A 57574-nucleotide genomic window follows, 5' to 3' on the forward strand; every position below is an offset into this window, starting at 1 on the left:
TCAAGGCGTTGCATAGGTCGGGTCTCAGTCCAGGGCATAGCGAGTCTCCTCTTCTATGCCAGTTATAACTGTTACCCATGTATCCGGTCTAAAGTGTTACCCATGTTTCCGGTTCATACCGAAGCGCCACCGGGCAACGACGCGTCTTATACATCATTCCGCGACAGCCCCACGTCCTTGAGCTGCGCGTCGCTCATCTGACTCAGGATGCGGCGGGTGCGGTTGATGCGATACCAGTTGCAGATCGTTTTGCCGATCCAGACAAACGCGACGAACGGACGTTTTGAACGGTTCTCATAGAATTCCATGATGCTCTCCTCACTGTGCCAGTGGGGTTATCATCCTGGAAATCGGTCTGTGCAATACAGATACAAAAACAACTTTTGTTTAACATACAGATCCGCTAAAACAGTATCTGCATGGCAATTATTGCCGCAATCTGTACTGGTTTTATAATCTGTATGGTGAAAACAAAGGATACAGCATGACGCGCTATCAACATCTGGCCAACCTTCTGGCAGAACGCATTGAACAAGGGCTGTATCGCAGCGGCGAACGTCTGCCGTCGGTACGCGCGCTGAGCCAGGAGCACGGCGTGAGCATCAGCACCATACAGCAGGCCTATCAGATCCTCGAAAACCTCCAGCTCATCACCCCTCAGCCGCGCTCCGGCTATTTTGTTTCGCAGCGTAAGGCCCAGCCGCCCGTTCCGGCCATGACCCGTCCGGTGCAGCGCCCGGTGGACGTTACCCAGTGGGATGAGGTGATGATGCTGCTGGACGCCCGCGCCGACAAAGAGATGATCTCCTTTGGCGGCGGCTCGCCGGATATAAACCAGCCGAGCCTGAAGCCCCTGTGGCGCGAGATGAGCCGCATCGCGCAGCATAATCCGGGTGAGATGCTGAGCTATGACGTGCTCGACGGGCGCCTGGAGCTGCGCGAGCAGATCGCCCGCCTGATGCTGGACGGCGGCTCTACCGTGGCGGCGAACGAGATTGTGATCACTAACGGCTGCCACGGCGCGCTGTCGATAGCCCTGCTCTCGGTGTGTAAACCGGGGGATATCGTGGCGGTGGAGTCGCCGTCGTTTCACGGCACCATGCAGATGCTGCGCGGCTTCGACATCAAGGCGATTGAAATTCCCACCGACCCGGAAACCGGGATCAGCATCGAGGCGCTGGAGCTGGCGCTGGAGCAGTGGCCGATCAAGGCGGTGATCCTGGTGCCCAACTGCAATAACCCGCTCGGCTTTATCATGCCGGAAGCGCGGAAAAAGCAGGTGCTGGCCCTCGCCCAGCGGCACGATATCGTGATTGTCGAGGACGATATTTACGGCGAGCTGGCGGCGGAGTACCCGCGCCCGCGCACCATTCATTCAATGGACATCGACGGCCGCGTGATCCTCTGCAGCTCGTTTACCAAAACCGTGGCACCGGGCCTGCGCGTCGGCTGGATTGTGCCGGGGCGCTACTACGACCGGGTGATGCACATGAAATATGCCGCCGGCGGGTTTAACGTGCCGGGCACGCAGATGGCGGTGGCGGCGTTTATTCGCGACGGTCATTACCATCGCCACGTCCGCCGTATGCGCCAGATTTATCAGCAGAATATGGAAACCTACACCTGCTGGGTGCGGCAGTATTTTCCGGCAGAGATTTGCGTCACGCGCCCGCAGGGGAGCTTCCTGCTGTGGATTGAGCTGCCGGAGAAGGTGGATATGGTGTGCGTCAGCAAGCAGCTGTGTCGGCTGAAGATCCAGGCCGCGGCCGGGTCGCTGTTTTCCGCCTCCGGGAAGTACCGCAACTGCCTGCGCATCAACGTGGCGCTGCCGCCGACGGAGAAACATCGCGAGGCGTTGAAGAAGTTGGGGGAAGCGATTGTGATTGCGATGGAGGAGTAGTTTTTTGCCGGGTGGCGGCTTCGCCTTACCCGGCCTACGCTCTTGCCGCTGTAGGCCCGGTAAGCGCAGCGCCACCGGGCAACAGGCCGCGCTACTCGTCGAAGTACCAGTATCCCTGGTTAATCAGCCCGGTGAGCTCTTCAACAAACGCCGGGTTGTTCAGCGCATCGCCCAGCTCGGCCTGGCCGATTTCGGTGTAGCGGCACAGCGCATCCGCCGCCTTCGCGTCTACCGTCTCCAGCTGCTCGCTGTTGATGAAGAAGCTGCCGTTGACGTTCAGCACGCGCAGGCCGCTCAGGCGAGAGAGCGTTTCGCCGCCCTGCAGCGCGTCCAGCACCTCTTCCGGCGCGTAAGGCGGCTCGGCGGCGGCGATATCCAGCTCGTGGCGCGGAGTGGAGACAAAGCTGCCGAACCATTTTGTGAAATCATCCGGCTTGCTAATCATCTCGACCATCATCTGACGAACGCGATCGAGCTCGTACTGCTCAACGCGGCCCGGGTGTTCGCGACAGGTCAGATCCGGATCGCTGTAGTGCTCCCCGCCCAGATCGTTTTCCAGCGCGTAGTCGGCGAAGCTGCTGATCAGATCGCGGCCGTTCGGCCCGCGGAAGCCGACGGAATAGTTAAGCGCCGTTTCATGGGTAAAGCCGTCGTGCGGGAATCCAGGCGGGATGTAGAGAATATCGCCCGGCTCAAGAACTTCGTCGATGACCGGCTCGAACGGGTCGACGTGCAGCAGCGCCGGATGCGGGCAGAACTGGCGCATCGGCAGCTTGTCGCCCACGCGCCAGCGGCGGCTGCCCATCCCCTGGATGATAAACACGTCGTACTGATCGATATGCGGCCCCACGCCGCCGCCCGGCACGGAGAAGGAGATCATCAGGTCGTCCAGACGCCAGTCCGGCAGGACGCGGAACGGGCGCACCAGCTCCGCCGCAGGCATATGCCAGTGGTTTACCGCCTGCGCCAGCAGCGACCAGCCGGTTTCGCCCAGGCCATCAAAGTGTTCAAACGGACCATTGCTGGCCTGCCATTTGCCGTTGAAATGGCTCACCAGACGGCTATCGACTTCCGGCTCCATCGCCAGGCCTGCCAGCTCGTCCGGGGTAATCGGGTCGACAAAATTCGGGAAGGCATTTTTCAGCACGACGGGTTGTTTTTGCCAGTATTTCTCAAGAAATTCCGGCCAGTTCAGGTTCAGTTGATACGCCATGGGTAGCACCAGTGAGAAGGGAAACAGGCGCGATTATAGGCAAGAAGGCAGAGGGGGAACTTGTCATGGGTCAAACCAGCACGCGTACGTGTTGGGTAAGGCGAAGCCGCCACCCGACACGTACGCGGTGCGAAAACTTAGTCCAGCTTCAGCTCGTCATAGTGGGTAATCAGTTTGCCCACGATGCCGTAGTCCAGCGCTTCTGCCGGAGACATCCAGAAGTTGCGGTCGGTGTCTTTTTTCACTTTTTCCAGCGGCTGGCCGGTCGCGTCGGCGATCAGCTTATTCACGCGATCCAGCATGCGGATGATCTCGCGCGCTTCGATCTCAATGTCCGTTGCCTGACCGCGCACGCCGCCCAGCGGCTGATGGATCATAAAGCGGGTGTTTGGCAGCGAGTAGCGGTGCTCTTTTTTCGCCGCCAGGAAGATGGTGATCCCGGCGCTCGCCACCCAGCCGGTGCCGATAACGTGCACTTCCGGGCGGATGAATTTGATGAAGTCGTGGATGGTATCGCCCGCTTCCACGTGGCCGCCCTGGCTGTTGATGTACAGCTTGATCGGATCGTTGCTCACGCTTTGCAGCAGGATCATCTGGGTGATGACTTTCTGCGCCAACTCCTGGTTGATCTCACCGGAGATCACAATCGAACGGGACTCCAGCAGTTTTTGCTGCAGAGCGCCCGCGCCGTTTGACCCTTCCGCCTTTTCCTTGTCGCTCTCTTTCAGTGTGTAGTGCATTGTTATTTCCCTCAGCTTGTCGCGCTCAAAACCAGAGTGTAGCCTGTTTTACGGGTTAAAGTCCTCAGAGACAGATAGCGAAACCTGCGCAGGCAAACGGCACGCCAGTCGATAACCGTTCGCTATACTTCATCTTCATAGGATTATCATATTGTTAAATGATAATTATGAGTGATGTGTTAAGATGAAAGTCAGCAGAAACAGTCTCTTACGTCAGGGGACGTGTTTATTTTCTCGACAGTTAACTCAGCACCGGGGCGGTGAATGGAACACATTGTGTACGTGGTTGACGACGACGACGCGGTCAGGCAGTCCGTTCTCGGCCTGCTGGAATCCGCGGAGATAGACGCCATGGGCTTTTCATCGGCAGAGGCGTTTCTTCAGCACCGCTTTGAGGATCTGCCGTCGTGCGTGATCCTCGATATGCAAATGCCCGCCATCTCGGGCTTCGAGGTAGCCGACGCGCTTAAGGACAGCGGACGCGAGATCCCGATTATTTTTCTTACCGGCCACGGCACCATCCCGATGTCGGTGCGCGCCATCAAAGGCGGCGCCTATGAATTTCTCACCAAGCCCGTGGAATCCGCCGCGCTGATCGACGCTATTCAGTCCGCGCTTCAGCTGGCGGAGAGCAACGCCGAGCGCAACAAAGAGCACTACGCCCTGAAGCAGCGCCACATGTCCCTCACGCCGCGCGAGCACGAGGTGCTGACGCTGGCGATAAGCGGCATGCTGAACAAGCAGATTGCCGCCGAGCTGGGCGTTAGCGAGATCACGGTTAAGGTGCACCGCCGCCGCGTGATGGAAAAAATGCAGGTGCGCTCCGTGGCGGAGCTGGTCAGGGCCGTTGAGCGCCTGACCCACAGCCAGCCTGCGGAGTAAGGTTTATCCCTCCTGCGCGGCCAGCGGCAGCGCAAAGGCAAACACGGTGCCGTACGGCTCCCGGCGGCGCGCGCTCAGCTTCCCGCAGTGGCGCTCAATAATGCTGGCGCTGATGGTCAGCCCCATGCCCATCCCCTGCGCCTTGGTGGAGTAGAACGAGTCAAAAATCTGCTCCAGCCGCTCGGGCTCAATGCCGCTCCCGGTATCGGCAATCTCCACGATAACTTTTCCGTCCGCGTTGGCGGTGCTGAGGGTGATGGTGCAGGCGCGATCCTTCACCTCGGCCATCGCCTCTACCGCGTTCATCACCAGGTTGAGCAGCACCTGCTGGATCTGCACGCTGTCGCCGGTGATAAAGCTGTCCTGCGCCTTTAAAAGATAATCCACGCTAATGTGTCTCTGCTCCAGCTCGCTGCGGGAGAGCGCGATGATATGGTGGATCAGGTAGTGCAGATCGATGCGCGCGAAGGTCGGATCCTGCTTGCGCGTCAGGGACTGGATGCTGCGAATGATCTCCCCCGCCCGCGCGCCCTCCGCGGCGATCTCCTCCAGCCCTTCCCGCACTTTATCCAGCCGGGCGGGCTCGCGGTTGAGCCAGCGCAGGCTCGCCCCGGCGTTCGAGACGATCGACATCAGCGGCTGGTTGATCTCGTGGGCGATAGAGGAGGTCAGCTGCCCGACGGTGGTGGCGCGCGACACCCGCGCCAGATCCGCCTGCGCCACACGCATGGCATCCTCCGCGGCGCGCTGGCTGGTGATATCGGTGATGATGCCGTAGTACTCGTTTACCTCGCTGCCCACGCCCACCGGATCGCCAATCCCGAGGATATAGCGCGTCGAGCCGTCGGTACGCTTAATGCGAAACTCCGCGCGCATGGAGAGCCCCTCGCGCACGCTCTGGGTGACGATGGCGCTGATGCGGGCGTAGTCATCCTCATGGACGAAGGTCAAAAACTCCGCCATGGAGATCATCTTTTGCTGCTCGGGCAGGCCGAGAATGCGGGCGTACTCTTCGGACATGAACATCAGATCCTGCTGCAGCTCCCAGCGCCAGCTGCCGGTGTGGCTGATCTGCTCGCCCAGCATCAGCGAGGTCTGGCTGGCGCGCAGCTCTTTCTCCACCCGTCGGCGCTGAATGTTCTCCGCCAGCAGCTCGGCGTACAGCCGCGCCGTCTCCAGGGATACCGCCGCCTGCGCTCCCAGCAGGCTCACCACGCGCGAGTGCTCGGCGGTAAAGACCTCCGGCATCAGGCGGTTTTCCAGGTAAAGCACGCCCACCAGCCGCGCCTGCTTGAACATCGGGACGCACATCACCGCCGCGCCCGAGGTCACCAGATAGGGATCCTGGCTGAAGGGATGGAACTCCTCCGGCTTGCCGGTGCGGATCTCCTGCCCGGTACGGATCACCGCCGCCAGCACCGACAGCGGCAGGTCGGTCGCCGTCGGCACGTCTTTCAGGATCCGCACCCGCACGCCCTCGGTGCTGGTCCAGGCGCTGGCCTCGATCTCCGGGATCAGGTTATCGCTCACGCGAAGCAGCAGCCCGCGCTGCGCCCCGGCGCGTTCGAGGAGGATCGTCATCAGGTTTTCGATTAAGCGCTCAAGGTTGATCTCTTCCGACAGCGCGCGGGAGGCTTTGATCACGCTCTGCAGATCGCGGATCGTCTCATTCTGGGCGAACGCCACGGTGTCATAGGCGCTGGCCTGCCCGGAGGCCAGCAGGTGCGGGAAATCCTGCTCCAGCTGGCGCACCTTGGCCTGCGCCCCGGCGCGGCCCCAGGCGGCAATCGCACCGCGGAAGTGCGCGTCCGAGGCGGTCGGGTAGCCGCAGGCCAGCGAAAAGCGCCCCGCCAGCTCGTGGGCCAGGGCGTTGATCGGGTTAAACCCGCCCTCCCGTGACAGCCGGACCGCCCTCTCATACTGCTCCAGCGCAATGCTGTTCATCCCGTCAAGACGCACGATTTCGGCGTAGATCAGCGCTTCTTTGTCCGCGAACGTGCCGGGATTAACGCGCGCCCAGAGGGCGATTTTGTCGTAGTGGGCGTGAATGCTGCGCCGGTGATTCGCCGAGAAGGTCTCCGGCGTCAGCTGGCGGGAGAGCGCCAGCGCGCTGTAGAGGTGGTAATCCAGCAGGTGGATATGCCCCGGCGCGGACCACGCGTACCAGCCCGCCATCTCGAGATCCGCCTGCGCATGGGCAAATTCGCCGCAGGTAAAGTGCGCCATGCCGCGATAGAGCCAGTACCAGAACAGCATGGTCGACGTTTGCTCAGGCGCCTGCTCCGGCGACGCGGGAAGCAGCGCCTCCGGCAGGACCTGCGAGGCGGTCCAGGTGCCGATAACCGGCGTGCGCAGAAACTCTACGTAGCCGCGCTGCACCATCAAAATAGCTTCCACGTCCTGGAAGTGGGTCTTCCGCACAAACGCCAGGCCGCGATCGATGCTGGTCAGCACGCCGTCCAGATGATCGCCCCGCGAGAGGAAGTTGATGACCTGATGACAGGCCGCAAAGCAGGCCATCGTCATATCCCCGTGCGTCACCGCCGAGGTGAAGCAGGCCTTTGCGCACTCGATGGTGAACGACAGCGGCTGGGTCCAGACGCTGAGCTGATCCAGCGGCAGCAGGGTTTTGGCTTCAAACGTATCGTACCCGTGGCGGCTCACCAGCTCGCGGGCCAGGGTGCCGTACTGGAACCCGAGGCGGTACTCGGCGTAGCGGTGGCCCATCAGCACGCCAAACCAGGCCATCGCCGTGGTGGACGCGCCGGTGATGCCGTGGTCGAGGGTCAGGTGCATCATGCGGCAGAGCAGCAAAAAGTGCAGGCGCGGGCAGATGAAGCTGGCGCAAATGCTGGCGCTGTAGAGCAGGTTCATCACCGCTTCGGTTTCCGGGTTATCCATCCGCGAGAGCGGGACAAACAGGGCCTGCGGCGCGTCGCCCGCGCGGCGGCAAAAGTGGTCCCAGGCCTCGTCACAGTCGGCATCTTCCGGATAGCGGCCGATCTGGATGCCAAAAATCCCCAGCCAGCAGAGCGCCGCCTCGAGCGCCAGACGGCTGTCCGACTGGCGAATGTAGACCTCCACCAGCAGGTTGGCCGCCAGCGCTTTTTCGGTCAGCCCGCCGGGGCAGCCGAGGATCGCGTCGCACAGCTCGCGGGTACGCTCCAGATTTCCCAGCGCAAACTCGCAGCCCGCCTCTTCGATATCAAGCATAAAGTCTGACACCGCTCCGGCGTTGCCCAGCGCTCTGGCCGTCTGGATATAGCCGAGCGCCGAAAGGTAATCCCCCGAGCGCTTCGCGCGGCGCGCGGCCAGCAGGCTCAGCTCGCGGAACCTCTGGCGCTGCGGCGCGGGCTGGATGCTGTCCAGCGCGGCCGTGACGTGGTGAACGGCGCGGAACAGCAGCTCGTTCCCCGCCGCCTGACGCGCGGCGTCGGCCAGCAGGCTGGCGGTGGTCAGGTGAAGATGGCTTTTCTCATGCCGATCCAGCAGCGCGAAGGCGGCCTCCTGAACCCGGTCGTGGGTGAAGGAGTACGCTTTTCCCGTCAGCACGATCAGCTGCGCCATCACCGCCGGGTGCAGCGCGTAGCGCATTTCCGCCATCGACATGCCGACCACGCGGCAGATCATCTCCATCTCGCCGGTGCCGCCAAGACAGGCGAGGCTGCCCAGCAGGCGGCGCGTCTCGTCGGGCAGCTCTTCAAGCTGCTCCAGCACCAGGGTGACGACGTTTTCGGTATAGTGCCGGGCGCGGATCGCCTGCAGATCGTAGTGCCACCTGTCCTGATATTTGTTGTGTACTACCAGGCCGTCGTCGACGATGCGGCGGAAAAACTCGTGCACAAAGAGCGGGTTGCCGCCCGTCTTCTCGTGGATCAGCGTCGCGAGATCGGTCGTCGCCGCGCTGCGGGTGCGAAATACCGTCGCCAGCCAGCGCGCCACCGCTCTCACCGAGAGCGCCTGCGGGACGATCTCGCTCGCGTTCTGCGCCGCCTCCGGCAGGCCCGCCAGCTGCCCCCGCAGGGCTTCGTCGGCCACGGAGCCAATATCCCGGTGCGCCACAACCACCAGCAGCGGCACCGCGCCGCAGTTCATCAGCACAGCGTTGAGCGTGTGCAGGCTGGCGGCGTCGCTCCACTGGAGATCGTCGAGCACCAGCACCAGCGGGCAGCCCTGCGAGGCAAAGGTTTTCACCAGCGCCAGCACCATATGGCTGAAGCGCGCCCGGGCATCAATGGAAAAGGTATCCGCCGAGAAGCGCGGCCTGCTCTCAAGCAGCAGGCCCAGCTCGGGCACCAGGCTGACGGCCAGCGCTTCATACCCTTCCAGCGCGCGCGACAGGCGGATTTTCCACTTCGCCACGTCGTCCGCGGGCAGCCCCAGCAGGTGCAGCGTCAGGCTGCGGAACGCGGAGCTGAGTACGCCGTAGGGCAGCGACGGCGAAAACTGATCGACTTTGCCCACCGCCAGCAGCACCGTCCGCTGCTGCAGCGTTTTAAGCGCCGTCGCGATGATCGAGGATTTGCCGATCCCCGACGGCCCGCCGATCGTCACCAGCTCCGGCACCCGGTTCTGCCTCACCCGCTCAAACGCGGCTATCACGTCATTCGCCTGCGGATGCGTGGCGAACAGGGAGTCCGCCAGATGGATCGCCGGAGTGCGGTCCTGCTGGCCGGGGGTAAAGGGAAGGATCTCGCCCTCGCAGGTCAGCGTCGCCTGGCAGCGGCGGAGGTCGGCAATCAGCCCGTCGACCGTCTGGTAGCGGTTATCGGGATGCTTCTCCAGCAGCTTCAGGATGATGGTCGACAGCATGCCCGGCACGTCCGGGCGGATCGCGTCCGGAGCCAGCGGCGCCGAGGCAATATGGTAGTGCGCCCAGTTGTCCCGATCGTCCTCTCCCAGCTCAAACGGCAGGCGTCCGGTCAGGAGTTCATACAGCACCATGCCGAGGCTGTAGAGATCGCTGCGGCAGTCAACGGCGCGCCGGGTGCGGGTAGTGTGCTCCGGCGACATATACGCGGGCGTTCCGCCCTGCACGGCAAGGCGGGTCTGGGAGAAGGCTTCGGAGAGGCTGCAGGAGAGGCCAAAGCTGCCCAGGCGGCAGGTGGCATCGTGATGAACAAAAATCGAGCCGGGTTTGATATCGCCGTGGATCAGGTTTTGCAGGTGCATCTGGCGCAGGGGAGCACAGATCTGGATCGCCATCTCGATAAAGCGCGTGATGCCCGAGATCGCCCTGCCCGCGCGCCGCGCCAGCAGCTCAAACGCAAACGGGGCGTACACCAGCGCGAAGCGTCCCCGGTACTGGGTGGAGGCGACGGCGCGGATGGCCCAGCCGTCCTGCAGCACGTCACGCAGCGCAAACTCGTTTTTAAGCAGCCGGGTGGCCCGCTCTTCCTCTTCGTCGCTCACCGCGGTGGCAATAATGAACGAGCCGCCGGAATGCGGATGCCGCGCGTGCATCCAGGCGATACCGCCCTCCTGCGCCAGCACGGTAAAAATCACATCCTCTTTAAGGACAAAAACCCGCCCCTGGTGAAGATTCACCTGGGCGGGCCAGAATGCAGGCTGCTCGTGTTCGTTCATCCGCGATCCTTATTGTCGGCGGGCCAGCTCCCGCTGAATATGATCCAGCAGAATATCGATGTTAATGGGCTTACGCAAAAATGCAGCGGCGCCCAGGCTGAGGGCGTACCGCTGCATATTTTCATCAGCATGACCGGAGATAAAGATCACGGGCGGCGGCGGAACGGCGAGCAGCCGCAGCTTATCAAACAGCTCCAGGCCGCTCATGCCCCGCAGCTTGAGATCGGCGATCACCAGCGCCGCGCCGGACAGGGCGAGCGGATGGCTCAGAAACACCTCTGCCGAATCAAACGTATCGGTCGAATAGCCTTCCGACTCCAGGAGATTACTCAGCCCGCTGCGGACGGAACGTTCGTCATCAATGATGGCAATGCGCCACGGCAGCGTCATGCTGTCTTTCCTCTCACAAATCATTAAGCGTCGCGATCGTCCTTCGCGGGCGCCGGGGGCGCCGTGCCGCTGATTTTCGGTACGCATTCGTGACGAAACCAGGCGAGGGTAAGCGGTTCGCGACTCAGTAAACGCCGTCCCACCGGGATGAGCTGTTCGCCCACCAGCATGCCAAACAGGCCAAGCAGGGCAACAACCGGCGGCGCCGGGGAACGGACGTCGAGCAGGGCGTAAATTACCCCAGCTGCCACGCCGCACACCAGCGAAATTATCCACGCTTTCATGACGATGCTCCCGTCTGCGAAGTGCCCTGCGGAGCGGTCACCTGAGGCGGCGGCGCGCCGTCGCGGGATAACAGATGCCGCGTCGCCTGTTCACCCGCCAGCATCCCCAGCAGGCCAATCAGCGCCAGCGCGGGCGGCGCGGGGGATCGCACCTTCAGCACGGCATACATCAGGCCAATCAACACGCCTGCGGCAAGGGATATCAGCCCAGTACTCATTGTGAACTCCAGAGAAAGAGGCAGCGGCGAGCCGGATGAGGGACCAGCCCGCCGACAAGGCTTAGCGAGCCGGAACCGGCGCTAAGGTGCGGTGCTCGCTCTTCTGGCGAGACGGCGCTTTGTGCACCATGGTGTAGGCGTAATCGACGCCCATGCCGTAGGCGCCGGAGTGCTCGCGCACGATGTCCATCACCGCGGTGTAGGTCTCTTTACGCGCCCAGTCGCGCTGCCACTCCAGCATCACCTGCTGCCAGGTCACCGGGATCACGCCCGCCTGGATCATGCGCTGCATCGCGTAGTCGTGGGCTTCTTTGGAGGTACCGCCGGACGCGTCCGCCACCATGTAAATTTCGTAGTCGCCTTCCAGCATCGCGCACAGGGCAAAGCTGTTATTGCACACTTCGGTCCACAGGCCGGCAACCACCACCTTCTTCTTGCCGTTGGCCTTCAGCGCGTCGCGCACCTTCTGGTCGTCCCATGAGTTCATGGAGGTACGCTCCAGAATGTCCTGACCCGGGAAGACGTCCAGCAGCTCAGGATAGGTATTGCCGGAGAAGCTTTCGGTCTCTACGGTGGTGATGATGGTCGGGATGTTGAACACCTTAGCCGCTTTCGCCAGCGCCACGGTGTTGTTTTTCAGCACCTGGCGGTCAATAGACTGCACGCCAAACGCCATCTGAGGCTGGTGATCGATAAAGATGATCTGACAGTTCGCAGGGGTTAACACTTCAAGCTTTGAAGAGGTCATAGCATTTTCCAGTGGTTAAGGGGAGAAATCGCCGGGATCGCCACGGCGATAAAGTCACCCTCATCCTGCGGTTTATCGCCCCCGGGCGTAATTATCTCTTCGTATAGTTAACCTTAGGTATAGTTATACTTTGGTATACCTATCCTATTGTATAACTGGATCTTTGCCGAAACCGGTTCCCATAATCCTGACCATTCCCCTCTCAGTCAGGAGCAGTTATGGTTACCCTCGGTAAAGCCGATCTCATTCTGGTTAACGGCCAGTTTCATACCGTCGATCGCGAGAACCCCATCGCGGAAGCCGTTGCCGTGCGCGATGGAAAATTTCTGGAAGTGGGTACCGTTGCCGAGATGATGCAACACCACGGCGACGGTACGAAAGTGGTCGATTTGAAAGGCCACACCGCCATCCCCGGGCTGAACGACTCGCACCTGCACCTGATCCGCGGCGGGCTGAACTACAACCTCGAGCTGCGCTGGGAAGGCGTACCGTCGCTGGCCGACGCCCTGCGGATGCTGAAAGAGCAGGCTCTGCGCACGCCGTCGCCCCAGTGGGTACGGGTGGTTGGCGGCTGGAGCGAGTTCCAGTTCGCCGAGCGCCGCATGCCGACGCTGGACGAGATCAACGCCGCCGCGCCGGACACCCCGGTCTTCATCCTGCACCTCTACGACCGCGCCCTGCTCAACCGCGCCGCGTTGAAGGTAGTGGGCTACACCAAAGACACGCCGAACCCGCCGGGCGGCGAGATCCAGCGCGACGCCAACGGCAACCCGACCGGGATGCTGATTGCCCGCCCTAACGCCATGATCCTCTACGCCACGCTGGCCAAAGGGCCGAAGCTGCCGCTGGAGCAGCAGGTCAACTCCACCCGCCAGTTCATGCGCGAGCTGAACCGCCTGGGGCTGACCAGCGCTATCGACGCGGGCGGCGGCTTCCAGAACTACCCGGAAGATTACGAGGTGATCGCCGAGCTGCACCAGAAAAAGCAGATGACCATCCGCATCGCCTACAACCTGTTTACCCAGCGTCCGGGCCACGAGCTGGAGGACTTTGAAAAATGGACCGACATGCTCACGCCGGGCCAGGGCAGCGACTTCTTCCGCCACAACGGCGCGGGCGAGATGCTGGTCTTCTCCGCCGCCGATTTTGAAGACTTCCTCGAGCCGCGCCCGGATCTCGCCCCGGGCATGGAGGACGAGCTGGAGCGCGTGGTGCGCCATCTGGTGGAGCACCGCTGGCCGTTCCGCCTGCACGCCACCTACAACGAGTCCATCAGCCGCATGCTGGACGTTTTCGAGAAGGTGAACCGCGACATTCCGTTCAACGGCCTGCACTGGTTCTTCGACCACGCGGAGACCATTACCCAGGCCAACATCGACCGCATCAAGGCGCTCGGCGGCGGCATTGCCGTGCAGCACCGTATGGCCTTCCAGGGGGAGTACTTTGCCGAGCGCTACGGCATCGACGCCACCCGCCACACGCCGCCGGTGGCGAAAATGCTCGAGACCGGCGTGCCGGTGGGCTTAGGCACCGACGCCACCCGCGTGGCGAGCTATAACCCGTGGACCGCGCTCTACTGGCTGGTCTCCGGCCGCACCGTCGGCGGGATGCAGATGTACGACCACAGCGCCCGTCTGGACCGCGATACGGCCCTGATGCTCTGGACCCAGGGCAGCGCGTGGTTCTCCAGCGAGCAGAATCAGAAGGGGCAGATTAAAGTCGGCCAGCTCGCCGACCTGGCGGTGCTCAGCAAAGACTACTTCCGCGTGCCGGAAGAGGAGATTAAGGGCATCGAGTCCGTCCTGACGGTGGTCAACGGCGACATCGTCTACGCCGCGGGCAGCTTTGGCCCGCTCGCGCCGCCGGCGATTCCGGTTCTGCCCGAGTGGTCCCCGGTGGTGAAGGTGCCGGGCCACTACCGCAGCGCGCCGCCGCAGGCCGCACGCGTGGGCATGAGCGCCGTCCACCACTGCAGCGGCCCGTGCGGGGTTCACCGCCACCAGCATGATTTTGCCCGCACGTCAGAGATGCCGGTGTCCGACGATAACGCTTTCTGGGGGGCGCTGGGCTGCAGCTGCTTTGCATTCTGATGAAAAACACCACTATGCCGCCCCGGATCGACCTGGGGCTGTTGTTCCTGCGCCTGACGGGTAGCCTGCTGTTGCTGTACGTGCACGGCCTGCCGAAGGTGCTGCACTTCAGTGAAGAGCTGACGCGCATTGAGGATCCGTTCGGCTTCGGGCCTTATGCCAGCCTGATCCCGGCCATCGTAGCCGAGGTGGTTTGCCCGCTGTTTATCATTGCGGGCGTCTACACCCGCCTGGCGTGCCTGCCGATTATCGCCGTGCTGCTGGTGGCGATGCTGGCGGTCCACCCGAACTGGTCGATTGCCGAAGGGCAGTTTGGCTGGCTGCTGCTGATTATCTTCACCACCCTTGCCCTCACCGGGCCGGGCCAGTGGCGGCTGCCGCGTAAGGCAGCGGAGAGGTTTGCATGACCCAGGTTAACGACGTTCGCGACGCACACGTCGAGACGACGCCCGCATCAACGGTTTCGCCCTGGCAGCCGCTGAGCCAGCCGGTGTTCAGGATGCTGTGGATCGCCACGGTGGTCTCTAACGTCGGCTCATGGATGAGCGACGTCGGCATCAACTGGAGCATGCTGACCCTGAGCGCCGACCCGCTGGACATCGCGCTGGTGCAGGCGGCCAGCAGCCTGCCGATGTTTCTCTTTGCCCTGCCGTCCGGGGTGATGGCGGACATCGTCGACCGACGTAAATACCTGCTTTTCTCCCAGCTGTGGGTGTTCATCGCCGCCGCCGGACTGACGGTGCTCTCCTTCACCGGACACGTCACCCCCGCCGTGCTGCTGGTGGCGACGTTTCTGCTGAGCGTGGGCGCGGCGATGAGCTCGCCGCCGTTCCAGGCGGTGGTGCCCGATCTGGTGAGCAAGCCGGAGCTGGGTGCCGCCGTGGCGCTGAACTCGCTCGGGGTGAACATCAGCCGGGCAATCGGCCCCGCGCTGGGCGGCTTTCTGCTGTCGCTCGCCGGGCCGTGGATGGTGTTTGCCCTGAACGCGCTGTCCGTGGTCGGCGTGGCGTGGGTGCTGTGGCGCTGGCGTCCGGCGCCGTCGGTGCAGCGCCTGCCGCCGGAGCACTTCTTCTCGGCGGTGCGATCCGGCATCCGCTACGTGCACGCCGCGCCGGTGCTGCGCAACGTGCTGGTGCGCACCGTGGCCTTCTTCGTTTTCGGCAGCGCGGGCTGGGCGCTGCTGCCGCTGGTGGCGCGCCGCGAGCTGGGCTTAGGCCCGGCGGGCTACGGCGTGATGCTGGCGTGCATTGGCCTGGGTGCCATTGCCGGAGCCATTCTGCTGCCGCGCCTGCGCCAGCGGCTGAACGCCGACCGGCTGATGGTGGCCGCCAGCCTGACCTTTGCCCTGACCATGCTGGCGCTGGCGTTTGTGCGCCACGTCTGGCTGCTCAACCTGTTTGAGTTCTTCACCGGCTTCGCGTGGATTGCGGTGCTCTCCACCCTCAACCTCGGGGCGCAGCGCAGCGCCGCCCGCTGGGTGAAGGCCCGGGCGCTGGCGGTCTACCTGACGGTGTTCTTCGGCTCGATGACCGCGGGCAGCGCCCTCTGGGGGCAGATCGCCTCCCGGTTCGGCACCCCGACCTCGCTGGTGGTCGCCACGCTGGGGATGGTGCTGGCGAGCGCGACGGTGTTCCGCTGGAAGCTGGAGAAAGACCCGGATTTAAACCTCGACCTGAGCGGCCAGCCGCTGGACGGCGTGGAGATTGACCTGCCGAACGAGCGCGGCCCGGTGCTGGTGTCGCACGAGTACCTCATTGACCCGCAGAACGCGAAGGCCTTCCTGGAGACGGTACACGAGCTGCGCCGGGTGCGCCGCCGCGCCGGGGCGATGAGCTGGGCGGTGTACGAGGATATCGAGCGTCCCGGCCTGTTTATCGAGACCTTCCTGATGGGCTCGTGGATTGAGCATCTGCGCCAGCAGGAGCGCCACACCATGAATGACCTCCTGCTGCAGAGCCGCGTTCTGGCTTTTCATCAGGGCACAACCTCACCGGCCATTCGCTACCTGGTCGCGCCGGTATAACCATAACCATCACCTGTACAGGAACACACTATGGCAACGTTTAAGGCAAAAGACGGCACGCAGATTTACTACAAAGAAGGCGGCGCGGGCAAACCGGTTCTCTTCAGCCACGGCTGGCCGCTGGACGGCGACATGTGGGACAGCCAGCTGAACTACCTGGCCGAGCGCGGCTTCCGCGCCATCGCCTTTGACCGCCGCGGCTTTGGCCGCTCGGATCAGCCGTGGAACGGCTACGACTACGACACCTTTGCGTCAGACATCAACGACCTGATCACTACCCTGGACCTGCAGGACGTGACGCTGGTGGGCTTCTCCATGGGCGGCGGCGACGTGACCCGCTACATCAACAACTACGGCAGCGCGCGCGTCGCCGGTCTGGCGCTGCTGGGCGCGGTGACGCCAATCTTTGGTAAATCTGAGACCTTCCCGCAGGGTGTGGATCAGAGCGTGTTCGACGGCATTCGCGACGGGCTGCGTAAAGATCGCGCCCAGTTCATCAGCGACTTCGCGACGCCGTTCTACGGCACCAACGCCGGGCAGACCGTCTCTGCCGGAGCCCTGACCCAGACGCTGTACATCGCCCTGCTCGCGTCCCTGAAGGGCACCATCGACTGCGTGACCGCCTTCGGCGAAACCGACTTCCGCCCGGATATGGCGAAAATCGACGTGCCGACGCTGGTGATCCACGGCAGCAACGACCAGATCGTGCCGTTTGAAAGCACCGGCAAGCTGGCGGCAGAGATGATCAAAAACGCCACGCTGAAGGTGTACGACAACGCGCCGCACGGCTTCGCGCTGACCCACCAGGACCAGCTCAACGAAGATCTGCTGGCATTTGTGAAGTCGCTGTAAGTTCCCGGGGCTGACGCCAGAAGGCGTCAGCCTGAATATGCACTTCCGGACATACCAAATTTAAGCGTAGAACTCCCTCTCCCTTGTGACTAGTATTCCTTCATTTCAAAGGGAGACTACATAAGATGAATATACAGTTTCATAAGCGGCTAACTCGAAAGTTTATCATCGCTATTTTAACATCCTCTTCATTTGTCACAGCCTGTACATTTAGCGTTATATGGTTCTATCTTGCGAATATTGACCGGCTTGATATTTTATATGATGCGTTGAGCGTGAGTAGCGCAGTAGGAATAATATTTGGGTTTACCCTTGTCTCACTACTTGGCTTCAGCCTTGTCATTTTTATCTCATCTTTCCTTGCTTACTTAATTTACACCGCACATGAGAAAGAGTTTGTTAAATACGAAGGATTGACACATAGCTTTACCTCAGTCTGTTTTGGTAATAGCGTTGTGATGTGCGTTGTGCTTATCGGAGCGTTCTGCTTACAATTTTTTCTGCATGTAAATGGTTTTATCGTTCTTGCCTTAGCGATAGCAATAATACTGACCGCATCGTATGGCTTATGCTACAAGCTTATGTTCAACGTTCAGTCATATAAGGATGTTGATGATACGCGTGATGTAAAATATTTGCAGAAAAACGCCGTCAGGAACTGGCTGCCTCTGTTATTGATTGCCCCTGCTTTTACACAAATCTTCCCACTCATTTTTATCGCGGGTCAGCTAGATTTTAACGAAGAAAGTAATACGTTCTTACAGGTTATCATTTTCCTTGCACTCTCGGTCGCGATGATTATTGTGGGTATATTCCCAGGAATGATCCTGATAAACGAAAAGAAAAATAAAAATTTATTGCAAATAATCATTTATACACTAATCATTATTCCTGTCAGCATGCTTGTCCTGACAATGATTTTCCGCCCCACCCCTAATATGATCATTAACATGACCATGAACCTTTCCGGCATTAGCGACTGGCGCACACATCAATATTACATAGATACTCACACTCACCCGACAGCGATGTTTGATGGTTTAACATGGAACACACGTTACTATAAAGATATCCCTTCGAGATTCTTTATCACCGGCGTAAACATTTTCTCGCTTGGAAACATTCAGCTTATTTGCCCTACGCAAATCAATCATGCCAGATCGCTGAGCCTGAAAACTACGCCCGACAACTTTGACGAATATGACCTTCGCATAAAACGGTTAAAAAACACCGCTATGAAATGTATCCCGTTTAAGAAGGATGAGATACACCAATGGGATTCGCCTATAGCTGAACCTGTTTATTTTCAGAAAATTAAATCTACCGATGATAGCCTTTTATTAAAGTTGCTTCATGATATCAAGTAGCTTTTTAAGAAACGCCCGCAGCGCGGGCGCTACTTAATCAATTCACCGTAAGCGGAGGATCATGCTTCTGCCCGGGCTCACCGCGTTATGGCCAAATTCGATGTGCCGACGCTGGTGATCCACGGCAGCAACGACCAGATCGTGCCGTTTGAAAGCACCGGCAAGCTGGCGGCAGAGATGATCAAAAACGCCACGCTGAAGGTGTACGACAACGCGCCGCACGGCTTCGCGCTGACCCACCAGGACCAGCTTAACGAAGATCTGCTGGCGTTTGTGAAGTCGCTGTAAGTCTTAAAAAGCGAAGCCTGATGGCGCTTCGCTTATCAGGCCTACAAGGGCTGATCCTGTAGGCCGGGTAAGGCGCAGCCACCACCCGACGCTTTCGCAGACGCGTTCCGCTCCGCCAGAAGCCGACAAATCTCCGCGTGCTTCTCCTCGGTAAAGGTAAAGCGCGACATAAAGCCCATGCGGATCAGCGACCCTATCGCCGGCAGCAGGCAAATCCCGAAGAACAGCCCCGACAGCACACTCTCGCTCTGGATTTGCGCCTGCGGCACATAGCCGATCATCGTCAGGAACACGCCGATAAGCCCGCCGCCTACCGCTACCGACATCTTGCCGGTGAAGGTCTGCCCGGAGAAGGTAATCGCCGCGCAGCGCTTATGAGTGTGGTACTCCGCGTACTCGATGGTGTCGGCAATCATCGACGAGGTGAGGATGTTGGTCATCATCACGAACAGCGTGCTCAGGCCGAGCAGAATAAACAGCATCGTCACCTGCTGATAGCCGACAAACCACATCACCACGCGCACCGCCACGTCCAGCCCGCAGAGGATCATAAACAGCTTCCGCTTCTGCATCCGGCGCGTCAGCATCGGGGCGACCAGACACAGCACCGCCGCCACAATCCCCATCACGCCAATCGCCATCTGCAGGCTGCCGTCGCCCAAGTTGTTGATAAAGAAGTAGATATACAGCCCGCCCGCCACGTTGTGAAACACGCAGAAGAAGAACGACAGCAGGACGATAAACAGCGGCTTGTTCTGACGCAGGTTGTGGAAGGTGTCGCGGATGGTCACCTTTTCCGGGCTCGGCGGCACGCGTTCTTTGATCTGCATAAAGCCGTTGAGCATCAGCGGCAGGCCCACCAGCATCATCACCAGCACCGCCATAAAGTAGCCTTTATCGTTGCTGTACTGGGCGAAATAGGCCGCCAGCTTCGGGAAGAAGATGTTGGCGCAGGCAATCCCGGCGTTCACCCCGAGCATCGCCGCCGTCACCGCGCGGGTGCGCTGCCCGGAGTCGTTGGTCATCACCGACGACATCGACCAGAACGGGATATCGGAGATGGCGTACAGCGTCCCCCACAGGATGTACGTCACCCCGGCGTAGAGGATTTTGGTGGTCATGTCCGCTTCGATTTTATAGAACGACAGCAGCGTGACGCCGGTGATCAGCAGCGGGGCGATCAGCAAAAAGTGGCGGAACTTGCCGAACCGGCTGTTAATGGTGTCCATGATGCTGGCAAACAGCGGATCGTGAACCGCATCCCACGCGCGGGCAATCAGGAAGATGGTGCTCGCCGCCAGCGCCGAGATCCCCAGCACGTCGGTGTAAAAATAGTTAATAAACGAACCCACTAAACCAAAGCTAAAACACTGACCTAAACCATAACCAAAATAAGACCACAGCTCGCGAGACGGTATTTTCATTGTCGTTGCCATTGTTATATGCCTGCCTGGTTGCCCGGCGGTGGACCGCCGGGTCGATATTATTAGTCCTGCGCCTGCGGGGCGATCTTGCGCAGCTGCTGCATCAGGGCGATTTCACGGCGCGAGAACGGAATGCCGTTCTCCTCAAACACGTCGTGGAACCAGAGACGGCAGTAGTCCGTGGACTCCTTCATCACCACCGGCCACGGCAGCCACGTCTGGGTTTTGCCGCGCACCAGCCCCCACTGGTACGGCGCTACCTTCGCCGCGTACATCAGCGGGAGCTGCTCTTCGATGGTGCTGCCCACGTGGCGCGCCAGCCATTCGGTACAGAACAGTGGGCGACCGAGCGCCTGCAGCTGTTGAATAATCGCCGTCATGCGCCCGGTGTGGGTGTAGGCGTGGAAGCTCACCACGTCCGAGAGCGCCAGCGCGGTCTGGTCCAGCGGATGCTGGAAGAACGTCTCGCCCTCCTCTTCCGGCGGCAGGCGCCAGGCGCAGACGGTGAGCGGCTGGGTTGGATCTTCTTCACGCACCCACTGGAACGCCAGCTTCATCAGCGCGTGGGCGCAGGTCTCCAGCTTCGCGTCGTACTGCACCTCCTGCGTGCCCGTCGCGAAAATGCCGCGGTTGCCCGGCTCGTTGTAAAGATCCCACAACAGCACGCGCTTATCCTCGCGGAACTGGCGGACAACGTCGCGGATATAGCGTTCAATGTCTGCCCAGCAGTCCAGATCGCACACCTTGTCACGCCCCGGGCTCGCCGCCGCCTGGCTGTTGTGTTTGCCCGGCACCGGCGGCTTTTGCGGACCGAGGTACGGCTCGTCGCCGGAGAAGCCGCAGTCGTCCATCAGGGTCAGCATGGTGCTGAACCCGTGGCCGTCAGCAATCGTCAAAAAGCGGTCGATGCGCGCCATCAGCCCGTCGCGGTCGTGCTCCCAGACGATAAACGGCAGGTTGATGCGCAGGGTGTTGTAGCCCGCCTCCGCCGCCCAGCCCAGCTCGCGGTCAATCGTCCCGGCGTCGAAGGTCTCCGCCTGCCAGATATCGGTCCAGTTCACCGCCGTCGACGGCAGATAGTTAAACCCGCACAGCCAGCCCTTCTGCTGATACCACGCCTGTGCCTGCTCCCTGCTCCACTGCTCTTTCATTACGCGTCCTCTTGCTGATAATATTTAGCTAATAAATATTAGTTGCGGGATAAATGCGCAATTTCTCGCACGAAGAAAAGCGATGCCCCTCACAAAGTTCGCGCTTCGATGAATGAGAAACGTGATCGACGGTGCGTAAGCGTGCGGTTAAGGTATGATGCGAATTCGCGAAAGGGAGAGGACGGATGAAGCGAAAAACGAAAGTGACGATGAACGATATTGCGCGGGCGGCAGGGGTGTCGCAGGCGACGGTATCGCTGGTGCTTAACCAGTCCCGCAATATCAAGCTCAGCGACGACACCCGCCAGCGGGTGATTAACGTCGCTACCGAGCTCGGCTACGACCGCCTCCCCGCCGTTCACGCTCCGCGCAACCAGGAAGAGATCGCCCTGCTGGTCAGCTCGCTGCAGAGCTTCGACCCGTTTATCGACGCCATCAGCCAGGCGCGGGAAGCGGCGTGGCGCAACGAGACCCTGCTCACCGTCTACGACTACGGCGACGATATCGAGCTGGCGCTGAACATCATCCGCCAGCTGGAGAAGCGCAACTGCATCGGGATTATTCTCGCCTCTCCGGTCACCACGCTGGTGGACATGACGGCGTTTCAGGACTGCACCCGCATCCCGCTGGTGCTGCTCAACCAGCGCGACCCCGGCTCGCCGCTGCTGCCGTCGTTTATCCCGGACGACTACGCCAACGCCTTCCAGGTGACTAAACACCTCATCGCCTGCGGGGCCACGCGCATCGCCCACATCACCGGAGAGAGCTGGATGGAGGCCTCGCGCCAGCGTCTGGCGGGCTACCAGGCCGCGCTGCAGCAGGCCGGATTAACCTGCGACGATAGCCTGGTGCGCCAGACCAACTGGCAGTTCAGCGAGTCCTTTACCGCCACCACCTCTCTGCTGGAACTGGCCGAGCGCCCGGACGCCATCTTCTGCGCCAGCGACTGGCTGGCGATCGGCTGCTATCAGGCGCTGGCGGTGAACGGCGTGCGCATCCCGCAGGACATGCTGCTGGCGGGCTACGACGACCAGAAGATTTCCGAGCAGCTCACCCCGCCGCTGACCAGTATTCAGCTGCCCTACAGCGAACTGGGACGGCTGGCGGTGGAGTACCTGTGCAATCAGGAAGATGCCGCCACCCACGTGACGCTGGCGGGCAGGCTGAAGGTGCGTGCCTCAAGCCTTGTCTGAGGTAAACACCATGCCCGCATAGGGCTTTTCGCGACACGCCGCCAGCCGTGCGGCGAGGCTGCCCACGTGCAGCTCCAGCTTGTGCCCGTCCGGGTCGAGAAAATAGAACGACGCCCCCTCGCTTTTGTTCTGCTTCCAGACGGTGACGCCCGCCTGCTCCAGCCTGTGCGAGAACGGTTCAAAATCCGCTTCCGCCACGGTAAACGCGTAGTGGGTGTAGTCGCTCTCCTGCGGCGGCACATACTGGCGCGCCTCGTCGTAGGACAGGCAGACCCACAGATCGCCGCAGGTGAGATAGGCCCCGGTATTCCAGCGGGCGTGCAGCGTCAGGCCCAGCAGCTCGTGCCAGAAGGTGACGCTTTTTTGCAGGTCGCTGACCGCGAGGGTCAGATGGTTGAGAGATTGCAGCATGACGTGCCCTTTTGTTTTTCGCGCCGGACGTGATACGGTAAAGAGATGAACATAAACCACGCCGTCCTCACCGTAAACCGCTGGTGGCTGCCTACTTAAAGGCGGCACGGAGTAGTTTTCCCCATTTTCAGATAGCCGCCGAAAGGCGGCTTTCACATTTCTAAGACCCCTTTCGGCAACTGCCCATTAAGGAGTCTTTATGAACGCGCCCACCATCCTCACCGGCGACCGCCCAACCGGCCCGCTGCACCTTGGCCACTTCGTCGGATCGCTGCGCCAGCGCGTGGCGCTCCAGCAGACGCACAGCCAGTTTGTGCTGATTGCCGACCTGCAGGGGCTGACCGACAACGGCAGCAACCCGCAAAAAATCCGCGACAATATCCCCGAAGTGCTGGCCGACTACCTCGCCGCGGGCATCGACCCGAACCTGACCACGATCTGCCTGCAGTCCGCCCTGCCCGCTCTCGCCGAGCTGACGATGCTGTATATGAACATCGTCACCGTCGCCCGCGTGGAGCGTAACCCGACGGTGAAAAACGAGATTGCGCAGAAGGGCTTCGCCCGCTCGCTGCCGGTCGGGTTTATGGCCTACCCCATCAGCCAGGCGGCGGACATCACCGCGTTTAAGGCCGAGTGCGTGCCCGTCGGCGACGACCAGCTGCCGATGATTGAGCAGACCAACGAGATTGTGCACAAGATGAACAGCCTGCTGCCCGCCCCGGTGCTGCGCCACTGTAAAGCGATGCTGAGCGACACCAGCCGCCTGCCCGGCATCGACGGCAGCGCCAAGATGTCGAAATCGCTCGGCAACACGCTGCACCTTTCGGCCAGCGAAGAGACGATCCACCGTGCGGTCAGCGCCATGTACACCGACCCAAACCACCTGAAGGTGAGCGACCCGGGGCAGATTGAGGGGAACGTGGTGTTTACGTACCTCGACGCGTTTCATCCGGACAAGGACAAAGTGGCGGCGATGAAGGCGCACTATCAGGCGGGCGGGCTGGGTGACCGGGCGTGCAAGAACGAGCTTGAGGGGTGTTTGCAGGAGCTGATTGCGCCGATGCGGGAGCGCAGGGTGATGTATATGCGTGATAAGGGGGAATTGATGGCGATGCTGAAGCGCGGGACCGAACGGGCGCAGGGGGTGACGCAGGGGACGTTGAGGGAGGTGAAAGTTGGGCTGGGGGTGCCGGTGTTTTGAAAGCGGTATAAATAATAATCCCGGCGCAGGGCCGGGATATTTATCAAGCGTTGCGCTTAATCACCGGAATATCGCCGGTGTCGTTTAACGCGCCCGGAAATGTTTTTAACCACTGCGCGACTTTCTGCTTATTAATATTCACCACGCTCATACCTTCCAGGCATCCCCATAATTCTCATGTATGCTGCGGCGTAATCACAATGCAGTCTTTCATGGCGCGGATTTTTACGGGCATGCCGTCGATAAAGCCCGCACGGGTTAACCACTCGCCGCCCAGAAGAAGGTATTTCATGTCTATGCGGGAATAAAGTTCGCAGCAAGCGGCACTGTCCTGCGGCGTCTCCGCGCGGGGATGGATGGGGGCCGCGTTGGGCTGGTTGCCGTGAAGTCGACGGGCACTGTTTTTGCGCACCAGCTCGCGGTTTTCAATCATGCCGGTGAAAGCGTCTGATTCTGTTTTGCAAACAGTAAACTCTGGCTTAAAATTCGTCGCAGCCATATACAACTCCTTACTAGTTGGTTGTGGTTAGCGGTATGGGGGTGTTGCAGCACCTTCATATCGCGAATTCTCTCTTCAAATATTCTTCAATATTTCCTTTGCCGTTCAGCGTAATTTCTGGTGCCTATTATACAAGGCTGAATATAAATACAGCGGTTTGGTGTGGGGTAAATTTGGAATTTGCGAGGAGGATTCAGGAAATAGGGTTCTTTGCGGTAAGGTCATGTTTTTGTTGATTGCGGGTTGATTGGTCTGGGTTTTGCGAGCATCATCGCAATTATTTACTTTCTTCCGTAACGCGATGGCTTCCAGCAAAACTCTCGAACAGGCAATTGCCGACATCACCATCTGGCGCAAAGGCGAACAGCGTGCGCCGCATAAGCCTTTATTGCTTCTGTACGTGCTGGCGAACTATCAGCAGGGGCATGCGCGACTGTTTGATTACGGAACTGAGGTCCACGAGCAGCTGCTTAGCCTGTTAGAACGCTTTGGCCCACAGAGGAAGGCGCATTACCCAAATATGCCTTTCTGGCGGCTCAAGGGGGACGGGTTTTGGGATCTGAAGAATACAGAGTTCTGTTCGACCACTGGCAGTAAGCAACCGCCTGTTAAAGAACTCGTAGAACATAACGTCGCAGGCGGGTTTGATGAAGAACACTTTGCGCTGCTGAGTAAGAACAAAAACCTGATCGGCTCGCTGGCGCAGCAGATCCTTGAAGCGCATTTTCCTGAAAGCATTCAGGAAGAGCTCGCGGATGAGATGGGTTTTGATATTCAACAGATCCGTAAGGTTCGCGATCCGCTGTTCCGGCAGCAGGTGCTACGTGCTTATAACTATGAGTGCGCAATCTGCGGGTTTAACATGCGACATGATAACGCCTCTGTTGGTCTTGAAGCCGCGCATATCAAGTGGAAGCAGTTTGGTGGACCGTGTGAGATCCCAAACGGGCTGGCGCTGTGTGCGATTCATCATAAGGCGTTTGATAAGGGATCGATTGGACTAGATGAGAGTATGCGGGTGCTGGTGTCCGAGGCTGTGAATGGGAGTGGGATTGTTGGGCGGTTGTTCTGGGATTTTGCTGGGAAGCAGATTGCGTTGCCGATGGTGAAAGGGAATTATCCAGGAGAGGGGTTCGTGGAGTGGCATCGGAGAGAGGTGTTTAGAGGATGAGTGCGAAGGCCGGACTCGAAGTACACACCTAATAGACTGATATCAATGTTGTTTATAAACAGGAGTAAATAGTTATACCCGCACTTGTACCCACAAGTTAAGATCCGTACAAAAATAGACAGAATTAGTGGGTATAAAGCCATATCAGTAGAACACTTACATAGCTTTGAATGCAAGATCCAGGTAGGAAGAGCTGCTTTCTTCAAGGGCAACAACTGAACATAATCACCTGAGAGGTAGTTGGTGAGCTATGACCTAAAATGGAGTCATTAGCTAGGCCATATGTCAAACTTGGATGGATACTAGAATATGGGAAATAACAGAATAAACAAACGCTTTATAAAAATGCGTGCTTGGTTTTTAACAATTCTTACACCTGCGTTCGCGTCAACTTCTATTGCGGCATTGTTTGTGTGGTCGCATCTTGCGCGTATTGGACAAACAGGACTTTTTTTTGACAGCATCTCTTTTTCATCATTGTTCAGTTATCTGATGGTCTTTGCCTGTGTCAGCATGCTCCTTTTTTGCATTGTATTATTTATGCCCTCGCTACTGACGGGACTCTTTATTTCCAACTATCAGGGGGAAAGTAGTTTCCGGAATGAGCTGACAGAAAACAATATCAAAATCGTTCTTCTGACCTCGCTATTGTCAACACTGATATTTTTTGGCTATTTTTTCCTCATGCACAACGCTGGAAAAGAAGTTGCACAGAATGTGTCACTTCAGTTAAGTACTATTTGGCTTTGCAGCTTTATACTTTCCCTGTGGTTCAATGGCTCTATTACTTATAGACAGATAAGCACAGAGGGTAAGTGGAAGAAGATCAAAAAGGTTCTTTCTATGCATTTTTTACAACCAATGCTCTTCTCCCTTACAGCCTGTATATATATTTTTCCTCTTGAATTATTTCTTCGTACGTTGGAGTTTCCGGACGGAACAAACGAGATCTGGCAGGCGTTGACTGTTATAGCGCTATCCATGTTCCTGATTATTTTCTCACTTATTCCCGGCGTTGTTTTCCTCAGGTTAAGAACCCGCACTAGCTTGTTACATCAAGTAACTGTTACGGGTGGAATCATGGCTGGAATACTATTCCTCATTTTTACGTTTGTGCATATGGTACCAGCTTTGATACTAACGATGTTCCTTAAAACATCAGGGATAATGGACCTGACACCTCATACTTATGGCGTACCGACTGCCGCATATCCTGCTGAATATTTTAGAGACTCGGCCTGGCAGGGTGCACGATCTTCAGATGAAAAATACTATTTACTTAAGGCAGTGAAAATTTATTCGCTCGGAGATATACGCCTTATCTGTCCACTAAATATCATTCAATCATACAAAGACAGTCTTCAATACCAACTATTGGATACCGCCTATGATGATAGCGTTCGTGGCAAACTTCAGGATGCAGTTTCTCATTGCCGTAGGGTAAAGAGTCAGGAATTGCTGACACTTGAAAAATTACCACAGGTGGAAACCAAAAAGTAAACTTGCAAGAAATGCGCAGCGATGTCCACTTAAGCAAAAAGTGGACATCCCGTGGTGTTGGGAGGGTATTACCCATCAACGATATGGCTAACCGTGAAAAGAGAATAACAGGGATTTTATATCAAGTTTTTCCCGTCAGGGAAACGCAGACCAGAACTTTGCAAACTATCACCAATGAAAAATGGCACAACCCATAAACGCAGTGAGTTTTCCTTTTGATGACTGAATTCATAGGGATGAGTTAACGGCTGACTAAAACCCTCATGTGAAGGATAAATCAGCAGCATATCCCCTATACCCTCCTGATAGTTCATACCGTAGGCCAACATCTGGTAAAGGTCAGCCTGCGACTGTTCGAGTGTCGCCTTTTCGCCCTCCACCATTTTCCATTTAACATCACAAATCATCGCCTGCTCCCCATACTCCCCACGAGGTTGTAGATAGATATCGGGCCTAAGCTTAAATACTCCTTTGCCATTGAGACGAACCAAGGTGTGCGAATCCACCTGTGCCTTCACATGCCAGTTATCATTATAACGATGACGCATCCATGCAGTCACAAAAGATTCAAACACAGCTTCCATTGGAAAAAGCAGTGAAATTGCGTTGGCGTCACCCTGCATGCAGTGAGGAGACTGCCCCATCAAAATCAGCCGCGCCCACGCCAAGGCAAGTTCATAATGACGCATATGCCGGTCGATACACACTTGGTCGAAGGCGATGCGAAAATCACCAACAGGCGCAATATCATCAAAGTGAACCTGTAAAGAGTTAACTTGTAGTAGTAGCTGCGGATTGCTGATCTGACGGCGAATTTTATCGATAGCAGTTCTCAGTATCCGGTTTTCTGGACGCTCAGCGCTGTAATCGTCAAACTCAACTTGAAAGCGATCCCGACGCACACAGTTTTTGCTTAATTGTGCGGAGACCCTTAACTTTCCTTTCATCCAAGGTAAATTATCCTGCTGACGAATATAGTCACGCTTTAGACCCTGGCGCACAATCTGCTGTACGCTATCGATAAACTGCTGAATAAATACATCCATCAGCGGCATCTTCGAGGTTCGAACTCTGGATGCTGAAGTGGCAATATGGCGAAAAGATATTAGCGTTCGTAGCATCATTAAAAGCTGCTGACGTGCAATATCAATGTTCTCATTACGCCGCCCCGTTTTTGGCAACACTTCAATAAACGCATTTCCCGGAAGAGAGATGACACCAGCATAATTTTTTACTTGCAGAGTTTTTACACTCCCCCGACTGCGCAGGGTTAGCAGACGATGAGTGTTATCCGCGTCATCTTTCAGACACCGTTCCTCAAGCCACTCAAAGAGCCTGGAGGGCAAAACGACCGCATTATTTATGCGGCCACCATCTTTCTCATCAATCAGAAGTCCGTACTCGAAGACGGTAAAGTTTTGACAAGATGTCATTCCCTGCTCCCAGGTTTACTATTTTTTGGCGCATAAATTTGTTGCCAGGCGAGCGGATTATCCCAGACATCATCGCTCTCAGAGGCCAAATGGAAACTGGCACCGATATCATGCAGATCTTCAGTTCCGCTATTGCCAAAAAGATCCGCAAACTGTTTCTGGTCTTTCACCTCACATACGAACTGTAGGTGCGGGTTTTCACTTTTCTGATTGTCGCCCAGCACCATGCGGATTTTTTGCCAGTCGTTGTAGAAGTACTCTTCCAGCAGAGGCAACACTTTATTTCGCATAATCCGCTTCAGCCGTTCGAAGGCCAGCTCTTCGTCCTCTTTAGCCTGTACAACCGGAATGAAAAAAGCATGGCCCAGAGTATGTTCTCTGTCGTACAGCACCTGAATACGGTCATTAAGTGTCTGTAACAGTCGTGGCAGATCAATGCCTTTGACGACCGTATCTTTCAGAACCGTGATATCCGGCAGCATCGCTTCAAACTCAAATCGGCGACGCAAGGCGGTATCCAGTGCGGTGAGCGAACGGTCAGCGGTGTTCATTGTGCCGATTAAATAAAGATTGTTCGGGACGCTGAATGAGGTAGAAGAGTAAGGCAGCATAACACTAAGCGCCTCCGGTTCTCCGAATCGTTTTGAGGTTTCAATCAGAGTGATTAGTTCACCAAAGATTTTGGATATATTGCCACGGTTAATCTCGTCAATAATCAGAACGTAATTTTGTCGTTTTTCAGATACTGATTCCTGTGGGTTGGAAGGCAAACCTTCCTGTTTAATCAAGTAATTAAGGATGCTACGTACATATGACGGATTGTGTACCTTTGCCTGAGGGTTTTGGTAGACCAAACTGATATTCTTAAGGTAAGCATTGTAGCCCTGCCCTAAATCTTCTTTTTTCGATTGCGAAGGGAAAATACCGAAGGTGGTCTGGCTTTTGTAAGCCAGTTGGAAGGCTTTGCCCTGCAGTGTTTCAAGGGTAATGCTTCCAGTTTCAGATAAACGTTCTTGTAGGCGGGCAAGTGCCTCGTCAAGCTTCTGCTGAACACCGGCGTGACCAAAAGCAGCATCTTCACAAATTTGCTTAAAAATGCCCGCTTTGATTTCGTAGCGCACATTGCCGTCTTCGGTAGTCTCTGCTCTTAGCCCTTCGATGAACTCTTCATAGCCAAAACTCTGATGGAAGGTGATAAAGCGCACCCGCTTTTCAGCAATAAGCCGGTCATAAATCTTTTTCAGCTCACGGCGTTTTTCGTGCTCCTCTTTACCTTCCTGAAGCGAGTAGGCTGCCGGTTCACAAGCACGTACGGCCAGCTCGATTGTGCGGTAAGTTTTACCAGTACCTGGCGGACCATAGAGGATAGTATTTTTTGGCAGTTGCGGGGTGGTAACTTCCTCGTCCTGATCGTCTTCCGGCAAGGTAGTCTCGTTACCAATTAATCCAATATCGTTCTTCTGAATAACCTGCGTATAGAGATGCCAGAGCGACATATTCAGCTCGATAGGATCGACATCATCACCTAGTGCGCGGTGCAATGCTTTCTTGAGATCAAGATTGCGAGCGAACCACTCCTGATCCTCTGAAAGGCCAAGTTGAAAATGGTTATTGCAATAGTTGTAACTGCTAAAAAAATTGCTGATATTCACAACGTTCGTAATTTTAGACGGATAGAGAGCGGCAAAGGCGCGATGGCAGAGAGCCCAGTACACCTTGTTCAATATCCCGTCCGCTTTAAGGTTAATAAGGCGCTTAATCACACGGTCGTAATTCTCCTGCGTACACTCTTCTGCCATCAAGCGAGTGAGAGCGAGCAGCTGTTTTTGCGCCGTTTCGAATTCAAACTGGGACATACCACCCTGTCGGAGGCTGGAGATGCCATTGCTGCGCTCATACCAAATCTGTCGAATTGTATCCGTAGAAAAGTTGGGTTTTTCGGCTTGTATCTGTTCTACAAGCTGACGATAGTGTTTGCCCCAGTCGGGGCTGTATTGATTATTTTTTGCAATATGAGATTGAAAGAAAGGGGCTAATGCAGAGGAATCCTGAACCATCACATACTCCGTGTGTAAGGTGATTTAGAAATGGGATATCTGCATCTTATCGGATTAATCTTAATTCAGTCACTACCTGTACAAGGGAAGCAACAAAAAATTTAGTTAAAGGTGTTTCAATAAATTCAGTCAGTTACTCTACAAAATTCCCAATTCGATTTTTAACGGCTTTAAAATTACTGCTATTGCCCCAGCATTGCCGGATAGTGTTTCGCGATGATGTCGTTCATACGCTCAATCAACTCCAGGCGTTTAAACGTTAGATGAGCCGTACCCTTCTGAAAGTAACGAATTCTGAAGAACTCATCTTCGTATACGTCCTTAGCCGGATCATCCCGGATACGCTCCATCAGTCGGGTAGAGATATCACCCCGGTTGTCAGGAATAGGTTTACCAGCCAGCAGAAGCAGCATTCTCTCCAGGTCTGCCAACTGCTCCCGCCGCCAACCCCAGTTAAGGCTAAAGCCCCAGCGGTTATGCGTCACCAGATTGTTAATGATGATCTTCTTACCGAAACTGCAGGGACTGTTGGTTTTGTAATCCCACGAGAGGGCTTTGAAAACGTTAATAATGCCACGTTCGAAGACGTCCATTTTATTCAGATGTAACTGCTCAAAGGTGCTGAGGATATTCGCTTCGCTGATTGCAGGAAGGTCACCATCCTCGAGGTTCTTATGCCACTGGTCTCGAGCCTGCGCATCCATCAAGGCCATCATGCCGGACTTCATCATCAAATCGCGCCAGATGCTGCGGTCAATATTGCGGGTGACGGCAGGCATCGCTTTTTCTGCGCTCTCAGTCAGCCAGCTATCGTAGCGGTCCCCGGATTTCATCGCCCAATCTTGCGCCGTACCACCACCAATTTCTGAGGTTAGCCGTGAAATGGTATCAAGCTGCTGAATAAGTTGTTCGATCTGTTTAAGTGCGGAATCGCGTCCAGTAACTACACGTTCGATACTGGTCGAAAGAATGAGCTCATTGTGTTCCGTCAACACGTCGGGTTCTGTTTGCATCGTTAATCGTCCATATAAGCAAACACGCCTGCCGGGAGTGGCAGGCGCATTATGCGATGAATAAAAAAGGTGGGAAGTTCAGAGTTAAAAATCAGGAATGAGGCTCGATAAATTCAAGTATTTATTAACCCCGTTGCTCGCCTGGCTCGGAGAATATCAATCCCCCCGATAAAAGAGGACTGATGATGAATGGAGAAACCGGGACGATCAATTCGCACCAGTTCAGATTTTTCAACAAGATAATTGAGGGCGTCCGCCAGTGATATACCGGCGTCAATATGCTGCTGAATCACATTGCCATCACCAAACTGTGTGTCGTTAAGCGAAAGGCCGTAATGCTGTTCCAGCAGATATATAAGAAGTTGCTGCCAGATTTCAACGGGCGTCGGACGTGGCAAAGCCTCCTGCGTGGAGGATAGTGGTTGGGTTTGCATATTGGGATCTCTTTGTAGATGGGTTAAAACGAGGGAAAGTAGTGCGAAGGTTTACGCGGTTGCTTCAGATGGTGTCGGGTAAATCGCCACGTACACGTATCCATGCGAGCCGAGGCTGTCCGCCTCGCAGGTCAGCCCTTTTGCGTATAACGTGACACAATGCTGATGGCGGGGACTGAGCTCACCGGAAAACAGCATTAACTCCAGTTGTTTGAGCAGTACCGGAAATGCCTAGTCGAGATGGCGAAAATCCGCGTCGCTAAACTGCCCAGTGATACTGGCACGGTCAGCGAGATAGTGCAGCCGGTTGCCCTCCGGCACCAGGCGAGCGCCAAAACAGGGCGTGATACTGCGTTTAAGCCCCCAGAAGGGTTCAGCGATATCGTGGTTTTCTGACGGTATTTTATTCGACAATTTTAGCCTTCCTTAAACGTGTGTTAATTCAGCGTGACGCTGCGTAATACGACATAGGGGCCGTTGCGGTCCTGACGACGTTCTGCGAAGACCGCGAGTACACCGCTGATATCCTGCACTTCCCGACCGGCGTAGCGGCAGACGCTGCCGGACCACGTGTATTTCCCAGTACAGAAGCGAAACAGTCGGGACTTAGGGTGCTGGCGGTATATCGCCATTGCCTGGCGTTTACTGATAATCTTCATCGCTATTTTCCTCCTTAAAGCCAGCCTCTCTCAGAAAACGAGACGATCTCCATACCGCCGACTACAAGGTGATCCAGCAGACGAATATCAACCAGTTCCAGCGCCTGCTGAATACGCGTAGTGACTTGGCGATCGGCCTTGCTGGGTTCCGCCTCCCCGGAGGGATGACTATGCGCCACGATGACAGCGGCGCAGTTATGCTTCAGACCGGCCTTCACCACTTCGCGGGGATGGACCTGCGTATGGTTGATGGTGCCGGTGAAAAGCGTTTCGTGGGCTATCAGGCGATGCTGGTTATCGAGAAAGAGGGCGGTAAACTCTTCCCGCTCCAGCGAAGTAAGCTGCAGACGCAGCCAGTCGCGGACGGCATGGCTGGAAGTAAATGACGCGCCGGGTTCACGTAGCTGCCCCTCCAGCAGCGTTAAGGCTTCCCTGACCGTCTGCTGGTCGGCAGGGGCTAATTCACTGGCAAACAGTGGTAACTGTTGTTCCATAGCAGCTGACCTCAGTCGATGATGTGCATGATAGCGCTGCATTCCGCGTGGTTGAGCGCGTAGTCCCGTAGGCGATAATAGTGTTCCGTCATAGCATCACATTCTGTACGGCAGGTATGGTGGCTGTATGCCATCAGACAGACGGCGATACCCGCCGCTTCTGCGCTCATCTCCGCTCCGTTGCCATTCATCGGGTTGAACATCGACCATTTTTCATCGGTATCCTCATTCGCTTCCGGGGCCATAAAGGCACCGCCGTTGCTCAGCGTGTAAAACTGCCAGATGCCCCCACTGTAGTCCGCGCAGAAGCGGTCCATCCAGGCGAAAACAGTCGGCTCAAGGATTATCCACTGCGGTATGCTGCCGAAATGCTGTGGCCAGAAGCCCACTCGCTGCTCATCGGGTACGGGCGTGGCGGTCAGTGCTGGCGCAGAGCTGGCACCGGCAGATTGTGGCTGTAACGGCAGAGTGTCGTTAAGGTTAATAATGTCAGTCATTTGATTTTTTCCTTTTACATGAATGGGTTGAAGGGTAATAAAGGGTTGACGATGGATTTTGAAGGCGTGGCACAGGTGGTTATTTGCCGAGTAAATTCATCATGTTCTCGGCCATCACCCATAAGGCGCGGTTTAACTTAACGTCGCCCTCGATACCGTTAACGGCACGGGTGTGGCTGCGTTTGCCCTTCGCGGTACGTCCGGGCAGCCCCCCTTTCAGCAGGTTTTCCTGGCAACGATTGAAGACCGACCACAGGTCGTCCCTGCGGTCTTCATAGCGTCGGGGTGTCAGTATCTGCGTGGTGGTCACGGGCTGGTGTTCTTCGCCAAAACGGTATGTCAGCGCCGCTTCGGCCAAGGCGTGTTGTGCTGGTGGGGGTAACAGCAGCGATTCCATCGCATCGCGCTTCTCCTCCATCAGGTCAAAGACGCCCAACACCTCGTAAGCGCCTTCAATGACCTTCTCCGCCACATTGCCCCGGTGAGGAACTCTGAATTCGCCAAACGACTGCCCACAGACGAGGCTGTTGGTACAGACGCTTCGGAAATATCCCGGTAAAAGCTGAAAGCTGGACTCGCCTCCATGTGAATTAAGAATAATAATTTCAGGCACATGCTGACCGTTTATCTGGCCCGCCTGGCGCAGGCGTAACAGGTGTTTGGTATGTTCCCGACGTTCAGGATCACGAACGCGCGACTGGCAGGCAAAAAAAGGTTCGAAACCTTCGCGCTGCAGGTTCTCCAGCAGGGTAATCGTCGGTATATAGCTGTAACGCTCAGAGCGTGACGCGTGCTTGTCTTCGCTGAAAACGCTGGGAACATGCAGCATCAGTTCTTCACGGGTTAACGGACGGTCACGGCGTATCTGGTTAATTCGGCCAAAGCGGCTGGCTAAGCGCATGGGTAACTCCTTTGATTACATAATTGAAAAGGCCATACCTCCCGAAGGAAGTACGGCCTTTTAGTGATCTAAAATAACGTGGTTAATACTTGGGGGAATATAGTCAGTACCAGGGATGCCAGACGAGCAGGCTGTATCCCAGAACAAGGATCAGGACATACAGAATGCAGGATCTAAGATAGATAACGCCTGCTTTTTTCATACTCCCTTTTGTCATTTTGACCTCTCTACCATGTTATAAAGCACTGCGCCAAATAACGGGTCGAGTATCAGTTAGATCATAAACCACAGCCAGAATGAGCGCCCGCGTGATCTCGCACACCATCCGACCAGGGCTGAAGCCATCATCCATAACAGCAGAATGATTAACATATCAGCGACTTACTGATGGTCGGCGAGGCGTCTGAGAGCGGCAATCTTCGTGCTACCCTGTGCCAGACTACAGTTATTGGCCCTGGCGGATACCAGTGCGCCTGCGAGCGCCGGGGCCAGTTTCTGAGCCGGATATTGCCAGCTCCATGCCAGTGGACCGTGATCGGATATGCCGTCATTTTCATAGAAATGGAAAACAAAGCTTCCCTTTTTATAATCCAGCATACGTGACGCTGCGCGTGTAAGATCCGGTGAGAGCTGGCTGTCGAACAGTGTCACAGGCTGTTCAGCATGAGCCTTCATCTGATGTTCCCTCTCCGGGTAATACTGGATGGTCATACCCGTTGCGCCTGATGCCTTGCCACCGGCGATATCTTTCAGCCAGTAGAGAATGTTCAGGCGCTTTTCCGGACCGTTACAGGTAAGAATAAACTTCTGCGTTTCCTTACCTTTTGTGGCGCTAATGATAAAATCATCCACGCCATCCAGGATGTGGTCATGCATGACCTGTACATTTCCTGCCACCTCGCCTGTGACGTTAACGGGTTTAATGTCATATGCAGCAGCGCGGCTCACCTGAGTCCATAACACCGCGACGACAATCAGCAGCCGGGCGATAACGTTTACCGTTTTCATCTTTTTCACTCTCCCGCTTCGGGTAAAACAACATAAATATCCCGGCCCCTGACCTCAATGGTCACGGGCTCCTTTACACCGGTATTCAGCAATGCCTGCGCCTGCCAGAAACGACCACTCACTTCTTCCTGCATATCCGTCACGCGGATACAGCGCTCATCACTCCCCTCTTTATGCAGGATTTTCGTCACGACGGCACAGGCACTCTGCGCCAGATTTTCCGTATCTGACTGCCGGTTAAGGAGATATATTCCCGCAAACGACAGGGCAGTACATACCAACCAGACCTGCATCAGTCGCCAGGGTTTATCCTGCATCTGGTCACGCTGACGGAGATACGCCACCGGGAACCAGAACCAGATAAAGGATGGAGGCGAAATGCCCTGTTTCACCAGGTTAGTACGGTCCAGCAACACCCAGGCCAGGGCAATGACCAAATAAATGACCAGCGCGAGAGCCTGCGGAAAATTCAGAACCAGGACAAACCAGAGGATCGGGAGAACAACCGCCAGGCACCAAGCGAACAGGTCTGCACGAAGCAACGGATAGGATCTCATCCCATTTCCCCCCGGAATATTATTTCCTCATTGAAGACAGTGACGAACAAAAACATCGAAAGACTCCTTTATAAACAACTTACTGGAATGGTTAAGGAAGAGGCTGCGGGTTATTTTCAGCACAGATCGTACTGCCTAACTTTCTGGTCTGATAATCGTTAATTCAGATCGATAATTGATTACCGATCGTTATTTTCTATCGATAATGGCGATCAATAAGCTTAATTTGATAGTTAATATCTATTATATGGTTTCGTTTCGATCGTCGAAACAGATCGAACAGGTGCTGATAAAAGACACGATAAAATCAGAACAGGAGATGCCAGACGGCGCGGGCGACAGTCAGCAACCGGTGGCGGAGCTGGTGGAGATAGCGAACCAGCATCCCGGAAGTCTTCAGGGTGTTCACCGCTTCATCAAATATCTCCCCGGTCACGCGGACAAATCCCTCACGCGCTGTCTCCCTGACCGTGTCGGTCCGAAGTTCGGGGTGAAGATGTCGGGAAACAGCGCTGCCGCTGTGTACCGGTAACGCCAGTATCAGGGTCTCCACCCAGTGATGCAGGTTGTAGTGCTCTGCAGCAGAGATCGCAACGACCGGGTGGGCAGTGGCGAAAAGGGTTTCGGCTAGTCGGGTTTTGGCCTGCAGGTTATGTTGCTGCTGCTGCGAGGGCCGGTGATTCTGCCCATCCCATTCCCGGCAGGGCTCCATTTTGTCCGCCTGGCTGAGTACAAACATAAAGCGCTCCGGTACTGCTCCGCTGCGGAGTAACTCGCGGTAACAGCGTATATCCTCGTTCCAGGCCCGCTCATCGGCTTTGAGTACCCAGACAATCAGGTCCAGTCTTCCGGACCATGCCTGATACAGGCGACGGTAAAGATTGTCCAGCTCAGGAGTTTCGCCAATACCCGGAAAATCTACCAGGGTCAGCGTATGTGTGCCGTGAGTGACCCGATAGCGCTGAACGGTACGGGTACAGCCGCTGATGGCATCAACCCTGGCGGGAGGTGGACTGAACAGGGTATTGCAGAGGCTGGATTTCCCTGCGCCACTTTTTCCCATCAGTCCGATACAGGGTTCATAACTTATGATACTGCTGAGTTGACGGTATATCTTTTCTGTCGCATCAGCAGGCAACCGCGAAAGGAGTTGCTGTAGTGGCATTATTTTAGAGGATTCATTGTTCATATTTCACCTGTGATAAAAGAATTTTGTTCAATATCACAGGAGTAATATAGGTCTGAAATAATTTACAACTCAATCAATTGTATTGAGGTTTCATCAGATGCCTTTTCTTCTGGCTTTCATTCATGGTTTTAAACTTCAGACGTTCTTTACCAAAAGAAATATCAATACCTTTGATAATCACAGATCCAGCTAACTTCTCCCCAGGAAAGTTTTTTTGTAAAGTTAGCATCGGTATAAAAAAAGCCCCGGTTGTATCCGTCCTGAGTGATTCAGCGATCTTACAGAGGCCTCTGGGTATTCTTCGCTCTGCTTTAGCTACAGCTTCGTATTTTATATAGCGTACGTTTTCAAAATCCAGCACCCCGCCATATTTGTCCCATTCATTCCTACTGACAGTGATCATCCTGCACGTAGCAGTAAACGTTCCGGAGTATAATCCTGGGATAGTACTGATATTACAGTAATAACACGCCACATATGTCTTCAGCACAATCCGAAACGACTTATCGTTAACTTCGTGACCATGGTTGCTAAAATGATTAGCAACGTGTTCAAGAATTTTATCGTCAATTGTTTCCATCAAAGCTTTATGGTTTTTCCGTATCAGAGAACTTTCTCCTTTATGAGGGTGAAATACATCAGACAGCCCGAAAAACTCAACCGAACCATTCACACTAAATTCTTTTGAATTAACATATTCGGGAAAAAGCTGAACCGGAACGGGTTTATTTTTGATGTCATTATTAGCCATCAGATTTTCTCTCTCTTTTGTGACCAGAGAGTAAAGATAATGAGACGTACTTTTTTTCCCATTCGACTTCACAGCTTTGTCACGAAGAAACGCCTCAGTCTCCTCATCAGAATAGTACATCGTTGCTTTGTATTTATACGCCATACATCCCCCAGGCTGTTCCTGATTTCTCTGCATTTGCCTGCTGGTTTACCTTCCTGCTCCGGAAGCTCCCCCATCACCATCGCACAACTAATTTACCTTAATTTGACAATAATTAAAAAATTAAAAGTACCCTAAATTCAATAATTTTAGGGCATTTATTACATTTTCCTAAATTTAAAAGTAACCTATAAAAGTAGGTTACTTTTTGTTTTAACGTTTAAATTCATAGTATTAACTAAAGTACGGTCGTTTCAGAAATCTACCAGTGCCCCTCTATTCAGAAGGTACTTTCTACCTTGAGAATCTTACGGAACCGGAAGTTAGTTAAAAATTACTGCGACAACAAACTTCTCAGGCGCTGCCCGCCATACCCAATGGATCGCTATGGCATGACATCTGCTCCGGGTCAAAGAAGTGACGTTTTATGCATCTCTTACGCGACGGAGGAAAGTGGGTAACAACCAGCTTCATTAATTTTTTACACGGCCTTCCATCCCCTGAGGAAGGCTGCCACACAACACTGAAAACCAGTCATTCCTCCTTTTCACATTCAACGTAAAGGAGATATCCACATGAATACATCACCTGCTCTGCTGAACGACCAGCTTGTCGATATGGCATTCATCACAACCTATACCGAAATGACAGACAAATGGTTCTACAAACTCATCAGTGAAGGACTGTTCCCTAAGCCAATCAAACTGGGTCGCAGCTCTCGCTGGCTAAAGAGCGAAGTGGAAGCCTGGGTGCAGCAGCGCATAGCAGACTCCCGGGGTAACTGAGCATAGTTGTAAAAGAATGGAAGCAAGGCTTAGCTCCTGGTGGCCTGGCAGAAGCAAAAATGGATAAAACAGACGTTGTCCATGAGCACTTCCGAATGTCCTGATTATCAGATTTTCATTTATGTTCTGAATTGCTAACCCTGGAGTAAATTCTGAACACCAATAATATAAAGCCCCGCATGTGAAAAGGCTTTGGTATATATCAGTTATCTTCCATCATACAGTATATATATTATATACAAAGGAATTAACATATAAAGGGGTTAATATATACAAAGAGATTCACACATAAGGAGATTTAATATATTGAATTATAGGCAAGCAAGCTAATGACATATACGGGCAGATATGTGGGCGGATATGAAAAGCGATTGGCAATGTATTTTAGAAAGTGTATTTGATTTTAGTGTTAAATATGTGACCTTGACTAATTTAGCGTAAAACAACTGAATTGTCGTAAGGGATTGATTTATTTTAGACACATACATTAATTCAATTTTGATATATTAAAATGCTATCAAAATAACATAGTTAAATATCAAAAAAATGACAAGCACACTTCAAAAATAGAAATCATCGCTGTTCACCATCAGTTATAACCGCCATGGGATAATAACTGAAAAATAACACCCCAACCTAAGAAAGGCATAAATATCAAAAAACCAACGTATTCATTACTGCCATTCGCTCTGGCAGAGGCTTCGCTCGCCTGAGAAAAACGCAAAAGGAGTAATACTTATGACTAACCTTAAATTTGGGGAAATCAATCCGGGCTATATGAATCGTATTACGGATATTATCAACTTCGCTACAACAGCCCATGCCAGGACATCCGTATTCACCTTCGTACTCAGATTACCTGAACATCGTGATACGGGTGACAGTATTGCCTGTGCGCCTGATCTGAGTTCAGGATTGATGGAACGAGTAACTGGGGCGCTGAGAGCCCGTATCACAGCCCATCAGAAACGACGCAAGCGGGAAGGCTATCAGGTTTGCCCAACTGACCTGAGACACGTCTGGGTACGTGAGGTGGGAACCAGCGGCAAATCCCATTACCACATGGCGATATTCGTCAACAAAGATACGTTCAATGGATTAGGTAATTATTCGAAAGAAGACCATAACCTGGGGAGTTACATCTGCGAGGCATGGCTAAGTGCGCTGGGACTGCTCGAATTCCCTGAGTACAGGACGCTGGTTGCTTTCAACAATGCACCGCACTATCTGGAGCGCCTTCGGGTGGATCGCTATGGTCAACAGATACTGAACCTCAGGAGCCATCTGGAATACTTTGCCAAAGAATACACCAAGGCATACACAAAAGAAGAACGCTCATTTGGGGGAAGTATCAGATAAGCCAGTACAGCGCAGGGAGGGTTTCTCCCGGCACTGGCAGAGCTCTGCACCATCTGCCGGATATGCCAGCGGCCACCGATGCGGCCGATGTCTCCCGCTTCCCGAAGAGCCCGGTGTCCTGATTGACACACGGTGATACCCAGAGCTTCAACAGGCGCTAGCGCAGGCCGCTTAACCTCCTACGCATAATTAGCACAGCGGCATGCCATAAGTTTTAATCATTGAGAACGCGCGTCGCACTGACCCCTTATAGACCCAAGGCTTCAATGTAAGCACTCATATGAGTTCGAACTAACGTTCGGGTATAGGCTACGTATGCTTCTTTGGAGGAAAGTAACGTCAGCAGGTCATCAAGATCTGTTCCTGGATCACGTCCCTCCTCCAGGGCCGCAATAGTATGTCGAATCGCAGCAATCACGGTTCGCCGATGGCGAGCGCGCATCTGCAACAGCTCAGCTCTCGCCAGGCCAAGATATTGGATACTCGCTTTTCCTTTCCTGCTTTCCTGCCCATTTATTAGTGCCGGTTCAACCCTGCCATCGTCGAGGAAAACCAAGTGTTCATCTGGGTCATCAATACAGGGGTTGAGCAATAATGGGTATTCGTTCCTTAACCCACGAGGGCCGGATGCTCGCGTGGCTTCATCAGCTAGCGGAAAATAATTCGACTTTCCGATAACGCGGGATGAGCCATCGAAGTCAGGCTGTGTTCTGGGGCGGTTACAGTCAGCGCATGCAATTAAAAGATTGGACCAACTGGCTGCTAGCCAGTAATAACCGTCTTTTCTGATTTTGGTTCTGAGTGGTGGCGTAGCGTCAATGACCACCCTTCCTTTGGGGCGGTAGTGCTCTATATCACCAGACTGGGTTCCTGCCAAAAGTGATTCACAGAATACGCATTTCCGGCCAAAAATTGCAGCTAGCTGAGCTCTGACCGCTTGAGTTGAATACGCTGTAAAGTTTGGCTTTTGACCTGCAAGGATGGCAAGACGATTTGCCCGACGTTCTGCCCGGCCTTCATCGACCAGTCCAATAGGCGTACTATTTGTAGGGCGTTCAACTTTAATCATCTTACTGATTTCCTTGAGTATCAGTACGAGGTGATACTTGATTCATGATAAAACGCAACCGAGATACAGTTTTTTCGGATAGTTCGCGTGCGCTGATGCTTGGCTGTACCGGCACATCTTCCAAGCCTGAAGTATCCAGAAGCTGTAGTGCAAGACGTTCACGGCGAGTTGCGCCCAGATAACGGTCATCGGTCAAACGTTGCACCAACTCTTCAAGTCTTGCATCTTCATTCGCTGTACGGTCTGGCGAGCCGAGCAGCTCTTCGTACTCATGAATATCCTCTTCCATCTGGGGATCAGCTGTACTCCGCAAGCCAAAATGTTCAGAAGATAAAAGTTGTTCGACTCTGAGCCTAGATACGGAGGGAAGATCCTCTAAAGCATAAATATGCCCAAGCCTGTCTCGCTTCAATACAGTCACTTCACCCGCGTAAAGCCCTCTTAAGCATAGTGGGTCATGGGTGCTATAAATAAATTGAGCGCGCGGAAAGGCTGCGCGCAGTGCAGATAGGCATTGAAGCCGCCATGCCGGATGGAAGTGATTACCCAGTTCGTCAATGATCACTACGCCTTCGGCGGACTCCATAGTTGATCCTGAGCGATAAAGCACCTTCATGATGTCTACCGCCATGCCAAGCATTGACTGATAACCATCACTGAGATGGTCAAATTTGCGACCTGGCACGTTACCTACTTGTAGAGAGACGGCACCAGTTTCAGGAGTCAGAATAACCGTAACTTGATGGTCTTGAGGCATCAGACTGGCGAGCACGTTATTTACTTCTGCTAAGCTTCCTTCCTCTAACGTGGAAAGCCACTCGGCGGGGTTGCTCAGAGGGAGGAAGGGGTCAAACAAATTATCAATTTTCGCGTGAGCTTCACCGTCTTTGGCTTTGTGCCTACCTTTTGGCAGTAACCTTGTTGCGCCGTAAGCCAAAACTAAAGACCTTGAAGTATCGGTGTTGAACTCGATAGCACGGTTGCGTCGAAGCTTCATGATGATGTCATCTTCGCCGCCAACGATGGACACTCTAACCTCTCCATCCGAAGCACCATCAGAGAGAAGCTTGGCGCTGTTTAACCCCAGTCTTTTGGAATATGCTTTCCCTGATAACGCCAGCGCCAGAGCGCGTAAAACGGTGCTCTTTCCTACGCCGTTCTCCCCTAAGAGTGCAAAGCATGGTGCCTGAGGTGACTCGGATAGGCTCAAGTCAAGATCGAGAATATGGATCGGGCCGAAGTTCTTTATCTTAATGCGGCTGATGTACTGAGACTTTGAGCGATAAGCTTCGAAGCCCGTACCTGCTTCAGTATCAATTTTCTGTTCAATCTTCACAGGCATAGCAGGGTGGATGGTTTCTCCCCGAACAGCAGCAACTCCATGATGGAGCATTTGTCGCCAAACGGCACAATGAGCTGTATGTCCTGTGGACTTGTCAGCTCTTTCTCGTGGGCTAGCGATTGTGAAAAGTTTTACTTGCTCTTCTCGAGAAATAATTAGCTGTCGCCGATTGAGATCCAGAAGTTGGATTGTTTCCATGCCACGGGAAGTTAGACCTTCGACAAATCCATTCTCCAAAAATCGTAGATGTTCATCAGGGTTGTCATGGCAAGGATCAAGAAGGATGGGCTCCTCATGTTCGAGGATCTGATCGTACCGTAATCCAGGGGGCGCTGATTCACCGAAAAGGGGAAACCGGTCAGCTTTATAGCGATTGCAAGTAGCGCAGGCCCAATAGAGATTTCTCCAATCAAACTGAAGATGCCAGTACGAGGAGCTTTGAGGTCTTTTCGTTTCGTTTACTGGGGGGGAACCTCTAGGTCTAAACCTTTCGATGACGCCAGAAGAAGATTGGTCTGCATAAATTTCGCAGTAGCAGCAGCGAGCTTCAAATGTGTCGACAAGAATGCTCCGGAGTCTCATGAACTGGCGCTCCACTGGTCTGAGTACTGATTGTTTTAAATCTGGCGAATCAGTAGGGAACTCGGTCCCAATGAGGTCGTAGAATGGCAACAAAAAGTCCGGGCACTGCGGGCGAAAAATTGGTGTCATCCTTGATTCCTTATGAAAGTGCGGCTCAAACCCCATAACGAGTTACCAATCCTTAATGCTGCCGTAACACCATTAAGCATTAATGAATTATATTTGTACGCAAACATAATTACCACGATGTATTTATGACCGATATATAAGGATCATGAGCGGCTGCAATTGGCCGATAATGGACACGCCAATTGCAGCAGTAGTGTAGAAATTAGGCCCTCGGTTAAGGCGGTCGCAGTCCTGAAAGGCATTGCTTACCATTCTGAACCTCCCGCAACAGGGGCATCCGTCTTTTTGTGCAGGTGCACACCCTCGTTGCGGTCTTCCCAGGGGTCGTATTGGTACTCGATGCGCAGGCGTCCGTCGAGTTGCGTTTGAATAACTTGTATCAGCCACTGCTCAGCGTCGTACGCAAATCGCTGTAAGTTCGGCAACGGTCGTAGCGGTAGCATTTATCTTCAAATATCGGTGCCTGTTTGTGTTTAATGTAGCCGGTCATCTGCCCGTGGGGCAGCAGATTGGCAGCAGCGTCGCAGTTGCAGGTTTCGCTGGGTTGCCCTGACGTTTATTCGGTGATCCCAGCCACTTTCGTGTGTTTTCGGTGAACTCGTATTGACAGGTCGAGCTCCTGCATCAAGTGACCAAGAGATTGACTGACCGCAACCCGGGGTCAGTCCAAGTCACGCCATCTTTTCATACTAGCTTGGGGCTGGACTAAGAAGCGTACTTGGTTAAACTGGGACGATTCGAAACCATCTTTGGCTACTTGCACCTTTGTGTAAACATACCAACAGACATATAGGCCAAGTTTAGCTCTTCATTCAGATGTAAAAATGAGCAGTGATTAGGAAGAAAAATGGATCATAGTGTACACAACAAGCTTATCTCTTTTATTTGGAACATTGCCGACGATTGCTTACGCGATGTGTACGTTCGAGGTAAGTACCGCGATGTGATTTTACCTATGGTGGTTTTGCGACGTTTGGATACTTTATTAGAGCCAACCAAGGAAGCTGTGTTGGCGGAAGTTAAATTCCAAAAAGAAGAGATGCAAGCTACAGAGTTGGATGATGAGCCCTTAAAGGCAGCTAGTGGCTATGTGTTTTATAACACGTCAAAATGGACATTGAAGTCACTATTTAACACCGCAACGAACAACCAGCAAATACTCCTGGCAAACTTTGAAGAGTACTTACTTGGCTTTAGCGATAACGTTAAAGAAATCATTGAGTGTTTTAACCTTAAGTCACAAATTCGCCACATGGCTTCGAAGCATGTTTTGTTAGATGTGGTTGAAAAATTTGTCTCTCCTTATATCAACTTAACGCCAGAAGTTGTGGAAGATCCCGATGGCAACAAGATGCCAGCCCTCTCCAACTTGGGTATGGGCTATGTGTTCGAAGAATTAATCCGCAAGTTTAATGAAGAAAACAACGAAGAAGCCGGTGAACACTTTACCCCCAGGGAAGTGATCGAACTGATGACGCACTTAGTTTTTGACCCGGTGAAGGACCAACTCCCACTCACCATGACTGTTTACGACCCAGCCTGTGGTAGCGGCGGTATGTTGACTGAATCTCAGAATTTCATTGAAGAGAAGTACCCTAATGACAGTCGGGATATCTATTTATACGGTAAAGAGATTAACGACGAAACTTACGCTATCTGTAAATCAGATATGATGATTAAGGGTAATAATCCTGAGAACATCAAAGTAGGCTCAACATTGTCTACGGACGAGTTTGCGTCCTCCCGGTTTGACTTTATGTTATCCAACCCGCCTTACGGCAAGAGTTGGGCGTCCGAACAGAAACACATCAAAGATGGGAGTGATGTGATTGATCCTCGCTTTAAAGTGTGCCTTAAAGATTATTGGGGTAACGTTGAGGTAGTCGATGCTACGCCGCGCTCAAGTGATGGCCAGTTACTATTCTTAATGGAAATGGTCAACAAGATGAAAGATCCCAGCGTTAGCCCGCTCGGCAGCCGGATCGCATCTGTTCACAATGGCTCATCCTTATTTACAGGGGATGCGGGTGGCGGTGAAAGTAATATTCGCCGGTTTATTATCGAAAACGATATGTTGGATACCATCGTTCAATTGCCGAATAACCTTTTCTATAACACAGGTATTACTACTTACATTTGGGTTCTCAATAACAATAAACCTGCTTCCCGAAAAGGCAAGGTACAACTGATTGATGCGAGCTTACTCTATCGCAAACTGCGTAAAAACTTAGGCAATAAAAACTGCGAATTTGCACCTGAACATATCACAGAAATCACCGATACCTATCTTGCCTGCGCGGACGTTGAAAGGCAATTAGATACAAACAATGACCCTGTTGGTATTGCCAGTAAAGTGTTTAGCAATGATGACTTTGGTTATTTCAAAGTGACCATTGAACGTCCGGACCGACGTAAAGCCTGCTTTACTCAGGACGCCATAGCAACACTGCGCTTTGATAAGCAATTTAGCGACGTGATGGCACACTTATATGCCGAATACGGTGAAGATGTCTATAAAACCACTGGTTTTGGCAGCGACCAGAAAAAAAGTTTCCTGAAATCCATTGAGCAAGAAATTCTCGCTTGGTGTGAAGAGAACGGAATCAGTTTAAATGCGAAAACCAGGGCCAAACTGCTTGATGCCAAGCATTGGTTAGCACTTAAAGGCGTTTTGGAAACGGCTAAGCAATTGATGAGTGACGTTGGTAATGATGAATTTGATGACTTTAATCAGTTTATGAACCTTGTTGATAAATCTCTTAAAGCAAACAGTATGAAACTCTCTGCGCCTGAGAAAAATGCTATCCTGAATGCCGTCAGTTGGTATGACGAGTCAGCAAAAAAAGTAGTTAAAAAAGTTGTTAAATTGAGTAGTGACAAACTAGACGCTCTACTTGCCCGCTATGAATGTGAAATGGATGATTTATCTGATTTTGGCTACTACCCAAGCGAAAAAAAAGGTGAATACGTTATTTACGAGACCAGCACTGACCTTCGTGACACTGAGTCGGTTCCATTGAAAAAAAGTATTTATCAGTACTTTCTTGATGAAGTAAAACCGCATATTAATGAAGCTTGGATCAATATGGATTCGGTGAAGATTGGTTATGAGATCAGTTTTAATAAATATTTCTATCGTCATAAGCCTTTAAGAAGCCTAGAAGAAGTAGCAACAGACATTATTAATCTTGAACAAAAGGCAGATGGGTTGATTGCGCAAATTTTAGGTATAAAAGTTTCAGAATTTCAGGGGAAAGATTGATGGTTAATTTAATTTCAATGCCGAAATATAAAGAATATATTAACTCAGGCTTTGAATGGATTGGTGAAATCCCTAGTCATTGGAAACTTACAAAGTTAGGTTCCTGTCTTTCTTCTGTGTCAGTAAAAAACTCCCCCCATCTTCCACTACTATCAATAACGCGTGAACTAGGCGTTATTGAAAGGGATGTTGAAGATCAAGACTCTAATCACAATTTTATTCCAGACGACCTAAGTGGCTATAAAAAGCTAGAAAAAGGACAATTTGGAATGAATAAAATGAAAGCTTGGCAAGGTTCATATGGTGTTTCAAAGCATACTGGCATAGTGAGCCCTGCTTACTTTGTTTTTAATTTTTCCAAAGCAATCAATCCGGATTTTTTCAATTTGGCAATTAGAAGTAAATTGTATGTTTCATTTTTCGGTAGTGCTTCAGATGGGGTGCGCATTGGGCAGTGGGACCTTTCAAAAGAGAGAATGAAAGCGATTCCTTTCATTCTTCCACCTGAAGAAGAACAAAGCCAAATCGTTAGTTTTCTTAACAAAAAGACAGAGCAAATTAACCTGGCGATTTCAATCAAAGAGCGTGAAATCAGCCTGCTTAAAGAGCGTAAGCAAATATTAATTCAAAAGGCAGTAACACAAGGCCTTGATCCAAACGTGCAATTGAAAGAATCTGGTGTGGATTGGATTGGTAAAATCCCAAAACATTGGGAGGTCAAACGCCTTAAATATATTTTAGAGGAGCGAAGTGAACGTTCAAAAACAGGAGAAGAACCTCTTTTTATGGTCAGTCAGATTCATGGCTTAGTTGTTAGAGCTGATTATCACGATAAGGCAGAAGTAGCTGCGAGCAACATCGACAATAAAGTTGTTTACGAGAATGATTTGGTTTTTAATAAGTTAAAAGCTCACTTAGGTGTATTCTTCAAAAGCAGCATTGAATTTAAAGGATTAGTCAGTCCTGATTACGCCGTTTATAAATGCAAAGATCATATTGTAGATGCGAAGTATTTGGAAATATTATTTCGTCATCCTTCATATATTGAACAATTCATCATTCGTGCGAAGGGAATTGTAGAAGGATTGATTAGATTATATACAGGTGATCTTTTTGACATCCATGTACCTGTAGCACCCGCAGAAGAGCAATTGACAATTCTTGCATATGCTGGAGAACAATCTAAAGCATACGACCTTGCTATTGAGTTGCAACAGACACAAATCGAAAAGCTAAAAGAGTACAAAACCACTCTGATCAACAGCGCTGTGACAGGCAAAATAAAAATTACACCTAATATGGTCGAGCAATATGTTCACAGTGAATCATAAAAGCAGCCCAGTTATGAGGCTAAGAAGCTCAGCGAACGAGGCTTTACCGATGCGTACGTTTTCTGAAATGTTTGGCATAGCGACCCGATGCACCAAGCACAGTACTGCTGATGGCCCCAAAAGAATATGATTTTGATGATGCCTGTGAATGCTTAGATTTACTGGCGCTTGATAAAAATGTTTTAAACAATGGAACTTACAACCATGGTTAGTCAAACCAATGAACAAGCATTAGAGTCAACCATTGAAAAATGTTTGGTAGGTATCAGTACTGAAGAGCTCAAAGAAGGAGTAAGCCACCAGTTCTTCGGTGCAGGGTATGTCATTGGTGTTTCTAGTGACTTTAATATGCAATATGCCATCGATGAGCGTTTTTTCTGGCAATTTCTAGAAAAGACACAGGAAGCTGAACTAACTAAATTACAAAAAAATAATCCAGCAGATTGGCAACGGAAGTTATTGGAACGGTTTGATCGGCTCATTAAAAAGCACGGTATTTTGCACCTACTTAAGAGAGGATTGAGTGTAGATGATGCCCATTTTATTTTGCTTTATCCGGCACCACTGGCGAGCAGTAGCGAGAAGGTAAAGCAGAACTTTGCTGGAAACGTTTTTAGTTGTACTAGGCAGGTACGTTACTCGATAGCGAATCCTTTACAAGAAATAGACATGGTGTTGTTCATCAACGGTATACCATTGATCACCTTGGAGTTAAAAAACCCCTGGACGGGACAAACGGCTCGCTACCATGGGCAAAAGCAATATCGTGACGACCGTGATGCTACTCAGCCATTGCTGACCTTTAGTCGTTGTCTGGTGCATATGGCAGTGGATACGGATGAGGTCTACATGACCACGAAGTTGGTGGGAAGCAATACATTTTTCTTGCCGTTCAATAAAGGACACAACCTTGGCCAGGGTAATCCTCCTAACCCAGCTGGGCACAAAACGGCATATCTATGGCAAGAGATATTCACCAAAGAAAGCCTAGCCAACATCATTCAGCATTTTGTCCGTCTGGATGGCACAAGTAAAGAGTCATTACCGAAGCGAACCTTGTTTTTCCCTCGATACCACCAACTAGATGTTGTCAGAAAATTGGTCGATCATGCTGCTACTCATGGCGTTGGTCAGACATATTTAATTCAACATTCAGCTGGTTCTGGTAAGTCTAATTCAATTACTTGGGCTGCCTACCAGCTTATTGAGACCTATCCTTCTACCGAAGCCGTGGCAGGTGGTAAAAGTCTGGAGCAGCCTTTATTCGACTCTGTGATTGTCGTGACTGACAGACGACTGTTGGATAAACAATTACGGGATAATATTAAAGAGTTCTCAGAAGTAAAGAATATCATTGCCCCAGCACACAAGTCATCTGAGCTTAAGCAAGCACTTGAAAACGGCAAGAAAATCATTATTACGACGATTCAAAAATTCCCGTTTATCATTGATGGTATTGCCGACCTGAGTGATAAGCGTTTCGCCGTGATCATCGATGAGGCACACAGTTCTCAGTCTGGTTCAGCGCATAACAATATGAACCGAGCAATGGGTAAAGCTGAAGTTGAAGAGGCTGAGGATGCTCAGGATAAAATTCTTCAAGCAATGAAGTCGAGTAAAATGCGAGGTAATGCATCGTATCTGGCGTTTACGGCAACACCGAAAAACAGCACGCTAGAAAAGTTTGGAGAGCGTCAGGAAGATGGTGCATTTAAACCCTTCCATCTTTACTCGATGAAACAAGCGATAGAAGAAGGTTTTATTCTGGACGTACTTGCCAATTATACGACTTACAAGAGCTATTATGAGATTGAGAAATCGATAGCTGACAACCCAGAGTTCGATACTAAAAAAGCCCAGAAAAAACTTAGAGCCTATGTTGAGCGCAGTCAGCAGACTATTGATACGAAGGCAGAGATCATGTTGGAGCATTTTGTGCCTCACGTGGTAAATGCGAAAAAGCTCAAAGGCAAAGGAAAGGGGATGATAGTAACTCAAAACATTGAGACTGCCATTCGTTACTACAAAGCCATCAAACGTATACTTGAAGAGCAAAGCAACCCTTTTAAAATTCTGATTGCATTCTCGGGTACGAAAGAAGTTGATGGAATTGAGTACACTGAAGCCGATATCAATGGCTTTGCTGAAACTGATACTAAAGATATGTTCGATACTGATGAATATCGACTTTTGGTTGTCGCCAACAAATACCTTACCGGATTTGACCAGCCAAAGCTTTGTGCTATGTATGTGGATAAAAAGCTAGCGAGCGTCTTGTGTGTGCAAGCATTGTCGCGACTCAATCGTAGTGCACCCAAGTTGGGAAAGAAAACAGAAGATTTGTTTGTACTGGATTTCTTCAATTCTGTTGAAGACATTCAGTTAGCATTTGATCCGTTTTATACAGCCACATCTTTGTCGCAAGCCACTGATATCAACGTGCTGCATGAGTTAAAAGATGAAATGGATGATGTGGGGATTTATGAGTGGCATGAAGTTGAAGAGTTTGTAATTCGTTACTTTAAAAATGAGGATGCCCAGACTCTTAGCCCGATAATCGATGTTGCAGCAGCTCGTTTTGACTATGAGTTAGAACTCGAACCTGAAGCTAAAGTTGATTTCAAAATTAAAGCCAAACAATTCGTGAAAATCTATGGGCAAATGGCCTCTATCATGCCTTATGAGATGGTGACTTGGGAGAAACTGTTCTGGTTCTTGAAATTCCTCATACCTAAGCTGAAAGTTGAAGACCCTGACGCAGATGCCATTGATGAGCTTTTAGATTCTGTTGATTTGAGTTCCTATGGGCTGCAGCGTGTGAAGCTCAATCACACAATCAAGTTGAGCGATGAGGAAGCGGAGCTTGATCCACAAAACCCAAACCCACGTGGAGCACATAGCAGTGAAAAGGAAAAAGATCCATTAGACGAAATAATCCGCACCTTCAATGAGAGGTGGTTCCAGGGGTGGAGTGCTACGCCTGAAGAGCAGAAAGTGAAGTTTATAAACATTGCTGAGAGCATTCGTAATCACCCTGATTTTGAGACTAAGTATAGAAATAATCCTGATCCACATAACAGAAACTTGGCTTTTGAAAAGATGCTCAAAGAGATTATGTTGCAACGACGTAAGGATGAGCTGGAGCTTTATAAGCTGTTTGCAGGAGACTCAGCATTCAAAGCATCCTGGACACAAAGCATGCAACGAATGATCGGTGAGTAAATTGGAGCTTCCCCAGAGATAATGCTGTATTGGTTGCTAAGATCAGCGAAAACATTAGAATTGAAGAAGAGTTGAGGTTAATAAACCTCAACTTAATTCATGCCATAAGAAAATCGTTACAGCATTTAAATTAAACACCCCAAACATTAACTGTTTTTGCATCAAAAATTTTTACTTTTGCGTGGAATTTTGATTGTATTGAACGAATATGTTCCGCATCATTATCAGAATAAACCCCAATATAAACACTCCATAGTTTTGGAGGGATTTTATTTTGAGCATGCGTCGCTTTGTTGATCGCTTCAATGATATGCTCATCATACTCACCAAAATTAAAACCAAAAGTAATCAAAGAGCCATCGACTGATGATAATTTATCAAAACAATGAGATAGATATCTATTATGCCTAATGTGGCTAAGTTTTTCATCTCCGTTTCCGGCTGTTACAAATATTGGATAACTTCCTCTATCGAGTCTTTTTTTAATCTTTTCTAATAAAAAATTACTTTGATCATATTGTTCCTTTTCAATATCAACCCCTGAGTCAAAAATATGTAAAGCACCATGTAAATAATGAATATTTTGGCTCTCTATATTTGGCCCCCACACAAGATCCGAATATTCAGCCGTTTCTCCACGGAGCACTTCATCAAGATTTTCTATCTCTCGACCAAAGCCATCGATAGCATTTTCAACATGCTTGCGCATAAGGGTCCAATATAATAACATGTCATAATTCGTAGAAAAAACATGCCCGCCGCTTTTAATAAATAAATTTAAGAATTCAGCACAAGCAATTATCTTTTTCTCTGGGATTTTATATACATGCTCAGGATGAAGTTGATGTATCGAACTTAGCAAACCGTCTTTCAACTTTTTGCTTGCTAAAATAATATCACTCTGCAACTTATCATCCGAGCCAAAAGCCTTTAACAAGGCCAATGTTGTATCTAATTGCTGCATTACCAATTCAAAATTTTTAGTTTTTATCACATCAAAAAGTTTATTGATTAATTGATCATCTCTCGACGTTAAAAAATTATAAAGGGCGTTATATGAGAATATTTCGTTATCATAGGCCATACTGAAACCATTCCCCATAAGTAGAGAGTATGGCCGAGATTTCTTATGTAAATAAGTAATTACTTCCTCAAAACTCATTATTTCCATTTAATTCTTTATTCCTAAAAAATCCAAGTTTGGATATATTCGCTATTATTCATAGCACTAAGACTAAAGAAGTAGATAGTAAACATCTGTAATCTTCATCACATTTACATAAGCAGACCATCTTCAAATGAAAGAAAATATGCTATAGTGATTAATAATCATACACTTATAGGAAATGCACTGAGATTTTTCATCAAAGTATCTCAGCACATTTCAATTATTTTTTCGAAAAATCAAACGGACTTATCCCCTTCACCCGATTAGCATCCAGATAATCCGCCCACCACTGCAACATCAGTCTGCGTTCATCCAAGTGCTCGGCCTTATGGATATAAGCTGCACGTACTGAGTTACGCTCCTGGTGACTCATCTGCCGCTCTACCGCATCTCTCGACCACAGCCCCGACTCAATCAACGAACTACACGCCATCGTTCTGAAACCATGCCCACAGACTTCCGTTTTGGTGTCATAGCCCATAACTCGCAAAGCCTTGTTCACCGTGTTCTCACTCATGGGTTTACGGGGATCGTGATCGCCTACGAAAATCAGCTCTCGATTCCCATTCATGCTTTTAATCTTTTCCAGAATAGTTAAGGCTTGCCGCGACAAAGGAACAAGATGAGGAGTCCGCATCTTTGAACCACGCTGAGAATGTTTAACTCCTTCCAGCAGTTCGCGCTCACCTGGAATCGTCCACATGGCCGTTTCAAAATCGACTTCTGACCAGCGGGCAAAACGCAGCTCGCTTGAACGGATGAAAACCAACAAAGTGAGTTCAACCGCCAGTCGGGTTAACGGTCTACCAGAATAGTGATCAATGCGATGAAGTAATTCCGGAATACGGTTAAGTTCCAGAGCAGCACGGTGCTGTCTTTTTGCCGTAGCAACTGCACCGGCAATCTCTTGTGCTGGGTTGTAATCGATTAAGCCGCTCTGCACAGCAAAACGCATAATTGCGGTAGTGCGCTGCTGTAAACGGGCGGCGACTTCAAGACGCCCGGATGACTCCACCGCTTTGATAGGGACAAGCAGATCCCGCGTCTTCAATTCAGCAATATTCCGCTTACCGATAGCAGCAAAGAGATTATCTTCGAGACTTTTCAATACACGAGCGCTATGCGCTGAAGACCATTTCTGATTGCTGGCATGCCAGTCTCTGGCAACCACTTCAAACGTTATCGCCTCTTGCTCCTGCTCTACTTTAACGGCTTTCTTGTTTTCACTGGGATCGACGCCATTAGCTAACAGCTTACGGGCTTCGTCCCGGCGCGCCCTGGCATCCGCCAGCGAAACCTCAGGGTATTTCCCAAGCGCCAGCATCTTCTCTTTACCACCGAAGCGATAACGTAGCCGCCAGTATTTGGAGCCGTTAGGATGAACCAGCAAAACCATACCGTCGCCGTCAGTAAGTTTATAGGCTTTTGCTTCAGGCTTAGCCGAACGAACCTTCACATCACTCAGAGCCATGATGAATATCCTTTCAAGGGTTCTGTGTGGGTACAAACATTATCGAACCGCGATATACCCGCAGTTGTACCCGCATCAGTAAGTTGATGTAGATTGAATCAGGTTGACTTAGATTGAGTGAAAAAGCGAGGAAAGCCTTGCGGATACTGGATTTCAGGCACAAAAAAAGACGTCCGTTGACGTCTATTGATGTTCCGATGGTGCCGAAGGCCGGACTCGAACCGGCACGTATTTCTACGGTTGATTTTGAATCAACTGCGTCTACCGATTTCGCCACTTCGGCACTGAAGGGGATGCGGAAACGTTGTGGATTATACCTGTCGCGCGCCGCCATGCAAGCGACGACGCGCTAAACCCGCGCTAAGTGCCCAAAAAACCAGCGCCCTTTCACTCCAGCTCAGACACCGCAAGCCGAATCACCCTCGCAGCCTTCTGCTCCGGCAGCGCCAGCACCTTGGCCCACATCTCCTGCACCATATCGCAGGAGAGCTTCTCTTTGCCCGCCGCCTTCTCAGGCATCTGCAGCAGCTGGATGTCCTCACCGTACTTATCGGCAAGCGCCTTCATAATCGGTCGCACATCCTCGACGGCCGCCTCGCGTTCGGCAGGGGTCACGGTGTGGCGGTTTTTGCCGTAGGCCGCGCGCATCATGTCGGCGTCGGCCTGCATGCGCCGCGCCATCAGGTCTTTATCCAGCATGCGCATCGGGTTCACGCCGCCCTTCACCGCCGGGTAGAGGAAGCGGAAGCAGGCGTCGTCGCTCACCTTCTGGATGGCGGCAGTCTGCTCCATGTTGATGGTCATGTAGTTCACCACGTTGGCGTCCGGGGCGTTTTGCAGGCGCGACATCTGCAGATGCAGGATCTGCGGCTGGATGGTGTCGATAATCTGCTGCTCCGGCTCGCCCGCTTTTTGCAGGGCGGCCATCTGGTCGAGGATGCGCTGATGCAGCGCGGGCTCCTGCTCCTTGATCACCTGCCAGGCGGGCATCGCGTTAAGGGCAGCATCCATCTGCCGTTCCGGCGCGCGCTGCCTGTCGAAGAACACCCAGAACGCCACGGCGGCGGCCACCACAACAACCATCACGGTACGGGTCCACGTTTTATTCATCTCGCATCCTTATCCTTGAATTATGCCGGTTTACACCGGCACGCCGCTGTGGAAGCGAAATTCGGTGTCCGGTGTCGAGATAAGTGTGGCTTCAATTTCACCAAAAAGCTGTATGCGCGGTGAGATATCGTCGTCGCTCACCTGCTGAGCCAGCGTCAGGTAGTCCTGATAATGGCGCGCTTCCGAGCGCAGCAGCGAGAGATAGAACTTCTGCAGGTCGTCGTCGAGGAACGGGGCCAGCGCGGCGAAGCGTTCGCAGGAGCGGGCTTCGATGTAGGCGCCGCAGATGAGCTTGTCGATCAGCGTCAGCGGTTCGTGGGTGCGCACTTCCTTCAGCATCCCTTTGGCGTAGCGGCTGGCGGTGATTTTGACGTACGGAATGTCGCGGGCCAGCATCGCCTCGCGCACCTGCCAGAAGTGGTGCAGCTCCTCTTTAATCAGCAGCACCATGCTGTCGATCAGCGCCTGGCCCCACGGGTCGTCGGTTTTGGGCATCACGCTTTTGCCAATCTGCTTGTGCAGGGCGATGAAGTCCGGCTCCGGGCCGTCGCGGAAGGTGAACTGTTCGTAGGGCCTGAGCCAGTCGAGCAGCGCGTCGGCACCGCTTTCGTCGGCAACGTATTTACGCACGAGTAATAGCGCGGTCTGGGCGGCCTTGAGCTCGCACACCATGTGGTCGGTGAGCAGCAGCGGCAGGTTCGCCGGGTCGCGGGCTTTATCAATCCATGCTTGCGGGGTCGGGCACTGGAGGAAGTTGAGTACGGGGGCGAGTATCTGCGGGTAATCCATGGTTCTGCCTTGAAAAAGCGGTGGCGAGCGCCACCGCCTGAAACGCTTAGTGACGCACGCCGTCGTCGTCTTCATCGACGTAATCTTCGTCGTCGCCTTCTTCGCCGTCTTCACCGTTCGGATCTTCGAAGTAGGTTCCCCAGCCGTCGTACTCCACGTCAAACTTCTCGGCCAGGTTCATCAGCTGTTCGACCTGCGCGTCGATAAGTTCCGCCTTCAGCGCGCCTTCGCTCAGGATGTCGCAGCAGATGACGGTGTCGCCCTCTTCCACTTCCAGCTCTTCCGGCTCGGTCACTTCGTAACCCAGCTTGAAGGCTTCTACGGCCATTTTTTCCAGCGCGTCGAAATCATCCGCAGAGAAATGGTGCTCGATGGTGTACAGCGCGTCCGGATCGCTACCGTCTTCCAGCAGTTCTTCAATAATCAGACGCGTCTCTTCGCGTTGCTCTTCCAGTAATTCCGGGTTTGCCATGGCTCAATCCTCTTTAAAGTGCGGCAGATACTTCTATTTTCACACACGGACGGGTTTGCCTCCACCTTTGTAAGAAAGAATTGTGAAACGGGGTTGCAAATGAATAATTACACATATAAAGTGAATTTTAATTCAACAAGTGGCATTCGCCATGTGAGGATAAAATGTCTGATCTGTACAAGAAACACTTTCTGAAATTGCTCGACTTTACCCCTGCACAGTTCACTTCTCTGCTGATCCTTGCCGCACAGCTCAAAGCCGATAAGAAAAAGGGCAAGGAAGTACAAAAGCTTACCGGTAAAAACATCGCGCTCATCTTCGAAAAAGACTCGACCCGTACACGTTGCTCTTTCGAAGTTGCCGCATTTGACCAGGGCGCGCGCGTCACGTATTTAGGGCCGAGCGGCAGCCAGATTGGGCATAAAGAGTCAATTAAGGACACCGCACGGGTTCTCGGACGGATGTACGACGGCATTCAGTATCGCGGCCACGGCCAGGAAGTTGTCGAAACGCTGGCGCAGTACGCGGGCGTGCCGGTGTGGAACGGGCTGACCAACGAGTTCCACCCAACGCAGCTGCTGGCGGACCTGCTGACCATGCAGGAGCACCTGCCGGGCAAGGCGTTTAACGAGATGACGCTGGTCTACGCGGGCGACGCGCGCAACAACATGGGCAACTCGATGCTGGAAGCGGCGGCTCTGACCGGGCTGGATCTGCGCCTGGTGGCACCAAAAGCCTGCTGGCCGGAAGAGAGCCTGGTGGCGGAGTGCAGCGCGCTGGCGGAGAAGCACGGCGGGAAAATTACCCTGACGGAAGACGTGGCGGCGGGCGTGAAGGGCGCGGACTTTATCTATACCGACGTGTGGGTGTCGATGGGCGAAGCCAAAGAGAAGTGGGCGGAGCGGATTGCGCTGCTGCGCGGGTATCAGGTGAACGCGCAGATGATGGCGCTGACCGGCAACCCGAACGTGAAGTTCCTGCACTGTCTGCCGGCGTTCCATGACGACCAGACCACGCTCGGCAAGCAGATGGCGAAGGAATTCGACCTGCACGGCGGGATGGAGGTGACGGACGAGGTGTTCGAGTCGGCGGCGAGCATCGTGTTCGACCAGGCGGAAAACCGGATGCATACGATCAAGGCGGTGATGGTGGCGACGCTTGGGGAGTGAGAGTCCCCTCACCCCGGCCCTCTCCCCAAAGGGGCGAGGGGATCAAAAC

Annotated in this window: 48 protein-coding genes, 1 tRNA gene and 3 pseudogenes; 19 read left to right on the forward strand and 33 right to left on the reverse strand. The window is 52.8% G+C overall.

Going from position 1 to position 57574, the window contains the following annotated elements:
• Positions 1 to 146: 146 nt before the first annotated feature.
• Positions 147 to 308: a DUF1127 domain-containing protein gene (locus tag ACMWKK_RS08680; RefSeq protein ID WP_045327503.1), complete on the reverse strand. Its 162-nt coding sequence runs from the start codon at positions 306 to 308 to the stop codon at positions 147 to 149.
• A gap of 176 nt (positions 309 to 484) precedes the next feature.
• On the opposite strand from ACMWKK_RS08680, the gene ACMWKK_RS08685 reads away from it, so the two are divergent.
• Positions 485 to 1900: a PLP-dependent aminotransferase family protein gene (locus ACMWKK_RS08685; RefSeq protein ID WP_045327502.1), complete on the forward strand. Its 1416-nt coding sequence runs from the start codon at positions 485 to 487 to the stop codon at positions 1898 to 1900.
• 91 nt (positions 1901 to 1991) lie between these two features.
• On the opposite strand, the gene ACMWKK_RS08690 is transcribed toward ACMWKK_RS08685, so the two are convergent.
• The gene (locus ACMWKK_RS08690) at positions 1992 to 3113 is read right to left on the reverse strand and encodes a cupin domain-containing protein (RefSeq protein WP_112781848.1); all 1122 of its coding nucleotides are present in this window, start codon (positions 3111 to 3113) and stop codon (positions 1992 to 1994) included.
• A gap of 137 nt (positions 3114 to 3250) precedes the next feature.
• Positions 3251 to 3853 carry an ATP-dependent Clp protease proteolytic subunit gene (locus tag ACMWKK_RS08695; protein ID WP_024909504.1) on the reverse strand — a complete coding sequence of 201 codons (603 nt, stop codon included), beginning with the start codon at positions 3851 to 3853 and terminating at the stop codon, positions 3251 to 3253.
• 264 nt (positions 3854 to 4117) lie between these two features.
• Here ACMWKK_RS08695 and ACMWKK_RS08700 point away from each other — a divergent pair, with 264 nt between their 5' ends.
• Positions 4118 to 4735, forward strand: coding sequence for a response regulator transcription factor (locus tag ACMWKK_RS08700; RefSeq protein WP_112781847.1), 618 nt, complete (start codon positions 4118 to 4120; stop codon positions 4733 to 4735).
• A gap of 3 nt (positions 4736 to 4738) precedes the next feature.
• Here the strand turns inward: ACMWKK_RS08700 and ACMWKK_RS08705 are convergent, their stop codons facing one another.
• The 5 genes from ACMWKK_RS08705 to ACMWKK_RS08725 form a co-directional block, all read right to left on the reverse strand.
• Entirely contained in the window at positions 4739 to 10321 is a 5583-nt protein-coding gene (locus ACMWKK_RS08705) for an ATP-binding sensor histidine kinase (protein ID WP_112781846.1), read from the reverse strand.
• Positions 10322 to 10330: 9 nt separating this feature from the next.
• Positions 10331 to 10711, reverse strand: coding sequence for a response regulator transcription factor (locus tag ACMWKK_RS08710; RefSeq protein ID WP_045327493.1), 381 nt, complete (start codon positions 10709 to 10711; stop codon positions 10331 to 10333).
• Positions 10712 to 10734: 23 nt separating this feature from the next.
• Positions 10735 to 10995 (reverse strand): XapX domain-containing protein, encoded by a 261-nt coding sequence (locus tag ACMWKK_RS08715; RefSeq protein ID WP_112781845.1) that lies wholly within the window; start codon positions 10993 to 10995, stop codon positions 10735 to 10737.
• Complete coding sequence (locus ACMWKK_RS08720) at positions 10992 to 11213, reverse strand: DUF1427 family protein (protein WP_112781844.1); 222 nt, start codon at positions 11211 to 11213, stop codon at positions 10992 to 10994. The genes ACMWKK_RS08715 and ACMWKK_RS08720 overlap by 4 nt, the downstream gene beginning before the upstream one ends.
• Before the next feature lie 61 nt (positions 11214 to 11274).
• Complete coding sequence (locus ACMWKK_RS08725) at positions 11275 to 11961, reverse strand: hydrolase (protein ID WP_008501349.1); 687 nt, start codon at positions 11959 to 11961, stop codon at positions 11275 to 11277.
• 218 nt (positions 11962 to 12179) lie between these two features.
• On the opposite strand from ACMWKK_RS08725, the gene ACMWKK_RS08730 reads away from it, so the two are divergent.
• The 6 genes and pseudogenes from ACMWKK_RS08730 to ACMWKK_RS08755 all read left to right on the forward strand — a co-directional run.
• On the forward strand, positions 12180 to 14051 hold the full coding sequence (locus ACMWKK_RS08730) for an amidohydrolase (protein ID WP_112781843.1): 1872 nt from the start codon (positions 12180 to 12182) through the stop codon (positions 14049 to 14051).
• Positions 14051 to 14458, forward strand: coding sequence for a DoxX family protein (locus ACMWKK_RS08735; protein ID WP_045327486.1), 408 nt, complete (start codon positions 14051 to 14053; stop codon positions 14456 to 14458). Before ACMWKK_RS08730 ends, ACMWKK_RS08735 begins: the two co-directional genes overlap by 1 nt.
• Positions 14455 to 16074 (forward strand): MFS transporter, encoded by a 1620-nt coding sequence (locus tag ACMWKK_RS08740; protein WP_112781842.1) that lies wholly within the window; start codon positions 14455 to 14457, stop codon positions 16072 to 16074. Before ACMWKK_RS08735 ends, ACMWKK_RS08740 begins: the two co-directional genes overlap by 4 nt.
• 30 nt (positions 16075 to 16104) lie before the next feature.
• Positions 16105 to 16926: an alpha/beta fold hydrolase gene (locus ACMWKK_RS08745; protein WP_112781841.1), complete on the forward strand. Its 822-nt coding sequence runs from the start codon at positions 16105 to 16107 to the stop codon at positions 16924 to 16926.
• Between the two features lie 125 nt (positions 16927 to 17051).
• Complete coding sequence (locus ACMWKK_RS08750; RefSeq protein WP_236653107.1) at positions 17052 to 18293, forward strand: hypothetical protein; 1242 nt, start codon at positions 17052 to 17054, stop codon at positions 18291 to 18293.
• A gap of 75 nt (positions 18294 to 18368) precedes the next feature.
• Positions 18369 to 18581, forward strand: a pseudogene (locus ACMWKK_RS08755) (alpha/beta fold hydrolase); the annotation flags it as partial.
• Positions 18582 to 18622: 41 nt separating this feature from the next.
• Here the strand turns inward: ACMWKK_RS08755 and ACMWKK_RS08760 are convergent.
• On the reverse strand, positions 18623 to 20017 hold the full coding sequence (locus tag ACMWKK_RS08760; RefSeq protein ID WP_112781840.1) for an MFS transporter: 1395 nt from the start codon (positions 20015 to 20017) through the stop codon (positions 18623 to 18625).
• A gap of 50 nt (positions 20018 to 20067) precedes the next feature.
• Positions 20068 to 21156, reverse strand: a complete 1089-nt coding sequence (locus tag ACMWKK_RS08765; RefSeq protein WP_112781839.1) for a cellulase family glycosylhydrolase — start codon at positions 21154 to 21156, stop codon at positions 20068 to 20070.
• Positions 21157 to 21341: 185 nt separating this feature from the next.
• On the opposite strand from ACMWKK_RS08765, the gene ACMWKK_RS08770 reads away from it, so the two are divergent.
• A complete protein-coding gene (locus tag ACMWKK_RS08770; RefSeq protein WP_045908077.1) occupies positions 21342 to 22349 on the forward strand; it encodes a LacI family DNA-binding transcriptional regulator in 1008 nt (335 codons plus the stop codon).
• Here ACMWKK_RS08770 and fosA read toward each other — a convergent pair.
• Positions 22335 to 22760 (reverse strand): FosA/FosA2 family fosfomycin resistance glutathione transferase, encoded by a 426-nt coding sequence (gene fosA, locus ACMWKK_RS08775; RefSeq protein WP_112781838.1) that lies wholly within the window; start codon positions 22758 to 22760, stop codon positions 22335 to 22337. The two genes, ACMWKK_RS08770 and fosA, sit on opposite strands and share 15 nt — an antisense overlap.
• Positions 22761 to 22959: 199 nt before the next feature.
• Between fosA and trpS the strand changes: the two genes are divergently transcribed.
• A complete protein-coding gene (gene trpS, locus ACMWKK_RS08780; RefSeq protein WP_112781837.1) occupies positions 22960 to 23961 on the forward strand; it encodes a tryptophan--tRNA ligase in 1002 nt (333 codons plus the stop codon).
• 43 nt (positions 23962 to 24004) lie between these two features.
• Here the strand turns inward: trpS and ACMWKK_RS08785 are convergent.
• Positions 24005 to 24460 (reverse strand): annotated as a pseudogene (locus tag ACMWKK_RS08785) (SymE family type I addiction module toxin).
• A 301-nt stretch (positions 24461 to 24761) separates the two neighbouring features.
• Here ACMWKK_RS08785 and ACMWKK_RS08790 point away from each other — a divergent pair.
• Complete coding sequence (locus tag ACMWKK_RS08790; RefSeq protein WP_112781836.1) at positions 24762 to 25631, forward strand: phosphorothioated DNA-binding restriction endonuclease; 870 nt, start codon at positions 24762 to 24764, stop codon at positions 25629 to 25631.
• Positions 25632 to 25940: 309 nt separating this feature from the next.
• Complete coding sequence (locus ACMWKK_RS08795) at positions 25941 to 27131, forward strand: hypothetical protein (protein ID WP_062740219.1); 1191 nt, start codon at positions 25941 to 25943, stop codon at positions 27129 to 27131.
• Positions 27132 to 27247: 116 nt separating this feature from the next.
• On the opposite strand, the gene ACMWKK_RS08800 is transcribed toward ACMWKK_RS08795, so the two are convergent.
• The 13 genes and pseudogenes from ACMWKK_RS08800 to ACMWKK_RS08860 all read right to left on the reverse strand — a co-directional run bounded on the left by ACMWKK_RS08800 (position 27248) and on the right by ACMWKK_RS08860 (position 38268).
• Positions 27248 to 28564, reverse strand: a complete 1317-nt coding sequence (locus ACMWKK_RS08800; protein ID WP_406542775.1) for an McrC family protein — start codon at positions 28562 to 28564, stop codon at positions 27248 to 27250.
• The gene (locus tag ACMWKK_RS08805) at positions 28561 to 30621 is read right to left on the reverse strand and encodes an McrB family protein (protein ID WP_406542776.1); all 2061 of its coding nucleotides are present in this window, start codon (positions 30619 to 30621) and stop codon (positions 28561 to 28563) included. Before ACMWKK_RS08805 ends, ACMWKK_RS08800 begins: the two co-directional genes overlap by 4 nt.
• A 182-nt stretch (positions 30622 to 30803) precedes the next feature.
• Complete coding sequence (locus ACMWKK_RS08810) at positions 30804 to 31634, reverse strand: DUF4942 domain-containing protein (RefSeq protein ID WP_406542777.1); 831 nt, start codon at positions 31632 to 31634, stop codon at positions 30804 to 30806.
• A 113-nt stretch (positions 31635 to 31747) separates the two neighbouring features.
• Positions 31748 to 32068 (reverse strand): TA system toxin CbtA family protein, encoded by a 321-nt coding sequence (locus ACMWKK_RS08815; protein WP_062740210.1) that lies wholly within the window; start codon positions 32066 to 32068, stop codon positions 31748 to 31750.
• A 51-nt stretch (positions 32069 to 32119) separates the two neighbouring features.
• Positions 32120 to 32482 (reverse strand): annotated as a pseudogene (locus tag ACMWKK_RS08820) (type IV toxin-antitoxin system YeeU family antitoxin).
• A gap of 23 nt (positions 32483 to 32505) precedes the next feature.
• Positions 32506 to 32727 carry a DUF987 domain-containing protein gene (locus tag ACMWKK_RS08825; RefSeq protein WP_062740208.1) on the reverse strand — a complete coding sequence of 74 codons (222 nt, stop codon included), beginning with the start codon at positions 32725 to 32727 and terminating at the stop codon, positions 32506 to 32508.
• A 14-nt stretch (positions 32728 to 32741) separates the two neighbouring features.
• Positions 32742 to 33221, reverse strand: a complete 480-nt coding sequence (radC, locus tag ACMWKK_RS08830) for a RadC family protein (protein ID WP_062740205.1) — start codon at positions 33219 to 33221, stop codon at positions 32742 to 32744.
• An 11-nt stretch (positions 33222 to 33232) separates the two neighbouring features.
• Positions 33233 to 33718, reverse strand: coding sequence for an antirestriction protein (locus ACMWKK_RS08835; protein WP_062740202.1), 486 nt, complete (start codon positions 33716 to 33718; stop codon positions 33233 to 33235).
• 79 nt (positions 33719 to 33797) lie between these two features.
• Positions 33798 to 34619, reverse strand: a complete 822-nt coding sequence (locus tag ACMWKK_RS08840) for a DUF932 domain-containing protein (RefSeq protein ID WP_062740200.1) — start codon at positions 34617 to 34619, stop codon at positions 33798 to 33800.
• 381 nt (positions 34620 to 35000) lie between these two features.
• Entirely contained in the window at positions 35001 to 35627 is a 627-nt protein-coding gene (locus tag ACMWKK_RS08845; RefSeq protein ID WP_062742440.1) for a hypothetical protein, read from the reverse strand.
• A gap of 5 nt (positions 35628 to 35632) precedes the next feature.
• On the reverse strand, positions 35633 to 36184 hold the full coding sequence (locus ACMWKK_RS08850) for a hypothetical protein (protein ID WP_406542778.1): 552 nt from the start codon (positions 36182 to 36184) through the stop codon (positions 35633 to 35635).
• Positions 36185 to 36491: 307 nt separating this feature from the next.
• A complete protein-coding gene (locus tag ACMWKK_RS08855) occupies positions 36492 to 37247 on the reverse strand; it encodes a GTPase family protein (RefSeq protein ID WP_406542779.1) in 756 nt (251 codons plus the stop codon).
• 199 nt (positions 37248 to 37446) lie between these two features.
• Complete coding sequence (locus ACMWKK_RS08860) at positions 37447 to 38268, reverse strand: hypothetical protein (protein WP_125451899.1); 822 nt, start codon at positions 38266 to 38268, stop codon at positions 37447 to 37449.
• Between the two features lie 572 nt (positions 38269 to 38840).
• Here ACMWKK_RS08860 and ACMWKK_RS08865 point away from each other — a divergent pair.
• The gene (locus ACMWKK_RS08865) at positions 38841 to 39050 is read left to right on the forward strand and encodes a helix-turn-helix transcriptional regulator (RefSeq protein ID WP_050863320.1); all 210 of its coding nucleotides are present in this window, start codon (positions 38841 to 38843) and stop codon (positions 39048 to 39050) included.
• Between the two features lie 738 nt (positions 39051 to 39788).
• Positions 39789 to 40409, forward strand: coding sequence for an inovirus Gp2 family protein (locus ACMWKK_RS08870; protein ID WP_062740193.1), 621 nt, complete (start codon positions 39789 to 39791; stop codon positions 40407 to 40409).
• Between the two features lie 247 nt (positions 40410 to 40656).
• On the opposite strand, the gene ACMWKK_RS08875 is transcribed toward ACMWKK_RS08870, so the two are convergent.
• Together ACMWKK_RS08875 and ACMWKK_RS08880 are read right to left on the reverse strand one after the other, a co-directional pair.
• Entirely contained in the window at positions 40657 to 41478 is an 822-nt protein-coding gene (locus tag ACMWKK_RS08875) for a hypothetical protein (RefSeq protein ID WP_406542780.1), read from the reverse strand.
• Between the two features lies 1 nt (position 41479).
• Positions 41480 to 43531, reverse strand: coding sequence for an AAA family ATPase (locus ACMWKK_RS08880; RefSeq protein ID WP_164504971.1), 2052 nt, complete (start codon positions 43529 to 43531; stop codon positions 41480 to 41482).
• Between the two features lie 847 nt (positions 43532 to 44378).
• Between ACMWKK_RS08880 and ACMWKK_RS08885 the strand changes: the two genes are divergently transcribed.
• The 3 genes from ACMWKK_RS08885 (at position 44379) to ACMWKK_RS08895 (ending at position 51346) form a co-directional block, all read left to right on the forward strand.
• Positions 44379 to 46793, forward strand: coding sequence for a type I restriction-modification system subunit M (locus ACMWKK_RS08885; RefSeq protein ID WP_062740184.1), 2415 nt, complete (start codon positions 44379 to 44381; stop codon positions 46791 to 46793).
• Positions 46793 to 48124 carry a restriction endonuclease subunit S gene (locus ACMWKK_RS08890; RefSeq protein ID WP_406542781.1) on the forward strand — a complete coding sequence of 444 codons (1332 nt, stop codon included), beginning with the start codon at positions 46793 to 46795 and terminating at the stop codon, positions 48122 to 48124. The genes ACMWKK_RS08885 and ACMWKK_RS08890 overlap by 1 nt, the downstream gene beginning before the upstream one ends.
• Before the next feature lie 204 nt (positions 48125 to 48328).
• On the forward strand, positions 48329 to 51346 hold the full coding sequence (locus ACMWKK_RS08895) for a type I restriction endonuclease subunit R (RefSeq protein ID WP_406542782.1): 3018 nt from the start codon (positions 48329 to 48331) through the stop codon (positions 51344 to 51346).
• Between the two features lie 130 nt (positions 51347 to 51476).
• On the opposite strand, the gene ACMWKK_RS08900 is transcribed toward ACMWKK_RS08895, so the two are convergent.
• The 6 genes from ACMWKK_RS08900 to rraB form a co-directional block, all read right to left on the reverse strand.
• Positions 51477 to 52508 (reverse strand): DUF4917 family protein, encoded by a 1032-nt coding sequence (locus ACMWKK_RS08900; protein ID WP_406542783.1) that lies wholly within the window; start codon positions 52506 to 52508, stop codon positions 51477 to 51479.
• A 226-nt stretch (positions 52509 to 52734) separates the two neighbouring features.
• A complete protein-coding gene (locus tag ACMWKK_RS08905) occupies positions 52735 to 53985 on the reverse strand; it encodes a tyrosine-type recombinase/integrase (protein WP_062740175.1) in 1251 nt (416 codons plus the stop codon).
• Between the two features lie 198 nt (positions 53986 to 54183).
• Positions 54184 to 54268, reverse strand: a tRNA-Leu gene (locus ACMWKK_RS08910).
• A 104-nt stretch (positions 54269 to 54372) separates the two neighbouring features.
• Positions 54373 to 55095, reverse strand: a complete 723-nt coding sequence (locus ACMWKK_RS08915; protein ID WP_112780461.1) for a topoisomerase II — start codon at positions 55093 to 55095, stop codon at positions 54373 to 54375.
• Positions 55096 to 55125: 30 nt separating this feature from the next.
• The gene (gene miaE / locus ACMWKK_RS08920; RefSeq protein WP_112780460.1) at positions 55126 to 55884 is read right to left on the reverse strand and encodes a tRNA isopentenyl-2-thiomethyl-A-37 hydroxylase MiaE; all 759 of its coding nucleotides are present in this window, start codon (positions 55882 to 55884) and stop codon (positions 55126 to 55128) included.
• Positions 55885 to 55930: 46 nt separating this feature from the next.
• Positions 55931 to 56356 carry a ribonuclease E inhibitor RraB gene (rraB, locus tag ACMWKK_RS08925; protein ID WP_008501374.1) on the reverse strand — a complete coding sequence of 142 codons (426 nt, stop codon included), beginning with the start codon at positions 56354 to 56356 and terminating at the stop codon, positions 55931 to 55933.
• A 99-nt stretch (positions 56357 to 56455) separates the two neighbouring features.
• Here rraB and argL point away from each other — a divergent pair, with 99 nt between their 5' ends.
• Both argL and argF read left to right on the forward strand, forming a co-directional pair.
• Positions 56456 to 56551 carry a putative translational regulatory protein ArgL gene (gene argL, locus ACMWKK_RS08930; protein WP_214585915.1) on the forward strand — a complete coding sequence of 32 codons (96 nt, stop codon included), beginning with the start codon at positions 56456 to 56458 and terminating at the stop codon, positions 56549 to 56551.
• Complete coding sequence (argF, locus tag ACMWKK_RS08935; RefSeq protein WP_112780459.1) at positions 56521 to 57525, forward strand: ornithine carbamoyltransferase; 1005 nt, start codon at positions 56521 to 56523, stop codon at positions 57523 to 57525. The genes argL and argF overlap by 31 nt, the downstream gene beginning before the upstream one ends.
• Positions 57526 to 57574 lie beyond the last annotated feature (49 nt).

It is taken from the genome of Enterobacter sp. 01-M-03-SI-ECC, assembly GCF_047530215.1.
Taxonomy (GTDB): domain Bacteria; phylum Pseudomonadota; class Gammaproteobacteria; order Enterobacterales; family Enterobacteriaceae; genus Enterobacter; species Enterobacter chengduensis.

Bases quoted from the DNA above. Each gene is read 5' to 3' on its own strand.
- ACMWKK_RS08885 (WP_062740184.1), top strand. From the start codon at position 44,379: ATGGATCATAGTGTACACAACAAGCTTATCTCTTTTATTTGGAACATT.
- ACMWKK_RS08750 (WP_236653107.1), top strand. From the start codon at position 17,052: ATGAATATACAGTTTCATAAGCGGCTAACTCGAAAGTTTATCATCGCT.
- ACMWKK_RS08875 (WP_406542780.1), bottom strand. From the start codon at position 41,478: ATGATTAAAGTTGAACGCCCTACAAATAGTACGCCTATTGGACTGGTC.
- ACMWKK_RS08805 (WP_406542776.1), bottom strand. From the start codon at position 30,621: ATGGTTCAGGATTCCTCTGCATTAGCCCCTTTCTTTCAATCTCATATT.
- ACMWKK_RS08880 (WP_164504971.1), bottom strand. From the start codon at position 43,531: ATGACACCAATTTTTCGCCCGCAGTGCCCGGACTTTTTGTTGCCATTC.
- ACMWKK_RS08800 (WP_406542775.1), bottom strand. From the start codon at position 28,564: ATGACATCTTGTCAAAACTTTACCGTCTTCGAGTACGGACTTCTGATT.
- ACMWKK_RS08715 (WP_112781845.1), bottom strand. From the start codon at position 10,995: ATGAAAGCGTGGATAATTTCGCTGGTGTGCGGCGTGGCAGCTGGGGTA.
- ACMWKK_RS08890 (WP_406542781.1), top strand. From the start codon at position 46,793: ATGGTTAATTTAATTTCAATGCCGAAATATAAAGAATATATTAACTCA.
- ACMWKK_RS08795 (WP_062740219.1), top strand. From the start codon at position 25,941: ATGGGAAATAACAGAATAAACAAACGCTTTATAAAAATGCGTGCTTGG.
- ACMWKK_RS08790 (WP_112781836.1), top strand. From the start codon at position 24,762: ATGGCTTCCAGCAAAACTCTCGAACAGGCAATTGCCGACATCACCATC.
- ACMWKK_RS08680 (WP_045327503.1), bottom strand. From the start codon at position 308: ATGGAATTCTATGAGAACCGTTCAAAACGTCCGTTCGTCGCGTTTGTC.
- ACMWKK_RS08845 (WP_062742440.1), bottom strand. From the start codon at position 35,627: ATGAAAACGGTAAACGTTATCGCCCGGCTGCTGATTGTCGTCGCGGTG.
- ACMWKK_RS08895 (WP_406542782.1), top strand. From the start codon at position 48,329: ATGGTTAGTCAAACCAATGAACAAGCATTAGAGTCAACCATTGAAAAA.
- ACMWKK_RS08840 (WP_062740200.1), bottom strand. From the start codon at position 34,619: ATGCGCTTAGCCAGCCGCTTTGGCCGAATTAACCAGATACGCCGTGAC.
- ACMWKK_RS08705 (WP_112781846.1), bottom strand. From the start codon at position 10,321: ATGAACGAACACGAGCAGCCTGCATTCTGGCCCGCCCAGGTGAATCTT.
- ACMWKK_RS08700 (WP_112781847.1), top strand. From the start codon at position 4,118: ATGGAACACATTGTGTACGTGGTTGACGACGACGACGCGGTCAGGCAG.
- rraB (WP_008501374.1), bottom strand. From the start codon at position 56,356: ATGGCAAACCCGGAATTACTGGAAGAGCAACGCGAAGAGACGCGTCTG.
- ACMWKK_RS08850 (WP_406542778.1), bottom strand. From the start codon at position 36,184: ATGAGATCCTATCCGTTGCTTCGTGCAGACCTGTTCGCTTGGTGCCTG.
- ACMWKK_RS08765 (WP_112781839.1), bottom strand. From the start codon at position 21,156: ATGAAAGAGCAGTGGAGCAGGGAGCAGGCACAGGCGTGGTATCAGCAG.
- miaE (WP_112780460.1), bottom strand. From the start codon at position 55,884: ATGGATTACCCGCAGATACTCGCCCCCGTACTCAACTTCCTCCAGTGC.
- ACMWKK_RS08720 (WP_112781844.1), bottom strand. From the start codon at position 11,213: ATGAGTACTGGGCTGATATCCCTTGCCGCAGGCGTGTTGATTGGCCTG.
- ACMWKK_RS08825 (WP_062740208.1), bottom strand. From the start codon at position 32,727: ATGAAGATTATCAGTAAACGCCAGGCAATGGCGATATACCGCCAGCAC.
- fosA (WP_112781838.1), bottom strand. From the start codon at position 22,760: ATGCTGCAATCTCTCAACCATCTGACCCTCGCGGTCAGCGACCTGCAA.
- ACMWKK_RS08870 (WP_062740193.1), top strand. From the start codon at position 39,789: ATGACTAACCTTAAATTTGGGGAAATCAATCCGGGCTATATGAATCGT.
- ACMWKK_RS08710 (WP_045327493.1), bottom strand. From the start codon at position 10,711: ATGACGCTGCCGTGGCGCATTGCCATCATTGATGACGAACGTTCCGTC.
- ACMWKK_RS08695 (WP_024909504.1), bottom strand. From the start codon at position 3,853: ATGCACTACACACTGAAAGAGAGCGACAAGGAAAAGGCGGAAGGGTCA.
- ACMWKK_RS08855 (WP_406542779.1), bottom strand. From the start codon at position 37,247: ATGGGAAAAAGTGGCGCAGGGAAATCCAGCCTCTGCAATACCCTGTTC.
- ACMWKK_RS08760 (WP_112781840.1), bottom strand. From the start codon at position 20,017: ATGGCAACGACAATGAAAATACCGTCTCGCGAGCTGTGGTCTTATTTT.
- ACMWKK_RS08740 (WP_112781842.1), top strand. From the start codon at position 14,455: ATGACCCAGGTTAACGACGTTCGCGACGCACACGTCGAGACGACGCCC.
- ACMWKK_RS08915 (WP_112780461.1), bottom strand. From the start codon at position 55,095: ATGAATAAAACGTGGACCCGTACCGTGATGGTTGTTGTGGTGGCCGCC.
- trpS (WP_112781837.1), top strand. From the start codon at position 22,960: ATGAACGCGCCCACCATCCTCACCGGCGACCGCCCAACCGGCCCGCTG.
- ACMWKK_RS08730 (WP_112781843.1), top strand. From the start codon at position 12,180: ATGGTTACCCTCGGTAAAGCCGATCTCATTCTGGTTAACGGCCAGTTT.
- ACMWKK_RS08745 (WP_112781841.1), top strand. From the start codon at position 16,105: ATGGCAACGTTTAAGGCAAAAGACGGCACGCAGATTTACTACAAAGAA.
- ACMWKK_RS08865 (WP_050863320.1), top strand. From the start codon at position 38,841: ATGAATACATCACCTGCTCTGCTGAACGACCAGCTTGTCGATATGGCA.
- ACMWKK_RS08900 (WP_406542783.1), bottom strand. From the start codon at position 52,508: ATGAGTTTTGAGGAAGTAATTACTTATTTACATAAGAAATCTCGGCCA.
- ACMWKK_RS08690 (WP_112781848.1), bottom strand. From the start codon at position 3,113: ATGGCGTATCAACTGAACCTGAACTGGCCGGAATTTCTTGAGAAATAC.
- ACMWKK_RS08815 (WP_062740210.1), bottom strand. From the start codon at position 32,068: ATGCAAACCCAACCACTATCCTCCACGCAGGAGGCTTTGCCACGTCCG.
- ACMWKK_RS08905 (WP_062740175.1), bottom strand. From the start codon at position 53,985: ATGGCTCTGAGTGATGTGAAGGTTCGTTCGGCTAAGCCTGAAGCAAAA.
- ACMWKK_RS08725 (WP_008501349.1), bottom strand. From the start codon at position 11,961: ATGACCTCTTCAAAGCTTGAAGTGTTAACCCCTGCGAACTGTCAGATC.
- ACMWKK_RS08810 (WP_406542777.1), bottom strand. From the start codon at position 31,634: ATGCAAACAGAACCCGACGTGTTGACGGAACACAATGAGCTCATTCTT.
- ACMWKK_RS08770 (WP_045908077.1), top strand. From the start codon at position 21,342: ATGAAGCGAAAAACGAAAGTGACGATGAACGATATTGCGCGGGCGGCA.
- ACMWKK_RS08835 (WP_062740202.1), bottom strand. From the start codon at position 33,718: ATGACTGACATTATTAACCTTAACGACACTCTGCCGTTACAGCCACAA.
- argF (WP_112780459.1), top strand. From the start codon at position 56,521: ATGTCTGATCTGTACAAGAAACACTTTCTGAAATTGCTCGACTTTACC.
- ACMWKK_RS08685 (WP_045327502.1), top strand. From the start codon at position 485: ATGACGCGCTATCAACATCTGGCCAACCTTCTGGCAGAACGCATTGAA.
- argL (WP_214585915.1), top strand. From the start codon at position 56,456: ATGAATAATTACACATATAAAGTGAATTTTAATTCAACAAGTGGCATT.
- radC (WP_062740205.1), bottom strand. From the start codon at position 33,221: ATGGAACAACAGTTACCACTGTTTGCCAGTGAATTAGCCCCTGCCGAC.
- ACMWKK_RS08860 (WP_125451899.1), bottom strand. From the start codon at position 38,268: ATGGCGTATAAATACAAAGCAACGATGTACTATTCTGATGAGGAGACT.
- ACMWKK_RS08735 (WP_045327486.1), top strand. From the start codon at position 14,051: ATGAAAAACACCACTATGCCGCCCCGGATCGACCTGGGGCTGTTGTTC.